Consider the following 56160-nt stretch of genomic DNA (forward strand, 5'->3'; position numbering starts at 1 on the left):
CGATCTTGCGCCAGCGGCGTACGGCCGCCATGGCCTCGGCGTCGCGCCCGACGACGTACCCGAGCAGGACGTCCCCGTGCCCCGTGAGCTGCTTGGTGCCGCTGGCCACGGCGAAGTCGGCGCCCAGCTCCAGCGGACGCTGCCCCAGGGGCGTGGCGAGGGTGTTGTCGACGGCGACGAGCGCACCACGCGCGTGGGCGGCCTCGGTGAGGCGCCGGATGTCGCACACGTCGAGCCCGGGGTTGGACGGCGTCTCGATCCACAGCAGCTTCGCGCCGTCGAGGACGTCGAGCTGGGCGTCGTTCGCCGTCGGGGCGGTGCGCACCTCGACGCCGTACGCCTCCAGCTGGGCGCGGACCATGGGCAGCACCTGGTAGCCGTCGGTGGGCAGCACGACCACGTCTCCGGCGCTCACCTGGGAGAACAGCACGGCAGAGATGGCGGCCATGCCCGAGGCGAAGGTGAGCGTCTCCACGTCCTCGCCGCCGGGTGCCTCCAGTTCGCCGATGGCGCGTTCCAGCAGCGTCCAGGTGGGGTTGTCGTCGCGGCCGTAGGTGTAGGGGCCGCTGACGTCGCCCGGCAGGTGGAAGTGGGCGGCGAACACGGGCCCGGGCAGGGTCGGCTCGTTCTTGGCCGTCTCGGGCAGTCCCGCCCGCACCGCGCGCGTGCCGTCACCGTCGCCCGAAGGCCTGCCCGTCGCGGAACCACTCATGCCGCCCGTCCTTCCACCTGCTCGCGTACCGCGGCGAGGAGACCCTCGCTCGCCGCCTCCACCATCTCAAGGCACTCCTCGAAGCCGTCCATGCCCCCGTAGTACGGGTCGGGCACGTCCAGGTCGTCGCCCGCGGCGGGGTCGTAGGAGCGCAGCAGCCGTACCTTCGCCGCGTCCTCCGGAGTCGGCGCGAGACGGCGCAGGGCCTTGAGGTGGCCGGCGTCGAGGGCGATGACGAGGTCCAGCCGGGAGAACCACGAGGACTGAAACCGGCGGGCGATGTGCGTGCCGTCGTAGCCGTTCTCGCGGAGGACGGAGACGGTGCGCGGGTCGGCGCCGTCGCCCTCGTGCCAGCCGCCGGTGCCCGCGCTGTCCGCCTCGACCCGGTCGTCGAGCCCGGCCTCCCGCAGGCGGGTGCGGAAGACGGACTCGGCCATCGGGGAGCGGCAGATGTTGCCGGTGCAGACGAAGCAGACGCGGTAGGTCATCGTCCGCTCAGTCCTCGTCCGGCAGGACGACGTGCAGCGCCCAGGAGACGATCGAGATGATCAGGCCGCCGAGGACCGCGGTCCAGAAGCCCTCGACGTGGAAGCTCAGGTCGAGCTTGCCGGCCAGCCACGACGTCAGCAGCAGCATCAGGGCGTTGACGACCAGCGTGAACAGACCGAGCGTCAGGATGACGAACGGCAGGGACAGCAGCTTCACGATCGGCTTGACCAGCCAGTTCACCAGACCGAAGACCAGGGCGACGAGGAGCAGCGTCCAGGCCTTCTTGGCGGTGCTGTCACCAGTCAGGGTGATCTTGTCCAGCAGCCATACCGCGACCGCCAGGGCGCCCGCGTTGGCGATCGTCTTGACTACGAAATTCTTCATGTGTCTGATCGTGGCAGACCAGATCGGCTACGAGTACGGGGACGAGGACGGCAACTGCGATGAAGGCATTCCGGCTGGACGAACTGGAGGCGGAACGCGCCGCCAACGACGGCGCCTACCTGCAGTTTCTGCGGGAACGGAACATGTCCGTCGGCCTGTACGCGCTCGACGCCGGCGAACATGATCCACAGAAGCCGCACAACCAGGACGAGGTCTACTTCGTCGTGAGCGGCCGCGCCGCCATCACCGTCGGCCTGGAGACGACCCAGGTGGCCCGCGGCAGCGTGATCTACGTGCCGGCCGGCGTCGCCCACAAGTTCCACCACATCAGCGAGGACCTGAGGGTCCTGGTGGTGTTCTCTCCGCCCGAGAGCTGAGCCGCGGCCTCGGGGTTCCCTAGGGGTTCGATCAGGGGTGGACAAGGGATGCGAGGCCCCCGCCGGGCCCCCTCACGGCCCTAGCATCGAGGGCAGGACAGAAGAAGGATCCGGCACAGAGCCCCGGGTCATCGAAGGACCCGGCATAAGCGACGGGCGGAGAGAGAAGGACGAGAGCAATGGGAGAGATCTTCTCGGGACTGCCCTGGTGGGTGAAGTGGATCGCGGTACCGGTCATCGCCCTGGTCGTGTTCGGGGGACTGATCGCCTCGGTCGTCGGCTTCGTCATCGGGCTGCTGTTCAAGGCGCTGGTGTTCGTGGCGCTCGTCGGTGGACTGATCTACGTCGTACGGAAGTTCACGTCGAGCTCCTCGTCGCGCAGCGACTGGTGAGGGCCGTGGGAGACCGGTGACCGGTAACGGGAATCACCGGTTCCCTCGGGGGAGGGAAGTTTCCCCGGCAGACCGTCCGCAAGCGGTGGCGGGCGGTTAGAGTCCGGAACTCGTCGCGGGAACGACCCCAGTGAGCGGCGCACCCCTCCCCGTGTTACCCCACAGCACGGGCCGCCCCCCTTGTGCTTCGGGAGTGACCCTTGGCCACCGTAGACACCGCACTCACCTCCCCCCACGCGCCACCGACCCCGGCGTCCCCCGCCACCCCGTGCCTCCGGCCCCCGGAACAGCCCGGCCCCGGAACGCAGGAGCGCGCGGCCGGGGCGCCGGCGCCCTCCTGCGCCCCCACCGAGACACCGCGGGCTTCGCACACCACGCCTCCTGCCGCACAGCCGCAGTCCGGGACCCTCATCGGTTCGGTCCAGCGGGCGATGAGGCTGCTGGAATGCGTCGCGCGACACGCGCACGGAGCTCCCGCCAAGCAGCTCGCCCGGGAGACGGGCCTGGCGCTGCCGACGGCGTACCACCTGCTGCGGACCCTCGTGCACGAGGGCTATCTGCGCAGGGAGAAGGGCCTGTTCTTCCTCGGTGAGGCGGCCGAGCGGCTCGGCAGCAGCGGAGCCCAGCAGAAACGTCGCAGCACGATCGTGGACGCGCTCGCGGGTTTTCGCGACGCGATCGGCGTGCCCGTGTACTACGCCGTGTACCAGGACGGCGAGATCGCGATCAGGTGCGTCTCCGACACCCCGGGCAATCCGGCGGTCGAGGAGTGGGCGGACTTCCGCGAGACCGGGCACGCGCACGCCATCGGGCAGTGCCTGCTGTCCCAGCTGGACGAGCAAGGCCGCCGCGATCACCTTCAGCGCCATCCCGTGCAGCCCGTCACCCCGTACACGGTGCCCGACGGCCGCAGTCTGCTGCGGCGGCTGGAGCGGACCCCGCGGATGGAGACGGTGACGGAGCGGCAGGAGTACGCGCTCGGGACGGTCTGCGCGGCCATCCCCATCACCGTGGGGACGACGGCCGCCACGATGGCGATCTCCCTGCCGTGCCATCAGGCCGATCGTCTGCTGTCGGTGGCGCGGCAGTTGCAGAGCGAGATCGGGCGTCTGCTGGGGTCTCTCGCCATCTCTATCAGTATGTGAAAACTCACTCCTTGTGATCTGTTGTGTACGTTCAGCAATATTTCACCTGTATCAGGGGATGATTCCCAGCCAGACGGCTTCAAATGACGGGGTAGGCGATGCGCGAGTCGGTGCAGGCAGAGGTCATGATGAGCTTCCTCGTCTCGGAGGAGCTCTCTTTCCGTATTCCGGTGGAGTTGCGTTACGAGTCCTGCGATCCCTATGCCGTGCGGCTGACCTTCCATCTCCCGGGCGACGAGCCCGTGACCTGGGCTTTCGGCCGGGAGTTGCTGATCGACGGGGTCGGTACCCCGTCCGGGGACGGCGACGTGCGCGTCTCGCCCGTCGACCCCGATGCGCTGGGCGATGTCCTGATCCGGCTTCAGGTCGGCCGCGACCAGGCGCTGTTCCGTTCGTCCACCGCCCCGCTCATCGCCTTCCTCGACCGCACCGACAAGCTCGTGCCGCTCGGCCAGGAGGGTGCGCTCGCCGACTTCGACGCCCACCTCGACGAGGCGCTGGACCGGATCCTGGCCGAGGAGCAGAGCGCGGGCTGAGGACGGTAAGGGCCCAGGGACAGCAGAACCCTTCGGCGCGGGGCCGAAGGGACGCAGGAACGCTTCTCTCGCGCGGGTGAGGTGCCCCCCTCGCGCAGGTGTGAGCTGTCCCGGGCTCACCACTCAGTGCTTGCGGCGCCGCCCCTTCCCCGAGCGCGCCGGAGCCGAGGACGGCGGCCCCGTCACGGCGGTGGCGGCCTCCGGCCGGTCCGCCGAGACCACGAGCGCCGCCAGCAGGGTGGTCACCGGCACCGAGGCGACCAGGCCGATGGAGCCCACCAGCGTGCGCACGATCTCCTCGGCCACCAGTTCGCTGTTGGCGACCGTCCCCACACTGCTCTGCGCGATGGAGAAGAGCAGCAGCAACGGCAGCGCGGCGCCCGCGTAGGCGAGGACGAGGGTGTTGACGACGGACGCGATGTGGTCGCGCCCGATGCGGATGCCGGCCCGGTACAGCCCGCGCCAGCCCATGGCCGGGTTGGCCTCGTGCAGCTCCCAGACGGCCGAGGTCTGGGTGACGGTGACGTCGTCGAGGACCCCGAGCGAGCCGATGATGACGCCGGCGAGCAGCAGACCGCTCATGTCGATCGACGGGTACAGGCCGTGGATCAGACCGGTGTTGTCGTCGGTGTTGCCGGTCAGTGCGGCCCAGCCGATGAACTGCGAGCCGAGGACGCCGATCAGCACCAGGGAGATCAGGGTGCCGAGCACGGCCACGGAGGTGCGGGCGGACAGGCCGTGGCACATGTAGAGGGCGATCAGCATGATGGCGCTCGCCCCGACGACCGCCACCACCAGCGGGTTGGAGCCCTCCAGGATCGCGGGCAGGATGAAGAAGTTCAGGATCAGGAAGCTGATGGCGAGCGCGACCAGCGCCATGACGCCCCGCATCCGTCCGACGATCACGACGGCGACGGCGAAGATGCCGGCCAGCAGAGCCATCGGGAAGCCCCGGTCGACGTCGGTGACCGAGTACTGCAGGTTCTTCGGCGCGGAGGGCTCGTAGGCGACCACGACCTTCTCGCCCTGGTGCAGTTGCCGGGACTGGTCCGGCTGCACGATCTCGACGAACGTGCGGCCCTTGTCGTTGCCGGTGTCGACCCGGACGGTGGCCTTCTTGCAGGTGCCCTTCTCCTCCTGCTGGGCGGAGGAGCCGCCGGCGGTGGAGGTGGCGCCGACCGAGCCCCCGCCGGAGGCGTTGACCGACTTGCAGCTGACCTCGACGACCCGGGTGACCGTCGCCCGCTGGCTCTGCCGGTCGAAGCCCACGCCGGTCCGCTCGTGCGCCGGGGCGCCGCCGGGCCACAGCACCGCGAGCCCGACCACCACGGCCGCGGCGAAGGGGATGAGGATCGCCCCGATGACCTTGCGCAGATGCCGGGAGACGGGGGCCGCCGGGCCGTGGCTGTGACTGTGGCCGTGCCCGCCGCCGGAGCCGTGCCCCTGGCCGTCGATCTCGGGCCCGCGGGGTGAGTGCCCGTGACCTCCGTGTTCGTGGCCTTGTCCCTGCCTGTGGCCGCCGTACTCGTGCCCGTGCTCATGGACCCCGTGAGGGCCGTGGCCGTCGCCGCTTGCGGAGCCGGACCGGCGGGGTTGCTCCGGCGGATACGAGGGCGGTTGCGTCGTGGTCACCGCCCGATCATCGCAAGAACGAAAGAGGCCCCCTGTTCACCGCGCCCGAAATGACGCTAGCGTGGAGCCACCTTTGCACACGCGGGAGCTCGGAGCACCGGGCTGAGAGGGCGCTGACCTCCGTCCCCACGATGTTTCACGTGGAACATCACCGAACACGAGTGATGTTCGCCACGAAACGTCGCCAGACGGAAATCGCTGCGTCGACCGCCGAACCTGTTACCGGGTAATGCCGGCGTAGGGAGTAGGTCTCATGACCAACAAGGACGTACGCACGCCTGCCTCCAGCACGGACGAGCAGTCCGTTCAGGGCGATCAGTCCCAGGGGGCCGGGAAGTCCATCGGCTGGCACAAGGCATACGTCGAGGGCTCGCGCCCCGATCTGCGCGTGCCGGTCCGTCAGGTGCACCTCACCCACGGGCGGTCGGTCACGCTGTACGACACATCCGGCCCGTACACCGATCCACTCGTCGACACCGATGTCCGCAGGGGGCTGCCGCCGCTTCGGGAGAACTGGATCATCTCCCGCGGCGACACCGAGGAGTACGCAGGCCGCCCCGTCCGTCCCGAGGACGACGGCGTCAAGCACACCTCCCCGCGCGGCGGTCTGCGCAACCTCGACGCGGTCTTCCCGGGACGGCCGCGTCTGCCGCGCCGGGGCCGGGCGGGCACGGCGGTGACCCAACTCGCCTATGCGCGCAGGGGCGAGATCACCCCGGAGATGGAGTACGTGGCCGTCCGGGAGAACGTCTCCCCGGAGGTCGTCCGCGAGGAGATCGCGGCGGGCAGGGCCGTACTGCCCGCCAACGTCAACCACCCGGAGATCGAGCCGATGATCATCGGCAAGCGGTTCCTGGTGAAGGTCAACGCCAACATCGGCAACTCGGCGGTGACGTCCTCCATCGAGGAGGAGGTCGAGAAGATGACGTGGGCGACCCGCTGGGGCGCCGACACGGTCATGGACCTCTCCACCGGCCGCAACATCCACACCACCCGCGAGTGGGTGCTGCGCAACTCCCCCGTCCCCATCGGCACGGTGCCGCTCTACCAGGCGCTGGAGAAGGTCGACGGCCGCGCCGAGGAGCTGACCTGGGAGATCTACAAGGACACGGTCATCGAACAGGCCGAACAGGGCGTGGACTACATGACGGTCCACGCGGGCGTCCGCCTCCCGTACGTCCCGCTCACCGCCAACCGCAAGACCGGCATCGTCTCGCGCGGCGGCTCGATCATGGCCGCGTGGTGCCTCGCACACCACAAGGAGTCGTTCCTCTACGAGAACTTCGAGGAACTCTGCGAGATCCTCGCCGCCTACGACGTCACGTACTCGCTCGGCGACGGCCTCAGGCCCGGCTCGATCGCGGACGCCAACGACGAGGCGCAGTTCGCGGAGTTGCGCACGCTCGGGGAACTCAACTCGATCGCCAAGCGGTTCAACGTCCAGACCATGATCGAAGGCCCGGGACACGTCCCGATGCACAAGATCAAGGAGAACATCGACCTTCAGCAGGAGATCTGCGAGGAGGCTCCGTTCTACACGCTCGGCCCGCTGACCACCGACATCGCCCCGGCGTACGACCACATCACCTCCGGCATCGGTGCCGCGATGATCGCCTGGTGGGGCACGGCGATGCTCTGCTACGTCACGCCCAAGGAGCACCTGGGCCTGCCCAACCGCGACGACGTCAAGACCGGCGTCATCACCTACAAGATCGCCGCCCACGCGGCCGACCTCGCCAAGGGCCACCCGGGCGCGCAGGAGTGGGACGACGCCCTGTCCGACGCCCGCTTCGAGTTCCGGTGGGAGGACCAGTTCAATCTCGCCCTGGACCCGGACACGGCACGGGAGTTCCACGACGAGACCCTCCCGGCGGAGCCGGCCAAGACCGCCCACTTCTGCTCGATGTGCGGGCCGAAGTTCTGCTCGATGAAGATTAGCCAAAGCATCACAGAGCGGTTCGGTGGTGCGGCGGCTGAGGGAGCGTCTCCCGAGGAGATCGCGGAGGGGATGCTGCAGAAGTCGAAGGAGTTCGCGGCGAGCGGGAACCGGGTGTACCTGCCGTTGGCGGACTGACCCGGACGTCTACGGAACGGCCCGCGGCTCATGCGGCAGTCGCGGGTCGTCCTGTTCCGTTCCAACTAGTCGCTGGCTTCGAGGTAGAGGTTTGCCAGACGGGGCAGTCGCCGATGCATCTCGTCCGCGTCGTCGAAGTCGAAGTCTTTCCCCATCTCCGCTGCGTCGCTGTCCTGCTCGTCAGTCGGCTGGTACTCGGCCCAGGCCTCGTAGAAGGAGTCCGGGTTTCCTGTGAGACGTTCAAAAGCACCACTGGCCGCGTAGTTCACGTCCTCGTAGAACAGCGCGTCGTCCCGGTGAGCGCTCGCGGCTTCGATGACAGCGGGGTGTCCGGCGAGGCTGTCCGGGGCCAGAGCTATGCGCTCGTACCAGTCCCGTCCCAGTGCGATCACCCCCGCTCGAAAGTCCATGAAGCTGTCGTCGGAGCAGCCGCCGCCGATGAGATAGGCCGCCGCCCAGACATCCCACCGGTACAGAGCATCGTGTACCTCATCGAACCGCTCGGCGTACTCAAGGATCTCCTGCGGAGGGCGCCTGGTGAGAAGGTTCACCAGAGCCTCGTCGAAGCGAACTCCGGAGGCGGCGGTCGAAGAGCGTGCGGATTCGATGATGCTCCAGAACCGATCAATGTTCATGGAGCTGCACTGTGCCATCTCGTTCTGACAGTGGGCCGTTGCTCGGCACAGCTCCATCGTCCTCATACAGCCGGTGGCCCACGGTCTTCCTCGCGGGTTGGTCCTACTCCGGGTTGAAGTCGTCCTCGATGAAGATTGACCAAAGCATCACAGAGCGCTTCGGCAGTGCTGCTACTGAGCGGAGACGGCCCAGCGGGTCAGTTGTCCGGAATCCGCGTCGTGGGTGAGCCAGGTTCCATCACCAAGTGGGCGGGCCGGTCCTTCTATGGGACACGGATAGCCGACTTGCCCCCGTACCTCCAAGGTGACCGAGTCAAGCAGCCAGTGACGGCCTTCACCGTGCTCCTCGTCGGCCTCGGTGGTCGAGGCTATGACGGAGGTTGAGTCGATGTGCCCGCAGTAGTAGTCCCAGTACGCGGGGTCTTCGTTCTCGTAGTCCTCGTCTCCGTCTTCGGGCTGGAGCGGGGGGATGGTGGAATCGCCGACGGTTGCCATTGCGGCTCCCGAAGGAAATGCGTGGACGGAGAGGTCCCCGCAGTTGTGGTCCAGGGTAAGGAACTTGGTGCCCGATGGGTGGACATCGACGAGGATGCGGTCGTCGTCGTTCATGTCCCAGCTGTGCAGGTTGCCTTTCTCCCATCGCGCCCAGTAGAGCATCGACCCGTCCTGACCCAAGCCGATGCTCAGTCCCACGTGCTTCCCGTCCGGGTGGGCGATGTGTACGGAGCCGGCTGCCACGCTGTCCAGAGGAGTCCGGCCCACAACCCTGCCGGTGATGGCATCGAGCACCAACCACTCCTCGTACTCGGAGCCACGAACATGCCCCCAGACGAGAGTCCCGTCATCCGAGACCCGGACCGATCCGGATTCCAGACCGCCACAGACGTGGTCGGCGATTGCGTGATCGTGCTCCCGATGTCCCCAGCACTCATGGTTGTACTGCCAGCGGACACCCCCGTCCGGCTCCACGGCACAGATCGCGCGCTGCCCGCTGAACACCGCGAAGCTCAGATCAGGACTCACTGAGTTCACGCCGCGCCGCCAACTCGACCAGGGCGAGCGAAAGCTGACCTGCGGCGCCGTAACTCCGCTGAAGAGGCCCTCCAGGTCGTGGACTGCCAAAATGCCCTCGTTGCGTATGAGTGCGAGCCTGTGGACGCCTCGTTCCTCCAAGGCAAGGCCAGTGATCAGCAGCCCTCCGTGCTGGAAGTTGACAGAAGCCACGGGCTGGGCGAAGACGCGCACTGTGCATTCCTTGTGTCGTGCTACTTAGAAGTCCGGGAACACTAGCGGGTCTGCGATGGACAGCTGACAGGCAGCCCGGCACCTGCTTGCGCACTGTGGTGAATCCGACGTGATGTAGTCCTCGATGAAGATCAGCCAAAGCATCACAGAGCGGTTCGGCGGTGCGGCGGCTGAGGGGGCTTCCTCTGAGGAGATCGCGGAGGGGATGCTCCAGAAGTCGAAGGAGTTCGCGGCGAGTGGGAACAAGGTCTACCTTCCGATCGCAGACTGAGAACTGCACGCGGTGCCCCGGCCCTCCGGGGCGCCGTTTCCCTCTCAGAAGGCACGCTTTCGGCACTCCGGGTTGTGCAGACTGGCTTCATGACAGCGAAAGCACTGAGCAAGGGCGCCAACCTTCCCGTCGACTCTCGCGCAGTGCGCGTTGAACTGACGTGGTCCGAAGGACCCGGTGTGCCCGATGTCGACGCCTCGGCGTTGCTGCTCACTGCGACAGGCCGCGTTCGTGACGATGGTGACTTCGTCTTCTACAACCAGCCGCAACATGCATCGAACGCGGTGACGCATCTCGGAAAGCAGAGTGCCGGGGGTGTCCTGACCGACGCGATCGAGGTGGATCTGAGCTCGCTGGAACCGTCAGTCGAACGGGTCGTGCTGGGTGCGTCGGCCGACGGCGGAACGTTCGGTCAGGTGCCTGGACTGACCTTGAGACTGCTGGACACCGCGACGCGGACCGAGATCGCGCGGTTCCACATGGAGGCTGGGACGGAGACCGCGTTCATCGGCGGTGAGTTGTACCTACGGGCGGGGCGGTGGAAGTTCCGCGCAGTCGGGCAGGGCTATGCCTCCGGACTCGCTGGCCTGGCCACCGATTTCGGCATCGCTGTTGACGATGCCCCTCCGGACACGTCCGCTCTGCCGGCGGCACCCGTTCCCCCAGCGCCCCTTCCTGTCAAGACGCCTGCCCGCCCGCACCTCGGTACGGGCGAGGAGCAGTTGCCCGTAGACATGCGCAAGCGCCTCTCCCTGCGCAAGGAGCAGGTGGCTGTCAGTTTGAGAAAGTATGGAGCAGCCGGGGTCACGGCACGCGTCATCCTGGTCCTGGACGCTTCCGGTTCCATGTCTTTCCTTTACTCCAAGGGTGTCGTGGCCGACGTAGTCGAGCGTATGGCAGCTGTTGCCGCACAGCTTGACGATGACGGTGAGATGCAGGCTTGGACGTTCGCTTCGAACGCGGCACGGCTGCCCGACCTGCGTCTGAGAGACCTTCCCGAATGGCTGCGGCTTCACGTTCGGGTGGGAGAGCTGAGCCTTTTCCGCAGAAGCAGGAAACCCCGTAAGGGACTGGAAGCCGGTCAGGTCGACATGCGCACGGTCGGCATCCAGAACGAAGAACAGAAGGCGATCGCCGAAGTCCGTGCGTATGTCCGGGGAGAACCGGCCCCAGTCCCCACCCTGGTGCTGTTCTTCTCTGATGGAGGCGTATACCGCAACGCCGCTATCGAGCGGGAGCTCCGGGAAGCGGTCGAGGAACCGATCTTCTGGCAGTTCGTGGGTTTGGGGCAGTCCGACTACGGAGTGCTGGAACGCTTCGACACCCTGCCCGGCCGCCGCGTCGACAACGTGGGGTTCTTCGCCGCCGACGACATCAGTTCAGTCCCCGACCAGGACCTCTACGATCGGCTTCTCTCCGAGTTCCCGACCTGGATTGCTGCTGCCGGTCGGGCGGGCATTCTTTGATCCTGTGCCCTGGATGTCTCAGGCGTGTGTTTGTCATCGATGAAGATCTCCCAGGACATCCGCCGCGAGCACGGCGGCAGTCGGGAGGAGGTCGAGGAGGGCATGGCGCAGAAGTCCAAGGAGTTCGCCGCGGCCGGCAACCGCGTATACCTCCCGATCACCGAACAGCCGTAGCACCCGGGGCGGCCCATGCCTCACCTCCGGGGCGTGGGCCGCCCTGGTCCGGGGTGAGGGGCGGCCTCGCCGGCCGGAACAGCCTCCGCGCCCGTCATGGACCGGAGTGACGGCTTGCGCTCCCCCGGAGGGGGCCTGGTGGAGGGCGCAAGCCGGGGGTTACTCCGGCTGGTGTTCCGGGCCTCCGAAGTCCGGGCTGGTGTAGTCCGGGCTCGTGAAGCTCGGCCGGTGGCCGCGGGCCGGGCCGTCGTCCGGGCTGCTGAAGCCCGGGCGGTCGTAGCCCAGTTGCGGGATGCGGCTCGTCGGCGCCGAGGGTGCCGTGATGTTCAGGGCCGCCGCCGCGCCGGGATCGGCCAGGGCTTCGCGCAGGAACGGCACGACGCCGCGCTCCAGCAGCGCCTCGCGCCACGCGTCCCTGGCGCGTGCCACCTCTTCGCTCAGTTCGCCGTACGGTCCGGCTTCGAGTGCCGGGCGGTTGCGCAGGGCGGTCAGGAGCAGGCCCACCGCGGCCACGAGGATGGCGGCCGCGGTCATCGCGCCGAACACCCAGCCGGCGGTGATCATGGTCTTGCCGAACACCTGCTTCGGTGCGACCGACCTGATGACGTATCCGACGAGCAGGAATATCACCGCGGCCGTTCCGGCGAGGACCGGGGTGAGGACGGCGGCGACGGCGACGGCGCCCGCGCCGGCGGGTTCGGCGGCTTCGCCGAGGGTGGCAGCGAGCCCCATCGCGTCCGGACCCGGCTCCGTGGAGCCCGATATACGGGTGGACGACGGGGTGGACGACGCCGGCTGGCGCAGTTCCTCGCGAACCTTCACGTAGTGCTGGTACTCGGTCGCCGCGGCCACCGTGATGAGTGCGGTGGCGTTCAGCGCCATGGTGCGCAGCTGTTCGGTGTTCAGCCGCTGTCCCACAGCGGCCAGTTCCGGGCGGTGTGGGGCGGAGCGCAGCGCCTCATCGAGGACCCGCTCGTACTCCTGGCGGTCCTCGCTCAGCAGGTGCTGCGGAACGCTGTTCATGTGCATCCCCCGATGCTCCGTAGGGCTTGGGGCTCGCATGCCAACGAGCCGTCGGGCAGAAACGGAGGGGAGCCTGCTACGGATAAGCCGATGGTAGAGCCGGGACGGCACGCGTCGACAGGGGGTTTCCGGAAATTGGGCCCTGGCCTGCGCCGTTCATCGCGCCTCCACCGCGCGGGGCGCCGGCCCTGTGAACGCTCAGACGTCCAGCGGCAGTTGCCGGACCAGCAGCTTTCCGGCCATGGTCACCCCGCCGTCCATCGCGATGGCCAGGCCCTCCGCGTAGACGTGCGGCCCCTCGACCACGGGTCCCGCGTCGTCCTCGCCCTCCTCGGAGCCGACCTCACCCGTGAGATAGGGGATCGGGCTGTGACCGTGAACGACACGGGTGCCGCCGTACGTATCCAGCAGCGAGCGCGCGGCGTCCGCACCGCCCTCGTCGCGGAAGGAGAAGCGCTTGGTGAACTTGCGGAACAGATCCCAGCATTCGTCGGCGTCGTTGCGGGTGAGGGTCTCGCGGATCGTGTCGTTGACCGCCTCGATCGAGTCGCCGTAGTCGAGGTAGGCGGTGGTGTCCGAGTGCAGCAGCAGATAGCCGTCGACCTCCTCGACGGCGTCGAGGCGGGCCATCCACTGCAGGTGGTGGTCCTGCAGACGGTCCATGTCGGTCTTCTGGCCGCCGTTGAGCAGCCAGGCCGCCTGGAAGGTGGCGGTGCCCGCACCGGAGTTGACGGGGGTGTCGCCGAACCGCTTGGCGCCGAGCAGCAGCAGCTCGTGGTTGCCCATGAGCGCCTTGCAGTAGCCGCCGGCCGCGGCCGCCTCGGCGGACAGCCGCATCACCAGCTCGATGACGCCGATGCCGTCGGGTCCGCGGTCGGTGAAGTCGCCGAGGAACCACAGCCGGGCGGTGCCGGCGCACCAGTTCCCGCCCGCGTCGATCAGGCCCTGCTCCTGGAGCGCGGCCAAGAGCTCGTCCAGGTAGCCGTGGACGTCGCCGACGACGTAGAGCGGGCCGGCGCCGTCGTTCGGCTGCGGCACCGCGTGGGACGCGGGGTCCACGGGCACCTGGAGGGTGTCACCCCGATTGATGACGGGAAGGTCGCGCTCGGTCGGTGTGTAGCCCTCGGGATACGCCTCCTCGTGGGGCGGTACGACGTCGCCGGGGTGCGTGCTCTGGCCGTACGGACCGGTCTCGTGGACGTACGCAGGCACCCGGAAGTCGCGCAACGTCGCCGTCCGCTCCGTCTCGGGTCCCTGACCGGCCCCCTGAGTCATCAGACCCCTCCACCATCGCGCCGCATCTGCACCGCTTCGGACTGCCTGGTCGCAGCGGCCCGCGGTGTCGTGGGCCCATCATAGGAATGCGGATCGCGCCATGTGATGACCCAGGGGTGGTGAATCGGCGCAAGAGTCCAGTTCACCGCGGCATTCGCCCCGATTGGGCAGGGCTTCGACCGCTGCTGACAGCGCTTGTTTCACTCCTCTTCGGGCGAACGCGGCGGGCTGACCGTCGTACGCGGGGCACGTCGCTGCGACGAGGTGCGCACGATCAGTTCCGTCGGTATCACCTGCTCGACCGGTTGGTCCGATTCGACCCCCTCGATCGCGTCGATGAGCAGCTGCACCACCGCCGTGCCGATCCGGCGCGGCTTGAGTGAGAGTGTGGTGATGGGCGGCTCGGTGGTGGCGTACACCCCGGATTCGCTGCAGCAGACCAGAAGCAGGTCGTCCGGTACGCGCAGGCCGTAACGACGGGCGGCGGCGAGCAGATCGGTGCCGTTGGGGTCGAACAGGCCGTAGACCGCGTCCGGGCGGTCCGGGCGGGCCAGCAGCCGGTCGGCGGCGACGGCTCCCGCGCACGGATCGTGCGCCGGGTAGGCCTCGTACACCGGGTCCTGGCCGACGCGCTCGCACCAGCGCAGGTACGCGGTGGTCGACAGGTGGGTGTACGTGTCCGTCGACGTCCCCGTCAGCAGGCCGATGCGGCGGGCGCCGGCGTCGGCCAGGTGGTCGAGGATGCCGAGGACGGCGGCCTCGTGGTCGTTGTCGACCCACGCGGTGACCGGCAGGGCGCCGGCCGGGCGGCCGTCGGAGACCACCGGTAAACCCTGCCGGACCAGTTCGCTGACCACCGGGTCCTGGTCGGAGGGGTCGATGACGACCGTGCCGTCCAGGGCGACGTTCGACCACACGTCGTGGCGCGAGGTCGCGGGGAGGATCACCAGCGCGTAGCCGCGGGCGAGCGCGGCGGAGGTGGCGGCCCGCGCCATCTCGGCGAAGTACGCGAACTCGGTGAAGGTGAAAGGTTCATCCCCGTACGTCGTCACGGTCAGGCCGATGAGACCCGACTTGCCGGTACGGAGGGTGCGGGCCGCGGCCGAGGGGCGGTACCCCAGCCGGTCGGCGACCTCGCGGACATGGCGTCGGGTGGCATCCGGGAGCCTGCCCTTGCCGTTCAGGGCATCGGAGACGGTCGTGATGGAGACTCCGGCGGCGGCGGCGACGTCTCTGATGCCCGCCCGGCCCGGCCGGCTGCCTCGACGTGAGGTTTCCGCGCGGCTCACCTGGTGCTTCCCTGCTGCTGTCATGGCGAGCCGATAGTAGGGCTCATGCGGTGGGGTAGGGCGGACGCATATGCACGCGTTGACAGGCACGTTTCTGCAAGGTCATTTAGCCCCAACTGCCTTTGAATGCAAGTCAGTTGAACGATCCAATGGCATTACGTGACTTGTCGACACGCATGAGCCTGCCAAGTTCCCGATGTTTCGAAGAGGTCTCAACTCACCTGCACGGGTGATGCGCGCCAGGGCGTGAGCCACCGGCGCATAGATATATGTGGCCGCGCCCCCTGGATTCGTCTGCCTTCGTGCGGTGTTGCCCGTGATGCGTGTGGGACGGATGAGGTCGGCCCGCACCAGTACGCAGCGGCGGTGAATCCTCATAAGGTGTGGAGTATTGGAAGCCGGCGGCGCGGACGGGGCCGCCGGTGGTCGCGAGGAGGACTGCGGTGAGCGAGACGAGCCCCAAGCTGCGAGCCGAGCTGGCGGGGATCCCCACCTACAAGCCGGGCAAGCCCGCCGCGGCCGGTGGTCCGGTGGCCTACAAGCTGTCCTCCAACGAGAACCCCTACCCGCCGCTGCCCGGAGTGATGGAGACGGTGACGGCCGCCGTCTCGACGTTCAACCGCTACCCCGACATGGCCTGCACGGGCCTGATGAACGAGCTCTCCGACCGCTTCGGCGTCCCGCTCTCCCACCTGGCCACGGGCACCGGCTCCGTCGGCGTCGCCCAGCAGCTGATCCAGGCGACCTCGGGCCCGGGCGACGAGGTCATCTACGCCTGGCGGTCCTTCGAGGCGTACCCGATCATCACGCAGATCAGCGGCGCGCGGTCCGTGCAGGTGCCGCTGACGGCGGGTGACGTGCACGACCTGGACGCGATGGCGGACGCCATCACCGACCGCACCCGTCTCGTCTTCGTCTGCAACCCCAACAACCCGACCGGCACCGTCGTGCGCCGGGCCGAGCTGGAACGGTTCCTCGACCGGGTGCCGGCCGACGTGCTGGTGGTCCTGGACGAGGCCTACCGCGAGTTCATCCGTGACCCCGAGGTGCCGGACGGCGTGGAGCTGTACCGGAGCCGGCCGAACGTCTGCGTGCTGCGCACCTTCTCCAAGGCGTACGGCCTCGCGGGGCTGCGCGTCGGCTTCGCGATCGCCCACGAGCCGGTGGCGGCGGCGCTGCGCAAGACCGCGGTGCCCTTCGGGGTGAGCCAGCTCGCGCAGGAGGCGGCGATCGCGTCGCTGCGCGCCGAGGACGAACTGCTGGGCCGCGTCGGCTCGCTGGTCTGCGAGCGCACGCGCGTGGTCGACGGGCTGCGGGCCCAGGGCTGGACGGTGCCCGAGACGCAGGCCAACTTCGTGTGGCTGCGGCTGGGGGAGCACACGGTCGCGTTCGCCCAGGCCTGTGAGCAGCACGGCGTGGTGGTCCGTCCGTTCCCCGGCGAGGGTGTGCGGGTGACGGTCGGGGAGACCGAGGCGAACGACATCTTCCTGAAGGTGGCCGAGAGCTTCCGCAAGGAGCTGTAGGACGGGTCAGGAAACGGTAGTACTGGTGGGTCGGGCTTCTGCCCGGCCCACCACTGTGTTTCACGTGGAACCGGTTGCGGACAGGATGCCGCATGGCCCTGACACCGGCCCCCGACGGCCCCTTCGCCGGACCCTCATGGCCCAGGTCGCCCGCCCTCATGGCCCAAGCGGGACCCCCTTTCGAGCTTCGATACTCGGTGCGTCATAATCTTCTTGTGAATGTGAACGCGTTCACAAGCGTGTCCCGGTTGCTCCGCTGATGTGTGTGACATAAGGGGCAAACTGCCGCTACCACGGCGATGTAAGGAGACTGCGACGTGGATTTGGCTCTGGCGCCGGAGACACTGGCGCGATGGCAGTTCGGCATCACCACCGTCTACCACTTTCTGTTCGTCCCGCTGACGATCTCGCTGGCCGCCCTGACGGCCGGGCTGCAGACCGCGTGGGTGCGCACGGGCAAGGAGAAGTACCTCAGGGCGACGAAGTTCTGGGGCAAGCTCTTCCTGATCAACATCGCGATGGGCGTGGTCACCGGCATCGTGCAGGAGTTCCAGTTCGGCATGAACTGGTCCGACTACTCGCGGTTCGTCGGTGACATCTTCGGTGCCCCGCTCGCCTTCGAGGCGCTGATCGCCTTCTTCTTCGAGTCGACCTTCATCGGTCTGTGGATCTTCGGCTGGGACAAGCTGCCGAAGAAGATCCATCTGGCCTGCATCTGGATGGTCTCGATCGGCACGATCCTGTCGGCGTACTTCATCCTCGCGGCCAACTCGTGGATGCAGCACCCGGTCGGCTACAAGATCAACAAGGTCAAGGGCCGGGCGGAGCTCACGGACTTCTGGGCCGTGCTGACCCAGAACACCGCGCTCAGCCAGGTCTTCCACACGCTGTCCGCGGCGTTCCTGACCGGCGGCGCGTTCATGGTCGGCATCGCCGCCTGGCACCTGTTCCGCAAGAGGCACATCTCCGTGATGAAGACCTCGCTGCGGCTGGGCCTGGTCACGGTCGTCATCGCGGGCCTGCTCACCGCGATCAGCGGCGACACCCTCGGCAAGGTCATGTTCAAGCAGCAGCCGATGAAGATGGCCGCGGCGGAGGCGCTCTGGAACGGCGAGGACTCGGCCCCGTTCTCCATCTTCGCGGTCGGTGACGTCGACAAGGGTCACAACAAGGTGGCCATAGAGATTCCGGGCCTGCTGTCCTACCTCGCCAACGGTGACTTCGGTTCTCACGTGCCCGGCATCAACGACGTCAACAAGGCCGAGCAGCAGAAGTACGGGCCGGGCGACTACCGCCCCGTCATCCCCGTCACCTACTGGGGCTTCCGCTGGATGATCGGCTTCGGCATGGCGTCCTTCGCCATCGGAGTGGCCGGACTGTGGCTGACGCGCAAGAAGTTCATGCTGCCGCAGCACCTGAGGGTCGGTGAGGACGAGGTCCCGCATCTGGTCCTGTTCAAGAACAAGGCGCTCAGCCCCAAGCTCGGCAAGCTGTACTGGATGCTGGCCATCTGGACGCTCGGCTTCCCGCTGATCGCCAACTCCTGGGGCTGGATCTTCACCGAGATGGGCCGGCAGCCCTGGGTCGTCTTCGGTGTCCTGCAGACCCGCAGCGCCGTCTCGCCCGGCGTCGGCCAGGGCGAGGTCCTCACCTCCATGATCGTCCTCACCCTCCTGTACGCCGCCCTCGCCGTCGTCGAGGTCAAGCTGCTCGCCAAGTACGTCAAGGCCGGGCCGCCCGAGCTCACCGAGGCCGACCTCAACCCGCCCACGAAGATCGGCGGCGACTCCCATGACGCCGACAAGCCGATGGCCTTCTCGTACTAGGCCCAGGGAGATCGAGACATGCAACTTCACGACGTCTGGTTCGTCCTCATCGCCGTCCTGTGGACCGGCTACTTCTTCCTGGAAGGCTTCGACTTCGGAGTCGGCATCCTGACCAAGCTGCTCGCCCGTGACCGGGCCGAGAAGCGCGTGCTGATCAACACGATCGGCCCGGTCTGGGACGGCAACGAGGTGTGGCTGCTCACCGCGGGCGGCGCGACCTTCGCCGCGTTCCCCGAGTGGTACGCCACGCTGTTCTCGGGCTTCTACCTGCCGCTGCTGATCATCCTGGTCTGCCTGATCGTGCGGGGTGTGGCCTTCGAGTACCGCGCGAAGCGGCCCGAGGAGCACTGGCAGCGCAACTGGGAGACCGCGATCTTCTGGTCCTCGCTCATCCCCGCGTTCCTCTGGGGCGTGGCCTTCGGCAACATCGTGCGAGGCGTGAAGATCGACAAGAGCTTCGAGTACGTCGGCACCTTCTGGGACCTGCTCAACCCGTACGCCCTGCTCGGCGGCGTCGTCACCCTGACGCTGTTCACCTTCCACGGGGCGGTGTTCACGGCGCTCAAGACGGTCGGCGACATCCGCGAGCGGGCGCGGAAGCTGGCCCTGCAGGTCGGGCTCGTCACCGCCGTGGCGGCGCTGGTCTTCCTGCTGTGGACCCAGGTCGACAGCGGTGACGGCAAGAGCCTGGTCGCGCTGATCGTGGCCGTGGCCGCCCTGGTCGGGGCGCTCGCGGCGAACCAGGCCGGGCGCGAGGGATGGTCGTTCGCCCTGTCCGGGGTCACGATCGTGGCCGCGGTGGCGATGCTCTTCCTGTCGCTCTTCCCGAACGTCATGCCGTCGTCGCTCAACAGCGACTGGAGCCTGACGGTCACCAACGCCTCGTCGAGCCCCTACACCCTGAAGATCATGACCTGGTGCGCGGCCGTCGCCACGCCGATCGTGTTGCTCTACCAGGGCTGGACCTACTGGGTGTTCCGCAAGCGGATCGGCACGCAGCACATCGCAGAGGCCGTGCACTGATTCCGGTTTGGGGCATGTTTCACGTGAAACATGCCCCATGAGAAGAGAGTGTGTTTCACGTGAAACCGATCGACCCGCGTCTGCTCCGGTACGCACGTGCCACCCGGCTGTTCATGGTGGCGGTCGTCGGCCTGGGTGCCGTCGGAGCGGCGCTGGTCATCGCGCAGGCGATGCTGATCGCCGAGACGGTGGTCGGTGCCTTCCAGCACGGTCTGTCGGTCGGTGAACTGCGCACTCCCCTGCTGTTGTTGGCGGCCGTGGCCGGTGGCCGCGCCCTGGTCTCCTGGCTCACCGAACTCGCCGCCCACCGGGCGAGCGCCGCCGTGAAGTCGGAACTGCGGGGGCGGTTGCTGGAGCGGGCCGTCGCGCTGGGACCCGGCTGGCTGAGCGGCCAGCGGACCGGTTCGCTCGTCGCCCTGGCCACCCGAGGGGTCGACGCCCTCGACGACTACTTCTCCCGCTACCTGCCGCAGCTGGGCCTCGCGATCGTCGTGCCCGTGGCCGTGCTGGCCCGGATCGTCACCGAGGACTGGGTCTCGGCGGCGATCATCGTGGGCACCCTGCCCCTCATCCCGGTCTTCATGATCCTCATCGGCTGGGCCACCCAGTCCCGGATGGACCGCCAGTGGCGGCTGCTGTCCCGGCTGTCCGGACACTTCCTGGACGTGGTGGCCGGGCTGCCGACGCTGAAGGTGTTCGGGCGGGCCAAGGCGCAGGCCGAATCGATCAAGCGCATCACCGGCGAGTACCGGCAGGCGACCATGCGGACCCTGCGGATCGCCTTCATCTCGTCCTTCGCGCTGGAGCTTCTCTCCACCCTGTCGGTGGCGCTGGTCGCGGTGACGATCGGCATGCGGCTGGTCCACGGCGAGATGGACCTGTACATCGGGCTCGTCATCCTGGTGCTGGCGCCCGAGGCGTATCTGCCGTTGCGCCAGGTGGGCGCGCAGTACCACGCGGCGGCCGAGGGGCTGGCGGCGGCCGAGGAGATCTTCGCCGTCCTGGAAGCTCCCGTGCCGGCGTCCGGCACGGCGGCCGTGCCGGAGGGACGCATCGCCTTCGAGGGGCTGACGGTCCGGTACCCGGGGCGGGCCGAGGACGCCGTGTCGGAGGTGTCCTTCGCCGTCGAGCCCGGGGAGACGGTCGCGCTCGTCGGCCCGAGCGGCGCGGGCAAGTCGACGCTGCTGCACGTGCTGCTGGGCTTCGTGCCGGTGACCGAGGGCCGGGTACGGATCGGCGGTGTGGATCTCGCGGACGCCGACCTCGGGCAGTGGCGGTCGCGGGTCGCGTGGGTGCCCCAGCGGCCGCACCTGTTCGCCGGAACGATCGCCGAGAACGTACGGCTGGCCTGCCCGGACGCCGACGACGCGGCCGTGCGGCGGGCGTTGGGGGACGCCGGAGCGCTGGAGTTCGTGGACGCGCTGCCCGCCGGGACCGACGCCCTGCTCGGTGAGGACGGCGCGGGTCTGTCCGCCGGTCAGCGCCAGCGGCTCGCGCTGGCCCGGGCGTTCCTGGCGGACCGGCCCGTGCTGCTTCTCGACGAACCGACGGCCGCGCTGGACGGCGCGACCGAGGCCGAGGTCGTGCAGGCGGTGCGGCGGCTGGCAGTGGGACGCACCGTGCTGCTGGTCGTGCATCGTCCGGCACTGCTGGGAGTGGCGGACCGGGTGGTGAGGCTGGAGGAGCCCGCCGTGCCCGCCGTCGTCGAGGGGCGGCCCTCCGCGGCTCCGCGCGCCGGGCAGCCGGCCGTGGTGTCCGACACCGCCCAGGGCGAGGCCGCGGCAGGCGAGCCGGCCGCCGCTCCCGGCGGTGTCCTCGCCCGGGTCCGTGCCATGTCCGGCCCCCGCCGCAGCCGCCTCGCGCTCGCCCTGCTGCTCGGCGCTCTCGCCCTCGGCAGCGCCGTCGGCCTGATGGCCACCTCCGGATGGCTGATCTCGCGGGCCTCGCAGCAGCCGCCGGTGCTGTACCTGATGGTGGCCGTGACGGCGACGCGGGCCTTCGGCATCGGACGGGCCGTCTTCCGCTACGCCGAGCGGCTGGTGTCGCACGACGCGGTGCTGCGCATGCTGGCCGACACCCGCGTCGCCGTCTACCGGCGGCTGGAGCGGCTGGCCCCCGCGGGGCTGCGCCGTACCCGCCGCGGCGACCTGCTCTCGCGGCTCGTCGCCGACGTGGACGCGCTGCAGGACTACTGGCTGCGCTGGCTGCTGCCCGCCGGTGCGGCCGCGATCGTGTCGGCGGGCGCGGTCGGCTTCACCGCGTGGCTGCTGCCCGAGGCCGGTGCGGTGCTCGCCGCGGGCCTGGTGGCGGCCGGTGTCGGCGTCCCGCTGGTCACCGGTGCCGTGGCCCGCCGGGCCGAGCGCAGGCTCGCCCCCGCCCGGGGGGAGCTGGCGACGCGCGTGACCGACCTGCTCACCGGCACCGCGGAGCTGACGGTCGCCGGTGCTCTGCCCTCCCGTACCGCCGAGGCTCGACGGGCGGACGGTGTCCTCACCCGGATCGCCTCGCGGGCCGCCACCGCCACCGCGCTCGGCGACGGACTGACCGCGCTGATCTCGGGCCTGACGGTGGCCGCCGCCGCCCTCGCGGGCGCCCAGGGCGTCGCGGACGGCAGGCTGAACGGCGTGGCGATGGCGGTCGTGGTCCTCACCCCGCTGGCCGCCTTCGAGGCCGTGCTGGGGCTGCCGCTGGCCGTGCAGTACCGGCAGCGGGTGCGCCGCAGCGCGGAGCGCGTGTACGAGGTGCTGGACGCGCCGGAGCCGGTGCGGGAGCCGGAGGCGCCCCGGCAGGCGCCCGCCACCCCCTTCCCCCTGACCGTCACCGGTCTGACGGCCCGGCACGCCGGGCAGGACCGGGACGCGCTCGCCGGCCTCGACCTCACCCTCGACCAGGGCCGCCGGATCGCGGTGGTCGGCCCGTCCGGCTCCGGAAAGACGACGCTGGCACAGGTGCTGCTGAGGTTCCTGGACGCGGACGCGGGCGCGTACACGCTGGCCGGCGTCGACGCGTACGCGCTCGACGGCGACGACGTACGGCGGCTGGTCGGGCTGTGCGCCCAGGACGCGCACCTCTTCGACAGCTCGGTGCGCGAGAACCTGCTGCTGGCGAAGAAGGACGCCACCGACAGCGAGCTGCGGGACGCGCTGCGGCGGGTGCGGCTCCTCGAGTGGGCGGACGGTCTGCCCGACGGCCTCGACACGCTCGTGGGAGAGCACGGGGCGCGGCTGTCCGGTGGCCAGCGGCAGCGGCTGGCACTCGCGCGGGCGCTCCTCGCCGACTTCCCCGTGCTGGTGCTCGACGAGCCGGCCGAGCATCTCGACCTGGTGACCGCGGACGCGCTCACCGCCGATCTGCTGGCCGCCACCGAGGGCCGTACGACGCTGCTCATCACCCACCGCCTGGCCGGGCTGGAAGAGGTCGACGAGGTCGTCGTCCTGGAGGCGGGCCGGGTGGCGCAGCGCGGGGCGTACGCGGAGCTGGCCGCCGTGCCGGGGCCGTTGCGGGACATGGTGCGCCGGGAGGCCGAGGCGGAGTCGCTGGTGGGCACGGCGTAGAACGGGCGCCGTCAGGACCTCGACCAGACGATCTCGACTTTCCGTGACAAAGGGGGCTGATTACTCTCGGGGCATGTCCGTGGCGTCATCCTCCGGTCCTGGGCGGTCCGCCGAGCGGGCCGCCCGTGTGCCGCGGTTGCTGGAGGCGGTGCTCTCGGTCGGCAGCGGGCTCGAACTGCACTCCACGCTGGACCGCATCTGCGCGACCGCGGCCGGTCTGACCGGCGCCCGGTACGCGGCCATCGGGGTCGTCGACGAGGACGGCGACGGCCTGGCGGACTTCGTGCACCACGGGGTCGACGAGGCCACCGCCCGGCGGATCGGGCGGTTGCCGGACGGTCGTACCGGGCTGCTCGGCGCGCTGATCCGGGACGAGCAGCCGGTGCGGCTCGCGGATCTCGCACAGGACCCGCGCGCGTGCGGCTTCCCCGAGCACCATCCGCCGATGCGCGCCTTCCTGGGGCTGCCCATCCGGGTGCAGGGCGAGGTCTTCGGCAATCTGTATCTGGCGGAGAAGCGGGACGGGCAGCCGTTCGACGACGACGATCTCGACATGGTCCGGGTCCTGGCCGCGGAGGCCGGGATCGCCGTGGGCAACGCCCGTCTGTACGAGGCCGCCGAGCAGCGCGAGCGATGGATCGACGGATCGGTCGCCGTCACCACGGCCCTGCTGTCCGGGGACGACGCCGACGACGCGTTGCAGGTCGTCGCGGAGCAGGCCCGCCGGCTGTCGGGATCGGCCGCCGGGGCCGTGCTGCTGCCCGCCGACGAGGGCGGCCTGGAGATCGTCGCCGTGGCGTCGCACCGGCCGTCGGCCCTGCTGGGCGCGGTCGTCCCGGCGGAGAACGAACTGATCGCCGAACTCCTCGCCGGAGAGCCGGTGTTCGTGGCGGACGCGAGCACCGACCCGCGGATGACGACCGAGTACGGCCGCGCCTACGGGCCCGTCATGATGGTGCCCCTGCAGAGCGCCGGCCGCGTCCTGGGCGCCCTCGTCACACCCCGGGCACGCGGAGAGCGGCCCTTCACGCGAACCGAGCGGACTCTGGCCGTCCAGTTCGCCTCGCATGCCGCGCTCGCGCTGATGATGGCCGAGGCACACCGCGACCGGGAGCAACTCGCGGTCTACGAGGACCGCGACCGAATCGCCCGGGACCTGCACGACCTGGTCGTCCAGCGGCTGTTCGCGACCGGGATGATGCTGGAGAGCGCGCAGCGCCGGTCGCGGGTGCCCGAGGTGCGTGCGGGCGTCGGCCGGGCGGTCGGCGAACTCGACGTCACCATCCAGGAGATCCGCACCGCGGTCTTCGCGCTGGAGCAGGGCCCGGCCGAGGCTCCCGCGGGCCTGTGCTCGCGGGTGCTGCGGGAGATCGACACCGCCGCGGTCCCGCTCGGCTTCATGCCCTCGCATCGCTTCGTCGGTGCCGTCGACGCCCTCGTGGGCGACCTCACCGGCAAGAACCTCGTCGCGGCCCTGCGCGAGGCCCTCTCCAACGCCTTCCGGCACGCCGGGGCCGGTCGGATCGACGTGGAGGTCGACGCGACGGCGACGCTGCCGGACGGGCGTCCCGGCGTCCGGCTGACCGTCGCCGACGACGGCGTCGGCATTCCTCCCGGTGGCCGGCGCAGTGGCCTCGGCAACCTCGAACGGCGCGCGCGATCCCTCGGCGGCGACAGCCGGCACGGGCCGGGACTCGGCGGGGGCGGTGGCGGTACGACGGTGGTGTGGGAGGCGCCGTACTGAGTCGTGCGGGCTCGCCCGAACGCTGCCCGCACGACGTCGGCCGGGCGGGCTATGCGCGCTGCGCCAGCATCCGTTCGATGATGACCGCCACCCCGTCGTCGTTGTTGGCGACCGTGCGGCCCGAGGCGGCGGCGATGACGTCCGGGTGGGCGTTGCCCATGGCGTACGACCGGCCCGCCCAGGTCAGCATCTCGACGTCGTTCGGCATGTCGCCGAAGGCGACGACCTCCTCGTGGGAGATGCCGCGCTCGGCGCAGCACAGGGCGAGCGTGCTGGCCTTGGAGACGCCGGGGCCGCTGATCTCCAGCAGGGCGCTGGGGCTGGACCGGGTGACGTTGGCGCGGTCGCCGAGGGCGAGGCGGGCGGTGGTGAGGAAACCGTCCGGGTCGAGCGTGGGGTGGTAGGCGAGGATCTTCAGTACGGGCTCGGCGGCACCGGGGCCGTCCGGCGCGAGCAGGTCCTCGGCCGGCGCGAGTTCGTCCGGGATCTCCATGTGCAGCTTGGGGTAGTCCGGCTCCTGGTGGAAGCCGTAGGTCTGCTCGACCGCGTACACCGTGCCGGGCGCCGCCTCGCGCAGCAGCCGTACGGCGTCCAGCGCGTTCTGCCGCGCCAGCTCCCGCACCTTCACGAACCGGTGGGCGCCGGGGCCGCCGTGCAGGTCGACCACGGCGGCGCCGTTGCCGCAGATCGCCAGGCCGTGGCCGTGGACGTGGTCGCTGACGACGTCCATCCAGCGGGCCGGGCGGCCGGTGACGAAGAAGACCTCGACACCCGCCTCCTCGGCGGCGGCGAGGGCGGCGACCGTGCGGGGGGAGACCGATTTGTCGTCCCGCAGCAGGGTGCCGTCGAGATCGGTGGCTATGAGCCGGGGCGGGACGGCTGCGGCCGGGGTCTCGGGCTGTCGAGTCGCTGAGGTCACCCGCCCATTCTCCCGCATATGCCCGCACGCCCGTGCGGGAGTCCGCGCAGGTGAGTGGTTACCGTCCTCACCTGCACCGTCACCCCCTGTCGGCTCAGCCGAGGCGGCCCGCGGCTTCCATGGCGATCTGCTCGAAGACCTTCTCGTCGGCGGCGAAGTCCGAGTCCGGGATGGGCCAGTGGATCACGATCTCCGTGAAGCCCAGGTCACGGTGGCGGCCGGCGAAGTCCACGAACGCTTCCAGCGACTGCAGCGGGCGGGCGCGGTCCGGGGTGAAGCCGGTGAGCAGGATGCGGTCCATTCCGGCCACGTCCCGGCCGATCTCGGCGCAGGCGTCCGCCAGCTTCTCGGACTGTCCGCGCAGGGCCCGGACCGACTGCTCGGGCGTGCCGTTCTCGTACAGCCGGGGGTCACCGGTGGTCACCCACGCCTGTCCGTGGCGCGCCGCGAGCCTCAGTCCGCGCGGCCCGGTCGCGGCCACCGCGAAGGGCAGCCGGGGGCGCTGCACGCACCCGGGGATGTTGCGCGCCTCGTGCGCCGAGTAGTAGTCGCCCTCGTACGACACCGCGTCCTCGGTCAGCAGCCGGTCCAGCAGCGGCACGAACTCGGCGAGCCGGTCGGCCCGCTCGCGCGGCGTCCAGGGTTCCTGGCCGAGCGCGGTGGCGTCGAATCCGGTGCCGCCCGCGCCGATGCCGAGCGTGACGCGGCCGCCCGAGATGTCGTCGAGGGAGATCAGCTCCTTGGCGAGGGTCACCGGGTGCCGGAAGTTCGGCGAGGTCACCAGCGTGCCCAGGCGCATCCGGTCGGTCACACCGGCCGCCGCGGTCAGCGTCGGCAGGGCGCCGAACCACGGGCCGTCCCTGAAGCTCCGCCAGGACAGGTGGTCATAGGTGTAGGCGGTGTGGAAGCCGAGTTGCTCCGCCCGCTGCCATGCCGAACGGCCGCCCTCGTGCCAGCGGCGGTGGGGGAGGATCACGGTGCTCAGACGCAGACTCATGAACCGAGCGTATGCGCCGCAGGGGGTTTCACGTGAAACAGTCACCGTCCGTCATCGCACGCGGCCGCTGAGCCAGGGCGTGAGGGTGAGCATCGGCAGGTACTCGCGGTGGGTGCGGTCCTGCGGCAGCGGCACGATCAGGAAGTAGCCGGGCGGAAACCGGCGGGCCTTGACGAAGGCCCGGCCGTCGAAGAGGGAGCGGAGGAAGGCCGACACGTCGTCGCGGGCGATGTCCGGGCACTCGACGCCCTCGACGGTGATCAGTGCGTCGTCGTCCGGGTAGAGCCGGACGCCGACCCGGGGCAGGCCGCCGAACTCGGCGTAGGCCTCGTGCGGCAGGGAGCCGTCCGGGTCGGTGGTGACGCCGACGCCCGCGGCGCTGCGGCGGGAGGTCTGGTCGGCGCCGATGTCGTGGGTGACCTCGATCTCGCGGCCGTACTCCGCGGCGAGGGCGCGCAGCGCGGTGACGGCGGTCTCGGTGGTCGGGAAGTGGTCCATACCTCTGATCATGCCGGGGTCAGTGCGGTTCGGGGAACCGCAGGTACCGCGGCGGTACGGCGCGCGTCAGCCACACGCCGTTCTCGCTGACGTGGAAGACATGGCCGTCGCGGTGCATGGCGCCCGCGTCCACACTGAGCACGACGGGCCGGCCGCGCCGGGCGCCGACGCGGGTGGCCGTCTCGCGGTCGGGCGAGAGGTGGACGTCGTGCCGGTTCATCGGGCGCAGCCCTTCTGCGCGGATCGCGTCCAGGTTGCGGGCGACGGTGCCGTGGTAGAGGTACGGCGGCGGGGTCGCCGGGGCCAGCCCGAGGTCGACGTCGACGCTGTGTCCCTGGCTGGCGCGGATCCGGGTGCCTTCGACGGCGAAGCGCTTCTTGTCGTTGTGCGCGACGACGTGGTCCAGTTCCTCGCGGGTGAAGCGGAAGCCATGGGCGGCGGCCGCGGCGATCAGTACGTCGATCTCGACCCAGCCCGCCTCGTCGAGGCTCAGCCCGATCCGCTCGGGCTGGTGGCGCAGGTGCTTCGAGAGGTACTTCGACACCTTCACGGTGCGTCGTTCGTCCATCCGCTCAGGATGGCGGGAGAGACGCGGATCACGCAGACAATTTTTCGTCCGCAGGTTTGATCCACAACCAACTGTAGTTATCCACAGGCTACTTGGCGATTCTGTGGACAACTACCTTTACATGTCAGCCCTGTTCGTCAAGATCAGCAGGGGCCCGCCCCTTTGACGTGAGCGCGTCCAACTCCCTTGCCCGTACCTCGCGTTCGGCCGCCAGCGCCACGAACTCCGCGACCCGCTCCGCTCCAACCAGCCCTTCCACGGCCCTGATCGTCTCCTCCGGCAGGGCCACGGAGCGTGAGGTCGGACGCTTCTGCGGCGTCTCCCCCGCACCCAGCTGCCGGCGCAGCTGCCGCACCGCCAACGACCGCATGGCCCGCGCGAGTTCGGCGTCGACCGTCTGCTGGGCCAGGGGCCGCAGTCGCCGTACGAGCGAGGCCGCCTCGGCCGCGTCCGCGTCGGTCGGGCGGTGCGGTCCCTGGAGGTAGCGCGCGAAGACGTGCTCGGTGGTGAACTCCAGGAACCGGGAAGCGATGTGCTCGACCTGCCCCCTCAACTCCCGCAGATGACCGGCGATCGCGGACAACGGCACCCCGGCGCCGTGCAACTCGACCGCCACGGCGAGCTCTTGGGGGCTCGGCACGAGGAAGCAGTCGTCGTCGCCGGGCACCGGCTCCAGCACGCCGAGTTCCACGGCGTCGGCGACGGCCTCGTCGTCGGGGGACCCGCCGAACCGCTCGTCCAGCTCGGCGCGGGAGATCCGCACGGCCTCCTCGTCGGTCCACGGACCGTCCACCTCGGCGACCAGCCCGAGGACCCCGCCCAGGCCCCGGCCGGTGTCCCACGCCTCCAGAAGCTCTTTGATGGAGGCCAGGCCGTAGCCGCGGTCGAGGAGGTCGGCGATCTGGCGCAGACGGGCCAGATGGGCGTCGGAGTAGAGGTTGGCGCGGCCGCGGCGCTCGGGGCGGGGCAGGAGGCCGCGGTCCTGGTAGGCGCGGATGGTGCGGACGCTGGCGCCGCTGACGTGCGCCAGGTCCTCGATCCGGTAGACGGCCGCCTCGGTCACGGCGCGGTCCGGGCAGGCCGCCCGCAGGCGACGCCGGCGCCGCTCACAGCGGGGGTTCCAGCCGCGCGATCGCCCGCAGTGCGCGCGGGGTGAACCGGGACATGAGGTGGGCGCCGCGGGCCTCGGGGGTGACGGGCACGACCGCCTGGTTGCGTACGACGGCGCGACGGATCGCGTCGGCGACCTTCTCCGGCGGGTAGTTGCGCAGGCCGTACAGCCGTGCCGTGCGCTTCTGCCGCCGCTTCTCCTCCTCGGCGTCCACGCCCGCGAAGCGCGCGGTCGAGGTGATGTTGGTGTTGACGAAGCCGGGGCAGATCGCGCTCACGCCGATGCCCCGGCCGGCGAGTTCGGCGCGCAGGCACTCGCTGAGCATGAGCACGGCGGCCTTGGAGGTGCTGTAGGCGGGCAGCGCCTTGGAGGGCTGGTAGGCCGCCGCGGAGGCGGTGTTGACGATGTGGCCGCCCTGTCCGCGCTCGGCCATCTGCCTGCCGAAGAGCCGGCAGCCGTGGATGACGCCCCACAGGTTGACGTCGAGGACCTTCTTCCAGTCCTCCGGTGTGGTGTCGAAGAACGAACCGCCCAGGCCGATACCGGCGTTGTTCACCAGCACGTCGAGCACGCCGTACTGGGTGGCGACCTTGTCGGCGAGCTTCTCCATGGCCTGCTCGTCGGAGACGTCGACGGTCTCCGGCCAGGCCTCGGGGGCGCCGATCAGCCGGGACAGCTCGGCGGTGCGGGCGGCGGACTCGGCGTCCCGGTCGACGGCGATGACGCGCGCGCCGGCCTCGGCGAAGGCGAACGCCGTGGCCCGGCCGATGCCGCTGCCCGCGCCGGTGACCAGGACGAGCTGTCCGCCGAAGCGGTCGGCGTACTTGCCGGTGGGCTTCACCGGCTCGGGCCTGCCGTCCTCGACCGACCGCACGAACTCGGTGATCCAGGCGGTCAGTTGGTCGGGCCGGGTGCGGGGTATCCAGTGCTTGGCCGGAAGGGTGCGGCGGGTCAGCCGGGGGACCCAGCGGTCCAGGTCGTCGTAGAGCCGCTCCGAGAGGAAGGCGTCGTCGAGGGGCGTGATGAGCTGCACGGGCGCGTGTGCGTGGGCGTCGGGGCGCGGGTGGCGCAGCCGCGCGCGGACGTTGTCGCGGTACAGCCAGGCGCCGTGTGCCGCGTCCTGAGGGAGCGAGGAGGTCGGGTAGTCGCCGCCGGGGACCTTCTCGACGCGCTCCAGGATGCGCGGCCAGCGCTTGCCGAGGGGGCCGCGCCAGGCCAGTTCGGGCAGCACGGGTGTGTGCAGGGCGTACACGTACCAGGACTTGGCGCCCTGGCCGAGGAGCTGGCCGACGCGGCGCGGGGTGGGCTTCCTCAGGCGCTGGTCGATCCAGTGGCCGAAGTGGTCCAGGCAGGGTCCGGACATGGAGGTGAAGGAGGCGATGCGGCCCTCGGTGCGGGCGACGGTGACGAACTCCCAGGACTGCACGGAACCCCAGTCGTGCCCGACCAGGTGCACGGGCCGGCCCGGGCTGACCGCGTCGATCACGGCCAGGAAGTCGTCCGTGAGCTTCTCCAGGGTGAAGCCGCCACGCAGGGGCTTCGGGGCCGTCGACCGGCCGTGTCCCCGGACGTCGTACAGGACGACGTGGAAGTGTTCCGCGAGCCGGCCGGCGACCTCGGACCACACCTCCTTGCTGTCCGGGTAGCCGTGCACCAGCACCACCGTCGGCTGTCCCGCGTCCCCCAGCTCGGCGACGCACAACTCGATCCCGCCGGTCCGCACCCGGCGCTCTCGCGCACCCTTCAGCACTGTCACATCTCCTTCGCCCAGCGCCGCACGTGCGGCAGGTCGTCGTCCAGCCAGAAGGCGCTCTCCTCGGGGTCCCCGGAGTCGGTGACGACGAGGATCTCCTCGAACTTCGCGCCGGTGCCCCGGAATCCGAGGTGGGGTTCGACCGCCCACAGGCCCGGCCGCGGCGGGTGGTCGGAGAAGCGGTACGGCGACCACAGCGGGGACCAGCCCTCGCGGTGGCCGTGCAGCGCGTCGCTCGCGAGCCCCTTCAGGGACTGTGCGCCGAAGCCGAACAGGTGGGGGGAGAAGCGGCGCTGCTTCACCCGGTCCACCTTGTGGGCGATGACGCCGAAGGGGTAGGCGCGGTGCCGGTTGGCGTATCCCTGCCGGACCATGAGGCGGTCCACGTCCTCGTAGATCGTCCGCAAGGGGCGCCGCTCGCGCACCTCGCGCAGGATCAGGTCGCGGTGTGCCTCCAGGTCGGCCATGAGCCGCTCCTGCACCGGGTTGGCGCCGAGCGAGCCGGAGTAGCCGATGTCCGCGGTGCAGCCGTCGAGGACCGGGGCCATGTCGAGGATGAAGGGCATCCCCGGCTCCAGCCGGCGGTCGGTGGGGAAGAACTGGAGCGGGACGCGGAAGTTCACGAACGCCGTGCGGTCCCCGAACCAGGCGAAGGGGAGGTGGAACCAGTCCCGCACGCCCCGCTCGCGCAGCCACGCCCGTTGCATGCGGGCCGCCTCGCGCTCGGTCACGCCCGGCCGCAGCTGGGCGGCGACCGCCTCGGCGCACTCGTAGGCGAGGCGCTGTACCTCGCGGAACCCGCGCAGCCTTGCGGAGAGTTCACCTGACCATGCCGTCGTCATGCCACCGCCACTCCCGTCCGCGACTGCGGTACGTGCTCGTAACTTGACACTGGCGAATGTGACAGTTGTTAGAGGCTGCGTCAATAGGCGGGCTTCGGCCTGTGGACAACTCTCCGTGCCGTGTCACTGTGCGTAGCTCTCAAGTAGGGGGTACCCCTACGGTCCCGTACGTCTGGAGGCTGAGGCGAAGACAGCTCTGCGGGCTGACGTGTGCCGTGGTCCACGTCACTATCGTCGAACCTGTGACTGTGATCGCGACCGAAAGCCTGAGCAAGCGGTTCCCCCGGGTGACCGCGCTTGACCGGCTCTCCGTCGACGTCGGACCCGGTGTGACCGGGCTCGTCGGAGCCAACGGAGCCGGCAAGTCGACCTTGATCAAGATTCTGCTGGGTCTGTCCCCCGCCTCGGAGGGCCGTGCCGAAGTGCTCGGGCTCGACGTCGCGACCAAGGGCGCGGCCATCCGTGAGCGGGTCGGCTACATGCCGGAGCACGACTGCCTGCCGCCGGACGTCTCGGCGACCGAGTTCGTCGTCCACATGGCCCGCATGTCCGGGCTGCCGCCGACGGCCGCCCGTGAGCGCACGGCGGACACGCTGCGTCACGTCGGTCTGTACGAGGAGCGCTACCGCCCCATCGGCGGCTACTCGACCGGCATGAAGCAGCGCGTGAAGCTCGCGCAGGCCCTCGTCCACGACCCGCAGCTGGTCTTCCTGGACGAGCCGACCAACGGCCTGGACCCGGTCGGCCGCGACGAGATGCTCGGGCTGATCCGCCGCATCCACACGGACTTCGGCATCTCGGTCCTGGTCACCTCCCACCTGCTGGGAGAGCTGGAGCGCACCTGCGACCACGTCGTGATCATCGACGGCGGCAAGCTCCTGCGTTCCAGCTCCACCACGGACTTCACCCAGACCACGACCACCATCGCCGTCGAGGTCACCGACACCGACGAGCATCCGGACGGCACGCGTGCGATGCGCGAGGCGCTCCACGCGCGCGGGGTGAGCGTCGAGGCGGGCAGCGGCCTGCCGGGCGCCGGCCACATCCTGCTGCTGACCGCACAGGGCGAGGAGACCTACGACCTCGTGCGGGACCTCGTCGCCGACCTCGGCCTCGGCCTGGTCCGCATGGAGCAGCGCCGGCACCACATCTCGGAGGTCTTCACCAGCGAGGACGAGCAGCGGAAGGAGGCGGCCGTCCATGGCGGTTGAGCAGCCCATGCCGACAGCGCCGGGTGACCAGACCCGCATCCACAACATCGGCTACCGCAACTACGACGGCCCCCGGCTGGGCCGTTCCTACGCGACCCGCTCCCTGTACTCGCAGTCCCTGCGCGGCGCCTACGGCCTCGGACGCTCCATCAAGTCCAAGGTCCTGCCGATGCTGCTGTTCGTGGTGATGTGCGTGCCCGCGGCCATCATGGTCGCCGTCGCGGTCGCCACCAAGGCCAAGGACCTGCCGGTCGACTACACGCGCTACGCGATCATCATGCAGGCCGTCATCAGTTTGTACGTCGCCTCCCAGGCGCCCCAGTCGGTCTCGCGGGACCTGCGCTTCAAGACCGTCCCGCTGTACTTCTCCCGGCCGATCGAGACCGCCGACTACGTCCGCGCCAAGTTCGCGGCGCTGGCCTCGGCGCTGTTCATCCTCACCGCGGCCCCGCTGATCGTGCTCTACGTGGGCGCGCTGCTGGCCAAGCTGGACTTCGCCGACCAGACCAAGGGATTCGGTCAGGGACTGGTCTCCGTGGCGCTGCTCTCGCTGCTCTTCGCCGGCATCGGCCTGGTCATCGCCTCGGTCACGCCGCGCCGCGGCTTCGGCATCGCGGCCGTGATCGCCGTGCTGACCATCTCCTACGGCGCGGTCTCCACGCTGCAGGCGATCGCCGACGCCCAGGGCAGCTCGAGCGCCGTCCCCTGGATCGGCCTCTTCTCGCCCGTCACGCTGATCGACGGGGTCCAGTCGGCCTTCCTCGGCGCGAGCTCGGCGTTCCCGGGCGCGGTCGGTCCCACGCACGCCGAGGGCGTGGTGTACGTCCTGGTCGTCCTGGGCCTGATCGCCGCCGCCTACGGCCTCCTGCTGCGCCGCTACAAGAAGGTGGGATTGTGACCACGCTCAGCATCGACCACGTCTCCCGCTGGTTCGGCAACGTGGTCGCCGTCAACGACATCACCATGACCATCGGCCCCGGCGTCACCGGCCTGCTCGGCCCGAACGGCGCCGGCAAGTCCACCCTGATCAACATGATGGGCGGCTTCCTGGCCCCCTCCACCGGCTCCGTTACCCTCGACGGTCAGCAGGTGTGGCGCAACGAGGCGATCTACAAGCACATCGGCGTCGTCCCCGAGCGCGAGGCGATGTACGACTTCCTCACCGGCCGTGAATTCGTCGTCGCCAACGCGGAGTTGCACGGTCTGGGCGCCAAGGCGGCCCAGAAGGCGCTGGCCACGGTCGAGATGGAGTACGCGCAGGACCGCAAGATCTCCACGTACTCCAAGGGCATGCGCCAGCGCGTGAAGATGGCCTCCGCCCTGGTCCACGACCCCTCGCTGCTGCTGCTGGACGAGCCCTTCAACGGCATGGACCCGCGCCAGCGCATGCAGCTCATGGACCTGCTGCGCCGCATGGGCGACGAGGGCCGCACGGTGCTGTTCTCGTCCCACATCCTCGAAGAGGTCGAGCAGCTCGCCTGGCACATCGAGGTGGTCGTGGCCGGACGGCACGCGGCCAGCGGCGACTTCCGCAAGATCCGCCGCCTGATGACCGACCGCCCGCACCGCTACCTGGTGCGCTCCAGCGACGACCGCGCGCTCGCGGCGGCGCTGATCGCCGACCCGTCGACGTCCGGCATCGAAGTCGACCTCGCCGAGGGCGCGTTGCGCATCCAGGCCGTCGACTTCGGCCGTTTCACCGTGCTGTTGCCGCGGGTCGCCCGCGACCACGGCATCCGGCTGCTGACGGTCTCGCCGTCCGACGAGTCGCTCGAGTCCGTGTTCTCTTACCTGGTCGCGGCGTAGGAGGCCGAAGATGTACGACCCCACAGTCGCCCGACTCACCTACCGGGCCCTGCTCGGCCGCCGGCGGGCCCTCATCCTGGGCGCGCTGCCGCTGCTGCTGATCGTGATCTCCGTGATCGTGCGCGCTCTCGTCGGAGCCGACGACCAGACGGCGGCGGACCTGCTGGGCAGCCTCGCGCTCGCCACCATGGTGCCGATCATCGGTGTCATCGCCGGGACCGGCGCGATCGGCCCGGAGATCGACGACGGCTCGGTGGTGTACCTGCTGTCCAAGCCGATCAAACGGCCGACGATCATCTTCACCAAGCTGATCGTGGCCATCGCCGTGACCATGGTCTTCTCGGCTCTGCCCACGCTGATCGCCGGGTTCGTCCTCAACGGCAACGGCCAGCAGATCGCCGTCGCCTACACGGTGGCCGCCCTGGTGTCGTCCATCGCGTACGCGGCGCTGTTCCTGCTGCTGGGCACGGTGTCCCGGCACGCGGTCGTCTTCGGTCTCGTCTACGCGCTGGTCTGGGAGGCCCTGTTCGGCTCCCTGGTGCCCGGCGCGCGCACCCTCAGCGTCCAGCAGTGGTCGCTGGCCGTCGCCCACAAGGTGGCCGGCGGTGACCTGGTGACCTCGGACGTCGGGCTGACCACGGCGACGGTGTTCCTGGTCGCGGTGACGGTCCTGGCCACCTGGTACGCGGGGCAGAAGCTGCGCTCGCTGACGCTGGCGGGCGAGGAGTAGACGCCGCTTTTACTGACGGAGACCTCACCCCTGCCCGGGCAGACTGGGCAGGAGGGAAGGCCGGGCTGAGAGGAAAGGCGATGGCAGACGACTGGGACGACCTGGTCCTGGACGAGGACTTCATCCGGTCCGCCGGGACCGCCGAGCCCTCAGCCCGCGCCCGTATGCTCGCCGCCCGCTGGCGCGCCGAGGAGCCGGAGCCGCAGCCGTGGCGCTCCGACGAGCCGCCGGCGGGCTGGTTCTTCAGCAAGGCCCGGCGCCGCAAGTGGCGGCGCCGGTAGCCCGATCCTCGGCCCCGTTTAATCAGTGGCGCCCAACGCGGCGTACAGGCACGATGGTTGTGTCCACACCGCCGGAAACCGTGCACAGGCACGGCGACTTCGGTGCCACGTTCTGGGAGAGGAGCCGGGCGATGTCCATGCACGACAGTACGTCCAGCTCCCGTCAGGGCAGTCCGGTGAGGACTCCGGTGTAGTTACCCACCGTCGAGTCACCCCCAGGAACTGTCCGGGGCGGCCGCTTCGAGCACGCGATGTCGCTCTCGCGTGGGCCGCCCACCCGGAGGATTGGCCGAGTGGTAAGGCACTGGCTTGCGCTGTGTTCGATTCAAAGCAAGTCATGGTCGGGCCTGGAAAGCCCGCGCACGTTCGATCCGTGCATCCTCCGCAGAAGGCGGCCGGCCACGACCGCCGGCTCAGCCCAGCAACCGCTCCAGCACCACCGCGATGCCGTCCTCCTCGTTGGAGGCCGTCACCTCGTCCGCGACCGCCTTCAGCTCCTGGTGCGCGTTGGCCATCGCCACGCCCCGGGCCGCCCACGCGAACATCGGGATGTCGTTCGGCATGTCGCCGAAGGCGATGGTCTGCGCCGCCTTCACCCCGAGCCTGCGGGCCGCCAGCGACAGCCCCGTCGCCTTCGACAGGCCGAGCGGCAGCAGTTCCACGATGCCCGCGCCCGCCATGGCGACGGTGACGAAGCCGCCCGCGGCCCGGCGGGCCGCCTCGGCCAGCTCGTCGTCGGTGAGCGCCGGATGCTGTATGTAGATCTTGTTCAGCGGGGCGGCCCACAGGTCCGCCGCGTCCGTGAAGGGGACCGCGGGCAGCGAGCCGGTGACCGCGTAGCCCGGCCCCACCAGCACGTCGCCGTCCAGTCCGTCCCGGCTGGCCGCCAGGTGCAGGGGGCCGACCTCCGCCTCGATCTTGGCCAGGGCGACGCCCGCCAGCTGCCGGTCCAGTGTCACGGACGTCAGCAGCCGGTGCTCCTTGGCGTCGTAGACCTGTGCGCCCTGACCGCAGACGGCGAGGCCGTCGTAGCCGAGGTCGTCGAGGATGTGCCGGGTCCACGGCGCGCCGCGGCCGGTGACGACGATGTGCGCGGCGCCCGCCGCGGCGGCCGCGGCGAGGGCGTCACGGGTGCGGCGCGAGACCGACTCGTCGGAGCGCAGCAGCGTTCCGTCGAGGTCGGTCGCGACGAGCCGGTAGGGGAAGTCGGTCACTTGGCGGCCGGCTCCAGGACCTCCCGGCCGCCCAGGTACGGGCGCAGCACCGGGGGCACGTACACGGAGCCGTCGGCCTGCTGGTGGTTCTCCAGGATCGCCACGATCGTGCGCGGTACGGCGCACAGTGTGCCGTTGAGCGTCGCCAGCGGCTTGACCTGCTTGCCGTCGCGGAAGCGGATCGACAGGCGGCGGGACTGGAACTCGGTGCAGTCCGAGGTCGACGTCAGCTCGCGGTACTTGCCCTGCGTCGGGATCCACGCCTCGCAGTCGAACTTGCGGGCGGCCGAGGAGCCGAGGTCGCCGGTGGCCACGTCGATGACGCGGAACGGCAGCTCCAGCGAGGTCAGCCACTCCTTCTCCCACTGCAGCAGGCGCTGGTGCTCGGCCTGCGAGTCCTCCGGGACGACGTAGGAGAACATCTCCACCTTGTCGAACTGGTGGACGCGGAAGATGCCCCGGGTGTCCTTGCCGTGCGAGCCGGCCTCGCGGCGGAAGCACGGCGAGAAGCCGGCGTAGCGCAGCGGCAGGCGGTCGGCGTCGAGGATCTCGTCCATGTGGTACGCGGCGAGGGGGACCTCGGAGGTGCCGACGAGGTAGAGGTCGTCGGCGTCGAGGCGGTAGACGTCCTGGGCCGCCTGGCCGAGGAAGCCGGTGCCCGCCATCGACTGGGGGCGCACCAGGGCGGGCGTCAGCATGGGCGTGAAGCCGGCCGCGGTGGCCTGGGCGATCGCGGCATTGACGAGCGCCAGCTCCAGCAGGGCGCCGATGCCGGTGAGGAAGTAGAAGCGGGAGCCGGAGACCTTGGCGCCGCGCTCGACGTCGATCGCGCCGAGCAGCGTGCCGAGCTCCAGGTGGTCCTTGGGCTCGAAGCCCTCGGCGCCGAAGTCGCGGATCGTGCCGTGCGTCTCGAGGGTGACGAAGTCCTCCTCGCCGCCGACGGGCACGTCGGGGTGGACGAGGTTGCCGAGCCGGAGCAGCAGCTCCTGGGTCTCGGCGTCGGCCGCGTCGCGCTCGGCGTCGGCGGCCTTGACGTCGGCGGCGAGCTGGCCGGCCTTCTTCAGCAGCTCGGCCTTCTCGTCACCCGTGGCCTTGGGGATCAGCTTGCCGAGCTGCTTCTGCTCGGCACGCAGCTCGTCGAAGCGGACGCCGGAGGACCTGCGCCGCTCGTCGGCAGACAGGAGGGAGTCGACGAGCGCGACGTCCTCTCCACGGGCGCGCTGGGACGCGCGCACACGGTCGGGGTCCTCACGAAGCAGGCGAAGGTCAATCACGTGGTCAAGGCTACCGGTGCGGGGATACGCCTCACGACTCCATTCCCCTCCGTTCCGAATCGCGTTCTACGTTCGGTTACGCGGCACATGCGAGGTGTGTCAATAAAAGGCGCCCCCTCCCCGGGGCGGGTCAGGTGACAGGCGCGGGGTTGACCCGATTCCCTTGTGCCGTAAGGGACTTGGGCGGTGGTTGTCCACAGCGGTCCACACCGTCCGGAAAGTTATCCACAGGCTGTGTGGATGATCTGTGGATTGCGGAATTGATCACTCCGAAACATGGCCGTGAACCGGAGGATTCCCAGGACAAACCTCGCTCACCCGCACTTTCGAGTGGAAACCGGTCGCCCCAAAGGATTGCGCAAAGGAAAAGAGTGGACGAAGGGTGATGTGCGCGGTGGTGAACCCGGGAGCGCTCCAGGGGCCGATTTGTCGACCGACTGACACGTTCTTGTCGACTTGTCCCCAGGTCGAGAAGCCAACCTGTGGATAACTCCTGTGGATAACGAAAATCTGCAGGTAAGACCGCGGTCACGGCCGGGCGGAGCCGGGCAGGGCCGCTCAGAACCTGCCGTCCTGGCAGCGCCCCACCCAGTCCGACGCCGCCACGAACTCCTCGTCCGACGTCCCCAGCCGCGGTGCGCTCACGTTCTCGACGCCCGCGTCGGCACGCGGGTAGGAGCCGAGGAACCGCACCTCGAGGCAGATCCGCTTGAGCCCCATGAGGGCCTCGGCCACCCGGCGGTCGGAGATATGGCCCTCGGCGTCGATGCAGAAGCAGTAGTTGCCGATGCCCGCGCCGGTCGGGCGGGACTGCAGCAGCATCAGGTTGATGCCGCGGGTGGCGAACTCGCCCAGCAGATCGCGCAGCCCACCGGGGTGGTCGTCGCGCTGCCACAGTACGACGGACGTCTTGTCCGCGCCGGTCGGCGCCGCGGGCCGGGCGGGCCGGCCGACGAGCACGAAACGGGTCTGCGCGTTCTCGGCGTCGTGGATGCCGGTCTCCAGGGCCTCGAGGCCGTAGCGGGCGGCGGCGAACTCGCCCGCGAAGGCGGCGTCGTACTGCCCCTCCTGGACCAGGCGGGCGGCATCCGCGTTCGAGGCGGCCGACTCCCAGTGGACGTCCGGGAGGTTCTTCCTGAGCCAGTTGCGCACCTGCGGCTGGGCGGCCGGGTGCGCGGAGACCGTCTTGATGTCCGACAGCTCGGTGCCCGGCCTGACCAGCAGCGCGAAGGTGATCGACAGCAGCACCTCGCGGTAGATCATCAGCGGCGCGCCCGCGACCAGCTCGTCGAGGGTGGTGGTGATCCCGCCCTCGACGGAGTTCTCGATCGGCACGAACGCGGCCTCGGCCTCACCGGTGCGGACCGCGTCGAGTGCGGACTGCACCGACACGTACGGGATCAGCTCCCGCGTGGCCGCCTCGGGAAGCGTGCGCAGGGCGACCTCGGTGAAGGTGCCTTCGGGGCCGAGATAGGCGTAGCTCGCTGGCATGCCTTCACCCTAATGGCCCCAAAGCGGCCCGGCTCACCCTTCCAGCAGCCGCTGTCCCACGTACTCGCCCTTCGCCGCCCCGCCCGGTACCGCGAACAGTCCGCTCGCCTCGTGCCGGATGTACTTCGACAGGGCGTCACCGCGGTCGAGCTTGCGCTGCAGGGGGACGAAGCCGCGCAGCGGGTCCGCCTGCCAGCACACGAACAGCAGCCCCGCGTCCGGCGCCCCGTCGGCGTCGATGCCGTCGTGGTAGGAGAACGGGCGCCGCAGGATGGCCGCCCCGCCGTTCTGGTCGGGCCGGCTGATCCGGGCGTGGGCGTTGAGGGGGACCACGAGATCGCCCTTGGCGTCGGTCTTCTCCAGGTCCATCGCGGTCGTCTCGGAGCCGCCGGACAGCGGGGCGCCGTTGGACTTCCGGCGCCCGATGACGTTCTCCTGAGCGGTGAGCGAGAGCTTCTCCCAGTCGTCGAGCAGCATGCGGATACGGCGTACGACGGCGTAGGAGCCGTTCGCCATCCAGGCCGGGTCGCCGGAGCCGGAGGCGGGCACGAAGATCCGCTGGTCGAAGTCGGCGTCCGCCGGCTTGGGATTGCGGGTGCCGTCGAGCTGGCCCATGAGGTTGCGTGCCGTCATGGGGTGGGCGGTGGCACCCGGCGTGCGGTTGAAGCCGTTCATCTGCCAGCGGACCTTCGCCGCGCTGCCCGCGTCCTTCTGGATCGCGCGCAGGGCGTGGAAGGCGACGAGGGCGTCGTCGGCGCCGATCTGCACCCACAGGTCGCCGTCGCTGCGGGCCTTGTCGAGGTGGTCGGAGGAGAAGTCGGGCAGCGGGTCGAGGGAGGCCGGGCGCTGCTTCTCCAGGCCGGTGCGGGAGAAGAAGCTGTGCCCGAAGCCGAAGGTGACGGTCAGCGAGGACGGCCCGGCGTCCCGCGCCACGTACGTGTCGTCGCTCGACGCGGACTCACCGGCCATCAGCCGTTCGGCCGTCGCGGACCAGCGGCGCAGCAGCGCGGCGGCCTCCTTGCGCCCGGCGCCCGGCGCCAGGTCGAAGGCGACGAGGTGGCCCTTGGCCTGCAGGCCGTCGGTGATGCCCGGCTGATGTTTCCCGTGAAACATTGCCATGTCCGCGCCGAGAGAGCTCAGCGGAGCGGCCTGGGAGGGCGCGGCGGCGTATCCCACGGCGGCGCCCGCCGCGCCGAGCACGAGGCCGGTGGCGCCGGCGGTGCCGAGCAGGGCGCGGCGCGAGACGCCGGGCGAGGAGGAGGTCTCCGGTGAGGCACCCGTGGGGGCGGTGGCCTGCGGAAGGGACTGTTCGGGCATGGTGCGGTTCAGCCGATCTGCGCGTTCTTGGAGACGGTCACCTGGTCGATGTCGGAGGTGCGCACGGTCACGGCGACCTTCCAGTCGCCCGCCATGGGGATCTGCACGTCGCTCGCCGCCCAGTGGCCGGTGGCGACGCGGTCGGGGGTGACGGGCAGCGGCCCGATCTTCCTGGCCTCCAGGGTGAAGGCGACTTTCACCTCGGGGATGTCGAAGGCGCGCCCGTTGGTCCGGGTGACGTAGACGTGCATCTCGTTGCCGCCCACGCGCGCGGGGTCGAGGTCGACCGACACGACGCCCTTGCCGTCGGTGCCGCCCGTGTCGAAGGGCATGGTCAGCGTCACCGCCCCGGACGAGGAGTCCGCCGGCGAAGAGGAGGAAGAAGAGGACGACGTGGCCGCCTTGGCCTCCTGCTCGGTACGGCCGGGCTCGGTCTGCGTCAGCACGGTGGTGACGGCGAGCAGGACGACGGCCACACCCGCCTCCGCGAGCACGGAGCGCCGCAGTCCGAAGCGGTCGGGGTCGGCATCGCGCTCGCGCTTCTGCCGGGCGGTGGCCACGGCGGCCCGCTGCCGGGCGAGCTGGGCGGCCCGCCGGGAGTCGGCGGGGGACTCGGAGGAGCCCCCGGTGGCCCCTGCCGCACCGCTGTCGGCGACCTCGCCCGAGTCGTCGGAGGCCGCGGAGCCGCGGGCACCTTCTACCGCGGAGCCGCGGGCACCCTGCACCGCGGACCCCGAGCCCGACGCCGTCTTCGCCGAGCCGCCCGCCGCGCGAGCGGCCGCCGGCTCCTTGCGCCGCGGCACGTCCTCGGCCGCCTCCTCGTGCCCGGCGGCCGCCCGGTCCCCGGACGTCTCCTCCTGGTCCGCGGAAGCCTCCTCCTGCCCGGAGGCCGGCTCGCCGGCGGATTCCTCCGACGCCTCGCTCTCCCCCGTCCGCGCGTCACTCCCGTCCGCCAGCCGTCCCGTCCACCGCCGCGAGACCGACGCGATGCCGACGAGCAGCGCCACCAGCCCGATCTTGACGAGGAGCAGCTGCCCGTACGCGGTGTCGGTGAAGGCCGACCAGGAGCCGAGCTGGCGCCAGGACTGGTAGACGCCGGTCGCGACGAGGGCGACGACGCTGCCGAAGGCGAGCGTCGAGAAACGCCGTACCGCGGAGGCCTCGACCGGTGTCGGCGAGCGGTACAGCGCCACGAGCAGCGCGGTGAGCCCGCCCAGCCAGGCCGCGACCGCGAGCAGATGCACCACGTCGACCGGCATCGCGATGCCGGGCTGCAGGCCGGTCGAGGCGTGCTCGGCCATCGCCCAGCTGGCCGCGAGACCGGCCGACACCACGAACCCGCCGATCGCGAGCCCGAACGTCAGGTCCCGCTTCTCCTCCTCGTCGCGCTTGTCGTAGGCGCCGAACAGGACGGCGATGAACAGCGCGGCCGCGGCGAGCAGCAGCAGCCGGGAGACCAGCGCCGCGCCCGTCTTGGTCTGCAGCACCTGGCCGAGCAGGCTCAGGTCGAAGATGTCGCCGACCTTGCCGGAGCCGGTGTAGGAGCCGCGCAGGAGCAGCAGCAGAAGGGTGGCCGAGGTGAGCGCCAGCCACCCGGAGACCACCAGCCGCTGCACGGCCCGCACGCCCGAGCCGCGGCGCCAGCAGGCCAGCACGAAGGCGCCGCCGCCGACCATGACGATGAAACCGGCGTACGACATGTACCGCCCGAAGCCGTACAGCCAGCCCACGACCCCGCCGCCGGCCGTGTCGCCGGAGACCGAGACGGTGGTCTGGGAGGGGGCGCCGATGGAGAAGGTGAAGGCGCCGGCGACGGGATGGCTGTCCGCCGAGACGACCTGCCAGGAGACCGTGTAGGTGCCGTCGGGCAGGCCGCTCTTGAGCTGCACGGCGTACGAGGTGCCGCTGATGTTCGCCGGTTTGCCGGTGTCGACGCGCTTGCCCTTGGGGTCGAGCACGCGCAGCGAGTCGTCGGAGGTGGCGACCTTCTCGGAGAAGTCGAGGGTGACCTGGGTCGGCGCCTTGTCGACCACCACCCCCTGCGCGGGGTCGCTGCCGGTGAGCGCGGCGTGCGCGGAGGCCGGGCCGGCACCGGCGAGAAGGACGCCGATCACGGCCAGGAACAGCAGCACCAGCGCCCGTGTGCGGCGGGGGGTGATGGTCGGTGTCACGGTGGTGCCTCTCCCTCAGTGGCCGGTCGCAGGGTTGTACGTGGCCGACTTCACCGGCATCTCGACGGTGACGGGGTCGGACTTGGCGAAGTGCAGTTCGACGGCGACCTTCTCGCCCTGCTTCGGCTTCCCCTTCAGCTTCTCGAACATCAGGTGGTTGCCGCCGCTCTTGAACACGAGTTGACCGTGCGCGGGCACATCCAGGGAGGTGACCTCCCGCATGGACTGCCCGACGGTCTCATGCATGGTGACGCTGCCCGCCGCGTCACTGGTGACGGAGGTCAGTTCGTCCTTGACGTCGCCCTTGTTGGTGAGGGTGAAGAAGCCGGCGGCCATCTCGCCCGTGATGGGCTGGGGCATGTAGGAGGCGCTGACGGACAGTTCGGGCCGGTCGCCGCCGGATCCGCCCGAGCCGCCGCAGCCCGCGAGGGCGAGGGCGCCCGTTATCGCCAGCGCCGTGGGAAGGAGCCGCCTCACGGGTTCTGCCCCTTGACGATCTTGGGGAGGTCCTTGGTGTAGTCGTCGACCGAGGCGTCCTCGCCGTAGAGGACGTAACCGGCGTTCGTCTTCGGGGAGAAGGCGATGACCTGGGTGCCGTGCACCGAGACGGTCTTGCCGGTCTTCTTGTCCTTGTGGGTCGGCTCGATGGAGATGCCCAGGGTGCGGGCGCCCGCCTGGACGGTGGAGAAGTCACCGGTCAGGCCGACGAACGCGGGGTCGATGCCCTTGAGCCACTTGCCGAGCTCGGCCGGGGTGTCGCGGGCCGGGTCCGTGGTCACGAACACCACCCGCAGCTCGTCCTGTTCGGCCTTGGGCAGCTGCTTCTTGGCGACCGCGAGGTTGCTCATCGTCGTCGGGCAGACGTCGGGGCAGTGGGTGTAGCCGAAGTAGATCAGCGTCGGCTTTCCGGCGGTCTCCTTGCGGAAGTCGTACTTCCGGCCGTGCGTGTCGGTGAGCACCAGGTCCGGCTTCTCGAACGGCTGGTCGAGGACGGTGGCGGCCTTCCGCGCGGTGTCCTCGGAGACCACGGCGACCGGTGAGTCACCGCTGTCACCGCTGCCGCAGGCGGTGAGGGTCAGGGAGGCGGCGGCGAGGAGCGCGGCCGCGGCGAACGTCTTCTTGCGCATAGAAAAATGTCCCAGATGTGAGAGCTCCGGTGTGCACCGGGGGCCGTGCGGCCCCCGGTGCACAGGGCGGTGGAAGGACCTCAGGCGTCGGAGCGCCGACGGCCGGCCAGCACGCCGTAGGCCACGCCGAGCGCGCCGACGGCGATGCCGACGACGGCGAGCACGCGCGCGGTGGTGTCACTGCTGTCGGAGGACGCGGCGGAGTCGGAGGAGGCGGCCGTGGTGGTCTTGTCGGAGGCGTCCTCCGCGGCCGTCGAGCCGTGGTGCCCGTCCTCGGCGGCCGCGGACAGGGTCAGCACGGGCGCCGGGTTCTCCGGCTCCTCCTGGCCGTCCTGCTGGACCTCGATCCAGCGCACGACCTCCTTGTTGTCGTACGTCTGGATCGCCTTGAAGACCAGTTCGTCGGCGTCCTCGGGCAGCGCGCCCACGGAGACCGGGAACTTCTCGAAGTAGCCGGGCTCGATGCCCTTGCCGTCCGCGGTCCAGGTGATCTTGGAGACGGCCTCGGTGATCTTCTTGCCGTGCACCACGAGCGGCTTGGCCAGCTCGGTCTTGGTGACCTTGATCTTCCAGCCGTCCATCGGCTCCGGCATCGCGGAGGCCAGCGGGTGGTCGGCCGGGAAGGCGACCTCCAGCTTGGTGGTCGAGGCGTTGTCCCGCTCGTTGGGGACCTTGAAGTCGACGACCGCGTAACCGCCCTTGGCGGCCGCGCCCTCGGGCTGCACGCTGACGTGCGCGAACGCGGGGCCGGACAGGGCGAGCACGGCGGCGCCGGCCAGGGCGCCGGAGGCGGCGAGACGAGAGACCTTCATGGCAGAGAGCACTCCACTTCGAGTGTGGTCACGGTGATGGGGTGCGCGCGCACGCGCGCGTGTCGCACGACGGCGGCCCCCACCCCGAAGGAGTGCGGTGCTCGCGTCGCGTCAGGCGGCGAGGAGGAAGGGCGCGGCGGCGGGCGGGCCGCGCCTGATCACCGTGTGCTGGAGTGCGGCGGTACGGGGTCCGGGCGATGCGAGCGGGGTGGTGCGCCGCACGCGCGGCCCCGCCTCGGGTGCGCCCGGGAGCCCGGCGCGCAGGGCGCGCACCAGGGCGAACGCGGAGCGCAGGGACCGTACGAGAGCCCCGTCGGCCAGGGAGTCCGCGGACAGTTCGACGAGCCTGAGCAGTGCCAGGTCCCCGCGGCGCAGCAGCCAGCCCGCGGCGACCGCCGCGAGGACGTGGCCGAGGAGCATCGGCAGGGACGGCAGCAGGGACCCCAACGACGGGGAACCGGCCGGGCGCATGGAGCTCATGTCCATGGTGGGGGCCGGCGCGATCCGGGCGTCGGTGAGGATGCGGCGGGCCTGGGCGGGGCTGATGGCCGCCGCGGCCGCCCCGCAGGTGATGCGTGCCGCCTGCCGGACCAGCGAGGCGTCGGACGCCGACGTCATGGACGCCATCGACATGCCGCTGGTGGCCGTGTGCTGCCCCAGCCCGAAGAGCGTGTGGAGCACGGTCTGTCCGGCCGCGAGCAGTGCGGCGATCCCGGGCAGCGAGCGCTCGCGTCCGGTGAGCGGCACCGTGACCAGCAGGACCCCGAGGAAACCGGCAACCAGCGTCCACGGCGGGACGGGGGCGCAGGAGGCCAGGGTGTGTCCGCCCGCGGCCAGCACGACGCAGACCGCGGCGAACACCGCGGCCCGCAGAATCCGGACGTCTCGTCCGGAGCGCGCCCTGCGCTGGTGGGGGGCAGTCATGGCGGGCTCATCATCCCACTGGCCCCGCCCACGCCGTACGGCAGGTCCACAAGATGACCTACGGGCAGAAGATCACTGTCTGGCACAAGCTGATCGGACATACACCGATTACGGACCGGACGCATCGCCCATATGGGCGGCGTCACGTCAACTCCGTGCTTACACACGCCTACGCGCGGCAATAAAGAACGGTATGTCGAGCCGCGGCCGGGAGGCTGGAGCATGAGCATCTGGTGGTCACTCCACTTGCGGCGGGAAGCCGCGAGCGTGCCGCTCGCCCGGCGGCTGCTGCTCGGCGCGATGGAGACGGCGGGGGTCGACCCCGACATCTCCTACGACCTCTCCGTCGCCCTCAGCGAGGCCTGCGCGAACGCCGTCGAGCACGGCGGCGGCGCCGAACCCGGCGCGTCCTCGGAGGAGTACCGGGTCACGGCCTACCTGGACGGCGAGAAGTGCCGGATCGAGGTCACGGACTCGGGCCCCGGGCTCGCGGGGCCCCCGGCGGCCCGCCCCGCCCGCGCCGACGCCGAGCACGGCAGGGGCCTGTATCTGATCCGGGAGCTCACCGACCACGTCCACATCGGCGACAAGCCCGGCCGCGACGGCACGGTGGTGAGCTTCGACAAGATCCTCAAGTGGCGGGCGGACGCTCCGCTGCTGGCGGTCTGAGTCAGCGGACCGGTTCGGCCGACTCCAGCACCTTCTCGAGCACCTCCAGCGCCTCCGGGTACACCCGCTCCCGGGGCGTCCCGTACCCCACGACCAGCCCCTGCGGGTGTGCCTCGTCCGGGGTGTGCCAGTGGTCGCCGAGCCGGCCCAGGGCCAGGCCCTCCGCCTCGGCGCGTTCCAGCACCTGCGCCTCGTCGGCGACCTCCACGAGCGCGTGCAGTCCGGCCGCGATGCCGCGCACGGTGCGGCGGCCGCCCAGCCGGTCGAGGAGCTGGTCGCGGCGCCTGCGGTACCTCAGCCGGCACGCGCGCACGTGACGGTCGTAGGCGTGGCTCTCGATGAGTTCGGCGAGCGCCAGCTGGCCGATGGACTCCGTGTGGTGGTCGCTGTGCAGCTTGACGTCGGCGACCGCGTCGACGAGGTGCGGCGGCAGCACCATCCAGCCGAGCCGCAGCGCGGGCCCCAGCGTCTTGGAGGCCGTGCCGAGGTAGACGACCTGCCCGGGCGCCATGCCCTGGAGCGCGCCGACGGGCTGGCGGTCGTAGCGGAACTCCCCATCGTAGTCGTCCTCGACGATCAGCCCGCCCCGTGCGCGTGCCCAGTCCGTCAGCGCCCGCCGCCGCTCCGGGTGGAGCGTCACACCGGTCGGGTACTGGTGGGCCGGGGTGACCACGGCGGCCCGGCAGTCACCGAGTTCCCGCGCCCGCACCCCCCGCTCGTCGACCCGTGCCGGGACGACGCTGCCGCCGTTGCGCCGCACGACCTCCCGGTGGAACGCCAGCCCGGGGTCCTCCATCGCGATCTCGCCGCCCTCCAGCACGCGGGTCAGCAGTGCGAGACCCTGCACGTACCCGGAGGTGATCACGATCCGCTCGGGCGGCGCGATCACGCCTCGCGCGCGCCCCAGGTAACCCGACAGCGCCGTACGCAGTTCGATGCGCCCGCGCGGATCGCCGTAGTCGTACGCCGGCAGCGGCGCCGTCGCGATCGCCCGCCGCAGCGCCCTGAGCCAGGCCGCCGCCGGGAACGCGCCCACGTCCGGGCTGCCGGGCCGCAGGTCGAAACGCGGCTTACGCGCGCGTGCGGCGGTGCTCGGCGTCTCCGTCTCGGCCGAGGGCAGCTCGGCGACCTGGGTGCCCGAGCCCTGCCGGGCCGTCAGATAGCCCTCGGCGACGAGCTGGTCGTAGGCGGCCTTGGCGGTCCCCCGCGAGACCCCCAGCTCGGTCGCGAGCCGGCGCGTGGCCGGCAGGCGGGTTCCGGGCGCCAGCCGCCCGTCGCGCACCGCGTCGCGCAGCGCCCGTTCCAGCCCGACCCGCCGTCCTTCGCCGTCGTCGGTCTCCAGATGCAGATCGACACCGACGCCGGACCAGAAGTCGTCCACGACGGCCCTCCCCCCAGGTTCGTGAATGCGGGCACATCAATGGCCGGGCACCTCACCGGTACCCGGCCATCCGTGTCGTATCAGCCCTTGAGCGAGGCCATCCAGGCCTCGACCTCGTCGGAGCGGCGCGGCAGCCCGTCCGACAGGTTCCGGTTGCCGTGCTCGGTCACCAGGATGTCGTCCTCGATGCGCACGCCGATGCCGCGGTACTCCTCCGGCACCGTCAGGTCGTCGGCCTGGAAGTACAGCCCGGGCTCGACGGTCAGGCACATCCCGGGCTCCAGCGTCCCGTCGACGTAGGTCTCCTGGCGCGCTGCGGCGCAGTCGTGCACGTCCATGCCGAGCATGTGCCCGGTGCCGTGCAGCGTCCAGCGCCGCTGCAGCCCGAGCTCCAGCACCCGCTCCACGGGCCCCTCGACCAGCCCCCACTCCACGAGCTTCTCGGTGAGCACGTGCTGCGCGGCGTCGTGGAAGTCGCGGTACTTGGCGCCCGGCCGCACCGCCGCGATACCGGCCTCCTGGGCCTCGTACACGGCGTCGTAGATCTTCTTCTGGATCTCGGTGAACCGGCCGCTCACCGGGAGCGTGCGCGTGACGTCTGCGGTGTAGTACGTGTGCGTCTCGACGCCCGCGTCGAGCAGCAGCAGGTCGCCGGAGCGGACCGGGCCGTCGTTGCGCACCCAGTGCAGCGTGCACGCGTGCGGGCCGGCGGCGGCGATGGTGCCGTAGCCGACGTCGTTGCCCTCGACGCGCGCGCGGAGGAAGAAGGTGCCCTCGATGTAGCGCTCGGAGGTCGCCTCGGCCTTGTCGAGGACCTTCACGACGTCCTCGAAGCCGCGCACGGTCGAGTCGACGGCCTTCTGCAGCTCGCCGACCTCGAAGTCGTCCTTGACCAGGCGAGCCTCGGAGAGGAAGACCCGCAGCTCCTCGTCCCGCTCGGCGGTGACCTTGTCGGTCAGGGCCGCCTCGATCCCGGCGTCGTAGCCGCGCACGACCCGCACCGGGCCGGTCGCCTCGCGCAGCTTGTCGGCGAGCTCGCGCACGTCGGAGGCCGGGATGCCGTACAGCGTCGACGCCTCGGTGAGCGAGTGGCGCCGGCCCACCCACAGTTCGCCCTGCCCGGAGAGCCAGAACTCGCCGTTCTCCCGGTCCGAGCGCGGCAGGAGGTAGATCGTCTCCTTGTGGCCGTCGCCGGTGGGCTCCAGGACGAGCACGCCGTCCTCGGTCTGGTTGCCGGTGAGGTAGGCGTACTCGACGGAGGCCCGGAAGGGGTAGTCCGTGTCGTTCGAGCGGGTCTTGAGGTTGCCCGCGGGGATCACCAGGCGCTCACCGGGGAAGCGCGCCGACAGCGCGGCGCGCCGCGCGGCGGTCTCGGCGGCCTGGGCGATCGGCTCCAGGCCGCGCAGTTCCGTGTCGGCCCAGCCGGACTTCATGTTCTCGGCCAGCTCGTCGGACACGCCCGGGTACAGGCCGTTCTTGCGCTGCTTGATCGGCTCTTCAGACTCAGTCTCCGGGGTCTCCGGGGTGAGCTCGTCCGCCACGGTCATCCTCCTTGTTACGGCACTGGACCCCCTCCATCGTACGGTCGTGCGGAAGGGGGCTCAGGGGCGAAGGACCTGTTACCGATGGCAGCGGCGCGCGTGTGGGAGCACGCGCCCCCGGCTCACTCGAAGCGCGCCGCCAGCAGGACGACGTCCTCCTCGCTCTCGGCGGCGTCGAGGCCGTCCGGCAGGACGGTGCGCAGCACGTGGTCGGCGATCGCGTCCGGGTCGTTCCGCAGCGCCCTGGGCACACCCGCGGCCGCCGCGTGCAGCCGGGCGAAGGCGCGGTCGGTGGGGTCGCCGGTGCGGTGCAGCAGGCCGTCGGTGTAGAGCAGCACCGTCTCGCCCGGCTCGGTCTGGAACTCCACGCTGGGCGCCTCCCAGCAGGCGAGCATGCCGAGCGGCGCGGACACCGACGTCTCGACGAACTCGGTGCGCCGCTCGCCGACCAGCAGCGGCGGGCAGTGCCCGGCGCCGGCCAGCGTGATCTTGCGCAGGGCGGGCTCGCAGTAGGCGAACAGGGCGGTGGCGGAGCGGGCCGGCTCGGTCAGGCGCAGCAGCAGTTCCAGGTCGGACAGGACGGCGACGGGGTCCTCGCCCTCCATCACGGCGTACGCGCGCAGGGAGGCGCGCAGCCGCCCCATCGCGGCGACCGCGCTCGGGCCGGAACCGGTGACCGAGCCGACGGCGAGCCCGAGGGCCGCGTCGGGCAACGGCAGCGCGTCGTACCAGTCGCCGCCCCCGCGCGGTCCGGTGCGGTGCCGGGCGGCGAGCTGGACGCCGGCGACGCGGGGGAGCCGGGACGGCAGCAGCTCCTCGGCCATCGTCGCCATGCACGCGCGCGTGCGCTCCACCTCCACCAGCCGGGCCAGGTGCTCGCTCGCGTACCGGGTGTACAGCCCCACCAGGTGCCGCTGCCGCTCGGCCGGCTCCGCGGGCTCGTCGTACAGCCACACGGCGGCGCCGACGCGGCCCATGTGCTCGGCGGTCAGCGGGAGGGCGTAGCACGCGGCGTAGCCGAGGCGGGCGGCCACCTCGCGGTGGCGGGGGTCGAGGCCGTCCTCGGCGAGCAGGTCGGGCTGGGCGATCTCGCCGTCGGCGCCCGGGAGTCCGTCGAGGATGCGGCCGTACGACATCGCGCTGCGCGGCACGGTCTCGATGTGCCCGAGGTCGGCGCGGGCCAGTCCCAGGCCGATCGTCGTGTCCGGCCCGAGCCCGTCGCCCGGTTCCAGTACGACGAGACCGCGCCGGGCGCCCACCAGGGCGGCTCCGGCGCGCAGCACTTCGGTCAGGGCCTCGCTCAGCACGTCCGTGCGGGCCAGGCGTTCGGTGAGTTCGTGCAGTGTCGTGAGGTCCGACACCCAGCCCGCGAGACGGTCCTGGAGCAGTGCTCCCGGTGCGTTCGGCGGGGGGACCGGTGGGGTACCCGGGGTGGCCGGCGCGGGCGCGACAGTGTGTGCGGGCGAGGGAACCGTTGAATCGATTCCAGCCACTTTCGAAGGGTGAGGGGCGTTCATGGCGTCCGGCTTTCCGACCGGTGCGTATTGCTCAAAAGCATCGCAAACCCCCATGTCATTCTGCGCCGCTAGCGGTGTCTCCACATGTACACGCACTCGTGAGGGGATGTCCAGCATTGTCCTGCGGGGATTCCTGGTGTCCGTGGGTAACTGGAGTAGGGTGTGCTGTTAAGTGAAGTTGGCCTAAAACAGCCTCGGGTAACGGGGTATTGCGGTCGACTGGGCTTGCTCCACAGAGCGTCACAGCGGTCGTGATGGGTACGTACTCGGAGAAGGCCAGGGGTGGTTGACAGCCACCCGGAACCTGGCGACGGAACCGGGCGTCCTATCCACCGACGACCGTGCCCCATCCTCCCGTGGTGGAGGCGAAGAGAAATACGCGGAACGGCAAAACGCCAGACTTCGCCACCCCCCGCCAGGCCCATGCTTTTGATAGACGCTATGGGTGGCGAGGCTGCCGCGGAAGCAGCCAATGCTCGGCCCATAGGGGTTCCCCTTGCCTCCGGCAGGGGTGTGATGCGCCAACAGGTACGCACAGTGAAGTGATCGACACATGGTGTGATGTGGCCCACGGTGTTGCCAGCGGTGCAACGGAAAGGAACGAGCGCTCATGCGCGAGATCCTCGGAAGGCGACGCAGGCTCCTGTCCCAGCGCAGCGACGGAAGGCCTGAGTTGATCAGCGCGGCCCTGACCTGCGCGACGGAATGGCAGTGGCCCGTACTCCCGGGCGTGGCACCGGACCCGCAGGCGCGTTCCCGCTGCGCCTGCCCGGACCCGGAGTGCACGGTGCCCGGCGCGCACCCCTTCGACCCCGCCGTCCTCGCGGCCACCACCGACCCGCGCATGGTGCGCTGGTGGTGGACCAACCGGCCCGCCGCGCCGATCATCCTGGCCACCGGCGGCAAGGCGCCCTGCGCGGTCAGCCTGCCGGCCCTGGCCGCCGCGCACACCCTCGCCGCCCTGGACCGCATGGGCATGCGCCTCGGCCCGGTCGTGGCCTCGCCCAGCCGCTGGGCGATCCTCGTGAAGCCGTACACCCTGGAGCAGTTGGGCGAACTGCTCTACGCCAAGGACTGCGTCCCCGGCTCGCTGCGGTTCCACGGCGAGGGCGGCTACCTGGCCCTGCCCCCGACGGAGACCGGCGAGGGCGCCATCCGCTGGGAGCGCGCCCCGCTCCCCGGTTCCGCCTCCCCCTGGGTCCCCGACGTCGAGCCGGTCGCCGACGCCGCGGTCGAGGTCCTCACTCGTACGGGTGTGAGCGCGCCCGAGTTGTAGGGGTGTCCGGCGCGCGCGGGGCGGCACGCGCGCGCATGGTCGTTATCTTCCGCCTTATGCCGCGTCATTCCCGGGGGCACATCACCCCCCAGCCGCTCCGCAGCGGGCGAGACCCCCGAAGGATCCGCCTGCTCGCCCTCGCGGGCGTCGTGGTGGCGGCGGTCGTGCTGCCGCTGGCCGTGGCGTCGGCGGGGCCGGCGGGCGACCAGGGCAGTGCCGTCGTACGGGCCCCCGCGCGCCGGCCCGTCCAGTCCTCCCCGCCCCCCGGTGACGCCAAGGCGCCCTCCGCCGAACCCTCCGGCTCACCCCTGCTGCTCGGTCTGGGCCTGGCCACCGCCGCCCGCTGCGGCCCCTCCCTCACCTCGCCGGACGGCATCGAGGCACAGACGTGCGTGCTCACGCAGGGCGACGACACCTGGGCGCGCGCCTACTACCGCAACACCACCGGCGACGCCCTGGACGCCGTACTGAGTCTGATGGGGCCGGGCGGGCGCACGGTGCAGACGAACTGCGCGGTGGGCGCCGAGGACGAGCCGGGGATGTGCGAGACGCCCCGGGAGCGGACCCGGGGGACGCCGGACGCCTACACGGCGGTGGCGGAGTTCGCGGCGAAGGGTGCCGACGGGCCGCTGCTGTTGCGCTCGGGAAGCAACTCCGAGCCCCGTCCGGGCAGTTGACGGACGAGGGCATTCCGTGAGCGAGCCGCGGGCATGAAAAGACCCGGTTGCTGGCGACGGGGGATGCACCAGCAACCGGGCTACTGGAACGGTAACAAGAGATCGGCGGTTCGCAAATTCGATCCGGGCTTTCCGGTCACGTATTTCCGTGTTCCTGACGGGACTTGCGAGCGGAGCCACCGCCTGCGGACGAGCCGGCTCGGCTGACCGGTCGGTCAGCCGGGGCCGGTCCCGTCACGGCTCGTCAACTGAGCGTGACCTGCCGGTTGGTGAGACCGCCGCGCGCGCGACGCTCGTCGGCGGTCAGCGGCGCGTCCGAGGCGAGGGCACCGGCGAGCCGCTCGGCGAACTCGGCGGCCGGCTTCTCGATGTCCTCCGCCGTGACCTCGCTCGGCAGGTCCCAGACCGGCACGATGAGCCCGTGAGCCCGGAAGGAACCCACGAGGCGGGTGCCCTCACCGAGGGACGAGCGGCCCGCCGCGTGCAGCCGCGCGAGGGCGTCCAGAAGCCGCTCCTCCGGATGCGGCATGACCCAGCGCAGGTGGTTCTTGTCCGGCGTGCGGCACCAGTACGCCGCGTCCACGCCGGTCAGCTTCACGGTCGGGATCGCCGCGGCGTTGGCCCGCTCCAGGGAGGCGGCCACCTCCGGCGTCGTGTTCTCCGCGTCCGGCACCCAGAACTCGAAGCCCTCGTGCACAACTGGCTCGAACGCGCCTTCGGGGTCCAGCAGGTCCTGCAGCCGCGGGCCCTCGGCGGGGGCGCGCCGGCCCTCGACCGGTGTGCCCGGCTCCGCGGCCAGCGCGCGCTGGAGGGTGTCGGCGAGGTCGCGGCTGATGTCGCCCGACGCCGTGTCGTTCTGCAATCCGAGCAGCACCGAGCCGTCGTCGCGGCGCAGCGCCGGCCAGGCCATCGGCAGCACGGTGGCGAGCGTGACCGACGGGACGCCCTCGGGCAGGCCGTCCTTCAGGGGCAGCTCGACCGTGGCCGCGGGCACCAGCTCGCGCAGCGCCACCCAGTCGCACTCCCCGGGCAGGCCCTCGAAGGGGCGCCGCACCAGCTCGGTCACCGCCTGCGCGGCGGCCCGTCCGTGGCAGGCCTTGTAACGGCGGCCGCTGCCGCAGGGGCAGGGCTCGCGCGCGCCGACGACCGGAACGTCCCCGTCAGCGACACCGGCGCGGACTGTGCCGGTGCTCTGGGGCTGCTTGGCCTTCGTTGGGGGTCGCTTCTTGGCCATCGTGGGTGTCTCCCGGTTACGGCTCGTCTCGTACGGCGGGAGCCTAGCCGTTCACGCCATGCAGGACGGGACCCTGTGGACGAGCACGCCGGGCCCGGGCGGCGCTGCCCGGCGCCGGCGCGCTAGTCCAGGTCGTCGAACGCGTCCGCGAAGTCCAGGCTCGGCATCGCCGGGATCCGGGACACCGTCGGCGCGGTGACGCGCGTAGCGAAGTCGTCGCGGCGGTGCCCGGCATCGGGATCATGGACGTCCTCGTGGACCACGACCCAGACGGTGACCTCGCCGCGGGCGTCGTCGCGGACGCCCCAGTCGTCGGCCAGCGCGGTGATGATGTTCAGGCCGCGTCCGCCGTGCGCGGTGACCGAGGGGGTGGCCGGAGCCGGGCGGGTCGGTCCGCCACCGTCCGTGACCTCCACCGTGAGCCGGCCGCCGCGGTCGACGCGCCAGGCCGCGCGGACGTCACCGTCCCCGGCCAGGGCGTCGCCCAGGGGCCGACCGTGTTTGCACGCATTGCTCAAGAGTTCGGAAAGAATCAGAACGGCATCGTCGATGACCGCCTCCGAGACGCCGCCGCTGCGCAGTTGCTCGCGCATACGGTGTCTCGCCTCCCCCACGCCCGCAGGGCCATGGGGTACGGCCATGCTCGACGACGTGGGCACCTCCTGTGCCACCACCAACGCCACCCCCGAGACCTCCTTTGCCCCACGCCACGGTGTGGATGCCCCATTGGCCTGTACCGGAAACCGGCCAATGCACGCGCGGTGACGCATTCGAAACGATCGAATACGGAACGAACGCGCCGGAGCACTCCCTGTAGTCGTGTGGCTGGTTTTCGACGGTGTCCGGAAACGGAGGATGGTGCCAAAGGGGTGGAAGGGTCAAGAGTTCTTCACAGGTCTTTACCAGTGACACACCGTCAACGGTCGAGCCGGCGCAGCACCGCGCGCGGCCGGTTGGTGATGATGGCGTCGACGCCCAGCTCCACGCAGAGGTCGACGTCCTCCGGCTCGTTCACCGTCCAGACGTGCACCTGGTGGCCGTTCCGCTTCAGCCGCTCGACGTACGACGGCTGGTTGCGCAGGATGCGGATGGAGGGGCCCGCGATCCGGACACCCGCCGGAAGCCGTCCGTCGCGCAGTCGCGGCGAGACGAACTGCAGCAGATAGACCGTCGGCAGGGTCGGCGACGCGGCACGCACGCGGTGCAGCGAGCGCGCCGAGAAGCTCATCACGCGCACCGGGGAGTCGGCGGCGGACGCGGGGGCGTCCAGGCCGAACCGCTTCAGGAGCACCAGCAGGCGCTCCTCCACCTGTCCGGCCCAGCGCGTCGGATGCTTCGTCTCGATGGCCAGCTCCACGCGCCGCCCCGCGTCCGCGACCAGCTCCAGCAGCCGCTCCAGGGTGAGCACGGAGGTGTGCTCGGGGCCCTCGGGGAGGTACTCCCAGTCCGGTTCCTCGTCGCGCGTGCGGAAGAACTCGCGCGTTCTGCGGGAGCCGAAGTCCAGGGTGGCGAGGTCGGCGAGCTCCAGCGCCGAGACCGCGCCGCGGCCGTTGGAGGTGCGGTTGACGCGGCGGTCGTGGACGCAGACGAGATGCCCGTCGGCCGTCAGGCGCACATCGCATTCGAGGGCGTCCGCACCGTCCTCGATCGCCTTCTTGTACGCGGCCAGGGTGTGTTCCGGGGCCTCCTCGGAGGCTCCTCGGTGGGCGACGACCTTGATCGTGTGCTGCCGTGCGTGGGTCACCGCGTCATGGTGCCACCGCACGGGGGTAGTCGTGCGATCGGAGGAGCAGAGATTGCGTCCCTTTTGCGCATCATGGCCTATATAAAGAATGGCCGCGGACCCACAGGCACCGCTTATGGTGCCCTGACGGCTCATGGGAAAAGCTGACGGCATACAAAAGGACATGCACAGCTGCAGCGCGCCGGACCGTCGACAACGAGAACGGGCGTGACCGAGTGCGACCGAGAAGAACAGCCGTGGATCGAGGAGAGAAGCTGTGAGCACCGAGAACGAGGGCACCGCGGTA

53 protein-coding genes and 1 tRNA gene (2 of these 54 running past the window's edge) are annotated in these 56160 nt (G+C 70.7%); 23 read left to right on the top strand and 31 right to left on the bottom strand.

What is annotated here, in order from left to right; translation table 11 throughout:
- The 3 genes in view from M8J74_RS07260 to M8J74_RS07270 are tightly spaced (at most 7 nt apart) and all read right to left on the bottom strand, a layout consistent with a single transcriptional unit that may run on beyond the window.
- Positions 1-712, bottom strand: partial view of a cystathionine gamma-lyase gene (locus M8J74_RS07260; RefSeq protein ID WP_249835617.1) — the 5' portion only. It extends 440 nt beyond the left edge of the window; the window shows 712 of its 1152 coding nt (coding positions 1-712); the start codon lies at positions 710-712; its stop codon lies off the left edge, out of view.
- Positions 709-1200 (bottom strand): low molecular weight protein-tyrosine-phosphatase, encoded by a 492-nt coding sequence (locus tag M8J74_RS07265; RefSeq protein ID WP_249835618.1) that lies wholly within the window; start codon positions 1198-1200, stop codon positions 709-711. Before M8J74_RS07265 ends, M8J74_RS07260 begins: the two co-directional genes overlap by 4 nt.
- Before the next feature lie 7 nt (positions 1201-1207).
- A complete protein-coding gene (locus M8J74_RS07270) occupies positions 1208-1585 on the bottom strand; it encodes a phage holin family protein (protein WP_058924333.1) in 378 nt (125 codons plus the stop codon).
- 59 nt (positions 1586-1644) lie between these two features.
- On the opposite strand from M8J74_RS07270, the gene M8J74_RS07275 reads away from it, so the two are divergent.
- The 4 genes from M8J74_RS07275 to M8J74_RS07290 all read left to right on the top strand — a co-directional run bounded on the left by M8J74_RS07275 (position 1645) and on the right by M8J74_RS07290 (position 4035).
- On the top strand, positions 1645-1962 hold the full coding sequence (locus M8J74_RS07275; RefSeq protein ID WP_200703065.1) for a cupin domain-containing protein: 318 nt from the start codon (positions 1645-1647) through the stop codon (positions 1960-1962).
- Positions 1963-2141: 179 nt separating this feature from the next.
- Complete coding sequence (locus M8J74_RS07280) at positions 2142-2354, top strand: DUF5326 family protein (RefSeq protein ID WP_058924335.1); 213 nt, start codon at positions 2142-2144, stop codon at positions 2352-2354.
- Positions 2355-2785: 431 nt separating this feature from the next.
- Positions 2786-3499 carry an IclR family transcriptional regulator gene (locus M8J74_RS07285; protein WP_058924336.1) on the top strand — a complete coding sequence of 238 codons (714 nt, stop codon included), beginning with the start codon at positions 2786-2788 and terminating at the stop codon, positions 3497-3499.
- Between the two features lie 98 nt (positions 3500-3597).
- The gene (locus M8J74_RS07290; RefSeq protein WP_058924337.1) at positions 3598-4035 is read left to right on the top strand and encodes an SsgA family sporulation/cell division regulator; all 438 of its coding nucleotides are present in this window, start codon (positions 3598-3600) and stop codon (positions 4033-4035) included.
- Positions 4036-4158: 123 nt separating this feature from the next.
- Here the strand turns inward: M8J74_RS07290 and M8J74_RS07295 are convergent, their stop codons facing one another.
- The gene (locus M8J74_RS07295) at positions 4159-5667 is read right to left on the bottom strand and encodes a YibE/F family protein (protein ID WP_249835619.1); all 1509 of its coding nucleotides are present in this window, start codon (positions 5665-5667) and stop codon (positions 4159-4161) included.
- 253 nt (positions 5668-5920) lie between these two features.
- On the opposite strand from M8J74_RS07295, the gene thiC reads away from it, so the two are divergent.
- Positions 5921-7741: a phosphomethylpyrimidine synthase ThiC gene (thiC, locus tag M8J74_RS07300; RefSeq protein ID WP_249835620.1), complete on the top strand. Its 1821-nt coding sequence runs from the start codon at positions 5921-5923 to the stop codon at positions 7739-7741.
- Positions 7742-7806: 65 nt separating this feature from the next.
- Here thiC and M8J74_RS07305 read toward each other — a convergent pair whose 3' ends face one another.
- Positions 7807-8376 (bottom strand): DUF4240 domain-containing protein, encoded by a 570-nt coding sequence (locus tag M8J74_RS07305; protein ID WP_249835621.1) that lies wholly within the window; start codon positions 8374-8376, stop codon positions 7807-7809.
- Between the two features lie 171 nt (positions 8377-8547).
- Positions 8548-9621, bottom strand: coding sequence for a hypothetical protein (locus M8J74_RS07310; protein WP_249835622.1), 1074 nt, complete (start codon positions 9619-9621; stop codon positions 8548-8550).
- Positions 9622-9745: 124 nt separating this feature from the next.
- On the opposite strand from M8J74_RS07310, the gene M8J74_RS07315 reads away from it, so the two are divergent.
- The 3 genes from M8J74_RS07315 (at position 9746) to M8J74_RS44430 (ending at position 11532) form a co-directional block, all read left to right on the top strand.
- Complete coding sequence (locus tag M8J74_RS07315; RefSeq protein ID WP_249835623.1) at positions 9746-9892, top strand: hypothetical protein; 147 nt, start codon at positions 9746-9748, stop codon at positions 9890-9892.
- Between the two features lie 89 nt (positions 9893-9981).
- The gene (locus tag M8J74_RS07320) at positions 9982-11358 is read left to right on the top strand and encodes a VWA domain-containing protein (protein ID WP_249835624.1); all 1377 of its coding nucleotides are present in this window, start codon (positions 9982-9984) and stop codon (positions 11356-11358) included.
- Between the two features lie 39 nt (positions 11359-11397).
- Positions 11398-11532 (top strand): hypothetical protein, encoded by a 135-nt coding sequence (locus M8J74_RS44430; RefSeq protein ID WP_283947905.1) that lies wholly within the window; start codon positions 11398-11400, stop codon positions 11530-11532.
- A gap of 159 nt (positions 11533-11691) precedes the next feature.
- Here the strand turns inward: M8J74_RS44430 and M8J74_RS07325 are convergent, their stop codons facing one another.
- From M8J74_RS07325 to M8J74_RS07335, 3 genes are all read right to left on the bottom strand, one after another.
- Entirely contained in the window at positions 11692-12561 is an 870-nt protein-coding gene (locus tag M8J74_RS07325; RefSeq protein ID WP_249835625.1) for a hypothetical protein, read from the bottom strand.
- A gap of 192 nt (positions 12562-12753) precedes the next feature.
- Complete coding sequence (locus tag M8J74_RS07330) at positions 12754-13830, bottom strand: metallophosphoesterase (RefSeq protein ID WP_249835626.1); 1077 nt, start codon at positions 13828-13830, stop codon at positions 12754-12756.
- A gap of 200 nt (positions 13831-14030) precedes the next feature.
- Positions 14031-15143 (bottom strand): LacI family DNA-binding transcriptional regulator, encoded by a 1113-nt coding sequence (locus M8J74_RS07335; RefSeq protein WP_058924343.1) that lies wholly within the window; start codon positions 15141-15143, stop codon positions 14031-14033.
- A gap of 419 nt (positions 15144-15562) precedes the next feature.
- Here M8J74_RS07335 and hisC point away from each other — a divergent pair, with 419 nt between their 5' ends.
- The 5 genes from hisC to M8J74_RS07360 all read left to right on the top strand — a co-directional run bounded on the left by hisC (position 15563) and on the right by M8J74_RS07360 (position 24789).
- Positions 15563-16642 carry a histidinol-phosphate transaminase gene (gene hisC, locus M8J74_RS07340; protein ID WP_249835627.1) on the top strand — a complete coding sequence of 360 codons (1080 nt, stop codon included), beginning with the start codon at positions 15563-15565 and terminating at the stop codon, positions 16640-16642.
- Positions 16643-16959: 317 nt separating this feature from the next.
- Entirely contained in the window at positions 16960-18468 is a 1509-nt protein-coding gene (locus tag M8J74_RS07345) for a cytochrome ubiquinol oxidase subunit I (RefSeq protein WP_249835628.1), read from the top strand.
- Positions 18469-18486: 18 nt separating this feature from the next.
- Positions 18487-19491, top strand: coding sequence for a cytochrome d ubiquinol oxidase subunit II (cydB, locus tag M8J74_RS07350; protein WP_058924346.1), 1005 nt, complete (start codon positions 18487-18489; stop codon positions 19489-19491).
- 59 nt (positions 19492-19550) lie between these two features.
- On the top strand, positions 19551-23045 hold the full coding sequence (gene cydD, locus M8J74_RS07355; RefSeq protein ID WP_249835629.1) for a thiol reductant ABC exporter subunit CydD: 3495 nt from the start codon (positions 19551-19553) through the stop codon (positions 23043-23045).
- 73 nt (positions 23046-23118) lie between these two features.
- Positions 23119-24789 carry a GAF domain-containing sensor histidine kinase gene (locus M8J74_RS07360; RefSeq protein ID WP_249835630.1) on the top strand — a complete coding sequence of 557 codons (1671 nt, stop codon included), beginning with the start codon at positions 23119-23121 and terminating at the stop codon, positions 24787-24789.
- Between the two features lie 49 nt (positions 24790-24838).
- On the opposite strand, the gene M8J74_RS07365 is transcribed toward M8J74_RS07360, so the two are convergent.
- The 7 genes from M8J74_RS07365 to M8J74_RS07395 form a co-directional block, all read right to left on the bottom strand.
- Positions 24839-25726, bottom strand: a complete 888-nt coding sequence (locus M8J74_RS07365; protein ID WP_249835631.1) for an HAD hydrolase family protein — start codon at positions 25724-25726, stop codon at positions 24839-24841.
- A gap of 76 nt (positions 25727-25802) precedes the next feature.
- A complete protein-coding gene (locus tag M8J74_RS07370) occupies positions 25803-26705 on the bottom strand; it encodes an LLM class flavin-dependent oxidoreductase (protein WP_249835632.1) in 903 nt (300 codons plus the stop codon).
- A gap of 51 nt (positions 26706-26756) precedes the next feature.
- Entirely contained in the window at positions 26757-27203 is a 447-nt protein-coding gene (locus M8J74_RS07375) for a hypothetical protein (protein ID WP_249835633.1), read from the bottom strand.
- A gap of 19 nt (positions 27204-27222) precedes the next feature.
- Positions 27223-27771, bottom strand: a complete 549-nt coding sequence (locus M8J74_RS07380; protein ID WP_249835634.1) for an RNA 2'-phosphotransferase — start codon at positions 27769-27771, stop codon at positions 27223-27225.
- A 124-nt stretch (positions 27772-27895) separates the two neighbouring features.
- Entirely contained in the window at positions 27896-28834 is a 939-nt protein-coding gene (locus tag M8J74_RS07385) for a MerR family transcriptional regulator (protein WP_249835635.1), read from the bottom strand.
- A gap of 43 nt (positions 28835-28877) precedes the next feature.
- A complete protein-coding gene (locus M8J74_RS07390) occupies positions 28878-30638 on the bottom strand; it encodes an SDR family oxidoreductase (protein ID WP_249835636.1) in 1761 nt (586 codons plus the stop codon).
- Entirely contained in the window at positions 30635-31477 is an 843-nt protein-coding gene (locus M8J74_RS07395; protein ID WP_249835637.1) for a M24 family metallopeptidase, read from the bottom strand. The genes M8J74_RS07390 and M8J74_RS07395 overlap by 4 nt, the downstream gene beginning before the upstream one ends.
- A 248-nt stretch (positions 31478-31725) precedes the next feature.
- Between M8J74_RS07395 and M8J74_RS07400 the strand changes: the two genes are divergently transcribed.
- The 6 genes from M8J74_RS07400 to M8J74_RS07425 all read left to right on the top strand — a co-directional run bounded on the left by M8J74_RS07400 (position 31726) and on the right by M8J74_RS07425 (position 35890).
- On the top strand, positions 31726-32688 hold the full coding sequence (locus tag M8J74_RS07400; protein WP_249835682.1) for an ABC transporter ATP-binding protein: 963 nt from the start codon (positions 31726-31728) through the stop codon (positions 32686-32688).
- Positions 32678-33586 (top strand): ABC transporter permease subunit, encoded by a 909-nt coding sequence (locus tag M8J74_RS07405; RefSeq protein WP_249835638.1) that lies wholly within the window; start codon positions 32678-32680, stop codon positions 33584-33586. Before M8J74_RS07400 ends, M8J74_RS07405 begins: the two co-directional genes overlap by 11 nt.
- Positions 33583-34494: an ABC transporter ATP-binding protein gene (locus M8J74_RS07410; RefSeq protein WP_249835639.1), complete on the top strand. Its 912-nt coding sequence runs from the start codon at positions 33583-33585 to the stop codon at positions 34492-34494. The genes M8J74_RS07405 and M8J74_RS07410 overlap by 4 nt, the downstream gene beginning before the upstream one ends.
- 10 nt (positions 34495-34504) lie before the next feature.
- Entirely contained in the window at positions 34505-35224 is a 720-nt protein-coding gene (locus tag M8J74_RS07415; RefSeq protein WP_058924357.1) for an ABC transporter permease subunit, read from the top strand.
- A gap of 80 nt (positions 35225-35304) precedes the next feature.
- Complete coding sequence (locus tag M8J74_RS07420) at positions 35305-35505, top strand: SGM_3592 family protein (RefSeq protein WP_058924358.1); 201 nt, start codon at positions 35305-35307, stop codon at positions 35503-35505.
- Positions 35506-35784: 279 nt separating this feature from the next.
- Positions 35785-35890: transfer RNA gene (locus tag M8J74_RS07425), tRNA-OTHER, on the top strand.
- A 28-nt stretch (positions 35891-35918) separates the two neighbouring features.
- Here the strand turns inward: M8J74_RS07425 and M8J74_RS07430 are convergent.
- From M8J74_RS07430 to M8J74_RS07470, 9 genes are all read right to left on the bottom strand, one after another.
- The gene (locus tag M8J74_RS07430; protein ID WP_249835640.1) at positions 35919-36719 is read right to left on the bottom strand and encodes an HAD family hydrolase; all 801 of its coding nucleotides are present in this window, start codon (positions 36717-36719) and stop codon (positions 35919-35921) included.
- Positions 36716-37993, bottom strand: a complete 1278-nt coding sequence (gene serS / locus M8J74_RS07435; RefSeq protein WP_249835641.1) for a serine--tRNA ligase — start codon at positions 37991-37993, stop codon at positions 36716-36718. Before serS ends, M8J74_RS07430 begins: the two co-directional genes overlap by 4 nt.
- 558 nt (positions 37994-38551) lie before the next feature.
- Positions 38552-39484: a prephenate dehydratase gene (gene pheA, locus M8J74_RS07440; protein ID WP_249835642.1), complete on the bottom strand. Its 933-nt coding sequence runs from the start codon at positions 39482-39484 to the stop codon at positions 38552-38554.
- A 33-nt stretch (positions 39485-39517) separates the two neighbouring features.
- Positions 39518-40801 carry an iron uptake transporter deferrochelatase/peroxidase subunit gene (efeB, locus tag M8J74_RS07445; protein ID WP_249835643.1) on the bottom strand — a complete coding sequence of 428 codons (1284 nt, stop codon included), beginning with the start codon at positions 40799-40801 and terminating at the stop codon, positions 39518-39520.
- 8 nt (positions 40802-40809) lie between these two features.
- Positions 40810-42972, bottom strand: coding sequence for a copper resistance protein CopC (locus tag M8J74_RS07450; protein ID WP_249835644.1), 2163 nt, complete (start codon positions 42970-42972; stop codon positions 40810-40812).
- Positions 42973-42987: 15 nt separating this feature from the next.
- Positions 42988-43449 (bottom strand): copper chaperone PCu(A)C, encoded by a 462-nt coding sequence (locus tag M8J74_RS07455; RefSeq protein ID WP_058924364.1) that lies wholly within the window; start codon positions 43447-43449, stop codon positions 42988-42990.
- Positions 43446-44099: an SCO family protein gene (locus tag M8J74_RS07460; protein ID WP_058924365.1), complete on the bottom strand. Its 654-nt coding sequence runs from the start codon at positions 44097-44099 to the stop codon at positions 43446-43448. The genes M8J74_RS07455 and M8J74_RS07460 overlap by 4 nt, the downstream gene beginning before the upstream one ends.
- Positions 44100-44179: 80 nt before the next feature.
- A complete protein-coding gene (locus M8J74_RS07465; RefSeq protein ID WP_249835645.1) occupies positions 44180-44911 on the bottom strand; it encodes a YcnI family copper-binding membrane protein in 732 nt (243 codons plus the stop codon).
- Between the two features lie 111 nt (positions 44912-45022).
- A complete protein-coding gene (locus tag M8J74_RS07470; protein ID WP_249835646.1) occupies positions 45023-45835 on the bottom strand; it encodes a hypothetical protein in 813 nt (270 codons plus the stop codon).
- Between the two features lie 222 nt (positions 45836-46057).
- Between M8J74_RS07470 and M8J74_RS07475 the strand changes: the two genes are divergently transcribed.
- Entirely contained in the window at positions 46058-46504 is a 447-nt protein-coding gene (locus tag M8J74_RS07475) for an ATP-binding protein (protein ID WP_249835647.1), read from the top strand.
- 1 nt (position 46505) lies between these two features.
- On the opposite strand, the gene pdxR is transcribed toward M8J74_RS07475, so the two are convergent.
- The 3 genes from pdxR to M8J74_RS07490 all read right to left on the bottom strand — a co-directional run bounded on the left by pdxR (position 46506) and on the right by M8J74_RS07490 (position 51060).
- Complete coding sequence (pdxR, locus tag M8J74_RS07480; protein WP_249835648.1) at positions 46506-47885, bottom strand: MocR-like pyridoxine biosynthesis transcription factor PdxR; 1380 nt, start codon at positions 47883-47885, stop codon at positions 46506-46508.
- 80 nt (positions 47886-47965) lie between these two features.
- Entirely contained in the window at positions 47966-49432 is a 1467-nt protein-coding gene (locus M8J74_RS07485; RefSeq protein WP_249835649.1) for an aminopeptidase P family protein, read from the bottom strand.
- A 116-nt stretch (positions 49433-49548) separates the two neighbouring features.
- Complete coding sequence (locus M8J74_RS07490) at positions 49549-51060, bottom strand: PP2C family protein-serine/threonine phosphatase (protein WP_249835650.1); 1512 nt, start codon at positions 51058-51060, stop codon at positions 49549-49551.
- A gap of 493 nt (positions 51061-51553) precedes the next feature.
- On the opposite strand from M8J74_RS07490, the gene M8J74_RS07495 reads away from it, so the two are divergent.
- Positions 51554-52219 (top strand): bifunctional DNA primase/polymerase, encoded by a 666-nt coding sequence (locus M8J74_RS07495; protein WP_249835651.1) that lies wholly within the window; start codon positions 51554-51556, stop codon positions 52217-52219.
- Between the two features lie 56 nt (positions 52220-52275).
- Complete coding sequence (locus M8J74_RS07500) at positions 52276-52896, top strand: hypothetical protein (protein WP_249835652.1); 621 nt, start codon at positions 52276-52278, stop codon at positions 52894-52896.
- Between the two features lie 244 nt (positions 52897-53140).
- On the opposite strand, the gene M8J74_RS07505 is transcribed toward M8J74_RS07500, so the two are convergent.
- From M8J74_RS07505 to M8J74_RS07515, 3 genes are all read right to left on the bottom strand, one after another.
- Positions 53141-54130, bottom strand: coding sequence for a DUF5926 family protein (locus M8J74_RS07505; protein WP_249835653.1), 990 nt, complete (start codon positions 54128-54130; stop codon positions 53141-53143).
- Between the two features lie 122 nt (positions 54131-54252).
- Entirely contained in the window at positions 54253-54900 is a 648-nt protein-coding gene (locus tag M8J74_RS07510; RefSeq protein ID WP_249835654.1) for an ATP-binding protein, read from the bottom strand.
- 146 nt (positions 54901-55046) lie between these two features.
- Positions 55047-55874 (bottom strand): glycerophosphodiester phosphodiesterase, encoded by an 828-nt coding sequence (locus tag M8J74_RS07515; protein ID WP_249835655.1) that lies wholly within the window; start codon positions 55872-55874, stop codon positions 55047-55049.
- A gap of 256 nt (positions 55875-56130) precedes the next feature.
- Here M8J74_RS07515 and M8J74_RS07520 point away from each other — a divergent pair, with 256 nt between their 5' ends.
- Positions 56131-56160, top strand: partial view of a S1C family serine protease gene (locus M8J74_RS07520; protein ID WP_249835656.1) — the beginning only. The gene runs 1452 nt beyond the window's last position; only the first 30 of its 1482 coding nucleotides appear in the window; it begins with the start codon at positions 56131-56133; its stop codon lies beyond the right edge, outside the window.

The organism is Streptomyces panaciradicis, assembly GCF_023516615.1.
Lineage (GTDB): Bacteria > Actinomycetota > Actinomycetes > Streptomycetales > Streptomycetaceae > Streptomyces > Streptomyces panaciradicis.

Excerpts from the sequence above, each read along its gene's own strand:
- M8J74_RS07265 (WP_249835618.1), bottom strand. The coding sequence starts at position 1,200 with ATGACCTACCGCGTCTGCTTCGTCTGCACCGGCAACATCTGCCGCTCC.
- M8J74_RS07270 (WP_058924333.1), bottom strand. The coding sequence starts at position 1,585 with ATGAAGAATTTCGTAGTCAAGACGATCGCCAACGCGGGCGCCCTGGCG.
- M8J74_RS07275 (WP_200703065.1), top strand. The coding sequence starts at position 1,645 with ATGAAGGCATTCCGGCTGGACGAACTGGAGGCGGAACGCGCCGCCAAC.
- M8J74_RS07280 (WP_058924335.1), top strand. The coding sequence starts at position 2,142 with ATGGGAGAGATCTTCTCGGGACTGCCCTGGTGGGTGAAGTGGATCGCG.
- M8J74_RS07285 (WP_058924336.1), top strand. The coding sequence starts at position 2,786 with ATGAGGCTGCTGGAATGCGTCGCGCGACACGCGCACGGAGCTCCCGCC.
- M8J74_RS07290 (WP_058924337.1), top strand. The coding sequence starts at position 3,598 with ATGCGCGAGTCGGTGCAGGCAGAGGTCATGATGAGCTTCCTCGTCTCG.
- thiC (WP_249835620.1), top strand. The coding sequence starts at position 5,921 with ATGACCAACAAGGACGTACGCACGCCTGCCTCCAGCACGGACGAGCAG.
- M8J74_RS07305 (WP_249835621.1), bottom strand. The coding sequence starts at position 8,376 with ATGAACATTGATCGGTTCTGGAGCATCATCGAATCCGCACGCTCTTCG.
- M8J74_RS07315 (WP_249835623.1), top strand. The coding sequence starts at position 9,746 with ATGAAGATCAGCCAAAGCATCACAGAGCGGTTCGGCGGTGCGGCGGCT.
- M8J74_RS07320 (WP_249835624.1), top strand. The coding sequence starts at position 9,982 with ATGACAGCGAAAGCACTGAGCAAGGGCGCCAACCTTCCCGTCGACTCT.
- M8J74_RS44430 (WP_283947905.1), top strand. The coding sequence starts at position 11,398 with ATGAAGATCTCCCAGGACATCCGCCGCGAGCACGGCGGCAGTCGGGAG.
- M8J74_RS07325 (WP_249835625.1), bottom strand. The coding sequence starts at position 12,561 with ATGCACATGAACAGCGTTCCGCAGCACCTGCTGAGCGAGGACCGCCAG.
- M8J74_RS07330 (WP_249835626.1), bottom strand. The coding sequence starts at position 13,830 with ATGACTCAGGGGGCCGGTCAGGGACCCGAGACGGAGCGGACGGCGACG.
- M8J74_RS07335 (WP_058924343.1), bottom strand. The coding sequence starts at position 15,143 with ATGACAGCAGCAGGGAAGCACCAGGTGAGCCGCGCGGAAACCTCACGT.
- cydB (WP_058924346.1), top strand. The coding sequence starts at position 18,487 with ATGCAACTTCACGACGTCTGGTTCGTCCTCATCGCCGTCCTGTGGACC.
- M8J74_RS07360 (WP_249835630.1), top strand. The coding sequence starts at position 23,119 with ATGTCCGTGGCGTCATCCTCCGGTCCTGGGCGGTCCGCCGAGCGGGCC.
- M8J74_RS07365 (WP_249835631.1), bottom strand. The coding sequence starts at position 25,726 with ATGCGGGAGAATGGGCGGGTGACCTCAGCGACTCGACAGCCCGAGACC.
- M8J74_RS07370 (WP_249835632.1), bottom strand. The coding sequence starts at position 26,705 with ATGAGTCTGCGTCTGAGCACCGTGATCCTCCCCCACCGCCGCTGGCAC.
- M8J74_RS07375 (WP_249835633.1), bottom strand. The coding sequence starts at position 27,203 with ATGGACCACTTCCCGACCACCGAGACCGCCGTCACCGCGCTGCGCGCC.
- M8J74_RS07380 (WP_249835634.1), bottom strand. The coding sequence starts at position 27,771 with ATGGACGAACGACGCACCGTGAAGGTGTCGAAGTACCTCTCGAAGCAC.
- M8J74_RS07395 (WP_249835637.1), bottom strand. The coding sequence starts at position 31,477 with ATGACGACGGCATGGTCAGGTGAACTCTCCGCAAGGCTGCGCGGGTTC.
- M8J74_RS07405 (WP_249835638.1), top strand. The coding sequence starts at position 32,678 with ATGGCGGTTGAGCAGCCCATGCCGACAGCGCCGGGTGACCAGACCCGC.
- M8J74_RS07415 (WP_058924357.1), top strand. The coding sequence starts at position 34,505 with ATGTACGACCCCACAGTCGCCCGACTCACCTACCGGGCCCTGCTCGGC.
- M8J74_RS07420 (WP_058924358.1), top strand. The coding sequence starts at position 35,305 with ATGGCAGACGACTGGGACGACCTGGTCCTGGACGAGGACTTCATCCGG.
- pheA (WP_249835642.1), bottom strand. The coding sequence starts at position 39,484 with ATGCCAGCGAGCTACGCCTATCTCGGCCCCGAAGGCACCTTCACCGAG.
- efeB (WP_249835643.1), bottom strand. The coding sequence starts at position 40,801 with ATGCCCGAACAGTCCCTTCCGCAGGCCACCGCCCCCACGGGTGCCTCA.
- M8J74_RS07460 (WP_058924365.1), bottom strand. The coding sequence starts at position 44,099 with ATGCGCAAGAAGACGTTCGCCGCGGCCGCGCTCCTCGCCGCCGCCTCC.
- M8J74_RS07465 (WP_249835645.1), bottom strand. The coding sequence starts at position 44,911 with ATGAAGGTCTCTCGTCTCGCCGCCTCCGGCGCCCTGGCCGGCGCCGCC.
- M8J74_RS07470 (WP_249835646.1), bottom strand. The coding sequence starts at position 45,835 with ATGACTGCCCCCCACCAGCGCAGGGCGCGCTCCGGACGAGACGTCCGG.
- M8J74_RS07475 (WP_249835647.1), top strand. The coding sequence starts at position 46,058 with ATGAGCATCTGGTGGTCACTCCACTTGCGGCGGGAAGCCGCGAGCGTG.
- M8J74_RS07485 (WP_249835649.1), bottom strand. The coding sequence starts at position 49,432 with ATGACCGTGGCGGACGAGCTCACCCCGGAGACCCCGGAGACTGAGTCT.
- M8J74_RS07490 (WP_249835650.1), bottom strand. The coding sequence starts at position 51,060 with ATGCTGGACATCCCCTCACGAGTGCGTGTACATGTGGAGACACCGCTA.
- M8J74_RS07495 (WP_249835651.1), top strand. The coding sequence starts at position 51,554 with ATGCGCGAGATCCTCGGAAGGCGACGCAGGCTCCTGTCCCAGCGCAGC.
- M8J74_RS07500 (WP_249835652.1), top strand. The coding sequence starts at position 52,276 with ATGCCGCGTCATTCCCGGGGGCACATCACCCCCCAGCCGCTCCGCAGC.
- M8J74_RS07505 (WP_249835653.1), bottom strand. The coding sequence starts at position 54,130 with ATGGCCAAGAAGCGACCCCCAACGAAGGCCAAGCAGCCCCAGAGCACC.
- M8J74_RS07510 (WP_249835654.1), bottom strand. The coding sequence starts at position 54,900 with ATGCGTCACCGCGCGTGCATTGGCCGGTTTCCGGTACAGGCCAATGGG.